This window comes from Specibacter sp. NPDC057265, assembly GCF_042668835.1.
GTDB lineage: Bacteria > Actinomycetota > Actinomycetes > Actinomycetales > Micrococcaceae > Specibacter.
On sequence record NZ_JBHUYE010000001.1, the window covers coordinates 343,423 to 401,093 of the forward strand.

General features: G+C 66.5%; 44 protein-coding genes and 1 tRNA gene (2 of these 45 only partly in view). 8 read left to right on the top strand and 37 right to left on the bottom strand.

Going from position 1 to position 57,671, the window contains the following annotated elements:
- Positions 1 to 423: the start of a LuxR C-terminal-related transcriptional regulator gene (locus ACFUCV_RS01435; protein WP_380811223.1), read on the bottom strand. It extends 2,121 nt beyond the left edge of the window; only the first 423 of its 2,544 coding nucleotides appear in the window; it begins with the start codon at positions 421 to 423; its stop codon lies beyond the left edge, outside the window.
- A 377-nt stretch (positions 424 to 800) separates the two neighbouring features.
- Here ACFUCV_RS01435 and ACFUCV_RS01440 point away from each other — a divergent pair, with 377 nt between their 5' ends.
- Positions 801 to 3,548: a WecB/TagA/CpsF family glycosyltransferase gene (locus ACFUCV_RS01440; RefSeq protein WP_380811225.1), complete on the top strand. Its 2,748-nt coding sequence runs from the start codon at positions 801 to 803 to the stop codon at positions 3,546 to 3,548.
- 110 nt (positions 3,549 to 3,658) lie between these two features.
- Complete coding sequence (locus ACFUCV_RS01445; RefSeq protein ID WP_380811227.1) at positions 3,659 to 5,533, top strand: DUF4082 domain-containing protein; 1,875 nt, start codon at positions 3,659 to 3,661, stop codon at positions 5,531 to 5,533.
- A 6-nt stretch (positions 5,534 to 5,539) separates the two neighbouring features.
- Here the strand turns inward: ACFUCV_RS01445 and ACFUCV_RS01450 are convergent, their stop codons facing one another.
- The 25 genes from ACFUCV_RS01450 to ACFUCV_RS01570 form a co-directional block, all read right to left on the bottom strand.
- A complete protein-coding gene (locus ACFUCV_RS01450; RefSeq protein ID WP_380811229.1) occupies positions 5,540 to 6,358 on the bottom strand; it encodes a chain-length determining protein in 819 nt (272 codons plus the stop codon).
- A 1-nt stretch (position 6,359) separates the two neighbouring features.
- On the bottom strand, positions 6,360 to 7,763 hold the full coding sequence (locus ACFUCV_RS01455) for an O-antigen ligase family protein (RefSeq protein ID WP_380811231.1): 1,404 nt from the start codon (positions 7,761 to 7,763) through the stop codon (positions 6,360 to 6,362).
- Positions 7,764 to 7,796: 33 nt separating this feature from the next.
- Positions 7,797 to 8,690, bottom strand: coding sequence for a DUF6492 family protein (locus ACFUCV_RS01460; RefSeq protein WP_380811233.1), 894 nt, complete (start codon positions 8,688 to 8,690; stop codon positions 7,797 to 7,799).
- Between the two features lie 47 nt (positions 8,691 to 8,737).
- Positions 8,738 to 9,841, bottom strand: a complete 1,104-nt coding sequence (locus ACFUCV_RS01465) for a glycosyltransferase (protein ID WP_380811236.1) — start codon at positions 9,839 to 9,841, stop codon at positions 8,738 to 8,740.
- 1 nt (position 9,842) lies between these two features.
- Positions 9,843 to 11,111, bottom strand: coding sequence for a glycosyltransferase family 4 protein (locus ACFUCV_RS01470; RefSeq protein ID WP_380811239.1), 1,269 nt, complete (start codon positions 11,109 to 11,111; stop codon positions 9,843 to 9,845).
- Entirely contained in the window at positions 11,108 to 12,571 is a 1,464-nt protein-coding gene (locus ACFUCV_RS01475; protein WP_380811242.1) for an oligosaccharide flippase family protein, read from the bottom strand. Before ACFUCV_RS01475 ends, ACFUCV_RS01470 begins: the two co-directional genes overlap by 4 nt.
- A gap of 5 nt (positions 12,572 to 12,576) precedes the next feature.
- Positions 12,577 to 13,689: a DegT/DnrJ/EryC1/StrS family aminotransferase gene (locus ACFUCV_RS01480; RefSeq protein ID WP_380811245.1), complete on the bottom strand. Its 1,113-nt coding sequence runs from the start codon at positions 13,687 to 13,689 to the stop codon at positions 12,577 to 12,579.
- 1 nt (position 13,690) lies between these two features.
- A complete protein-coding gene (locus ACFUCV_RS01485; RefSeq protein WP_380811247.1) occupies positions 13,691 to 14,365 on the bottom strand; it encodes an acetyltransferase in 675 nt (224 codons plus the stop codon).
- 2 nt (positions 14,366 to 14,367) lie between these two features.
- The gene (locus ACFUCV_RS01490) at positions 14,368 to 15,543 is read right to left on the bottom strand and encodes a DegT/DnrJ/EryC1/StrS family aminotransferase (RefSeq protein WP_380811249.1); all 1,176 of its coding nucleotides are present in this window, start codon (positions 15,541 to 15,543) and stop codon (positions 14,368 to 14,370) included.
- Positions 15,540 to 16,574, bottom strand: coding sequence for a dTDP-glucose 4,6-dehydratase (locus ACFUCV_RS01495; protein ID WP_380811251.1), 1,035 nt, complete (start codon positions 16,572 to 16,574; stop codon positions 15,540 to 15,542). The genes ACFUCV_RS01490 and ACFUCV_RS01495 overlap by 4 nt, the downstream gene beginning before the upstream one ends.
- Positions 16,571 to 17,680, bottom strand: coding sequence for a Gfo/Idh/MocA family protein (locus ACFUCV_RS01500; protein WP_380811254.1), 1,110 nt, complete (start codon positions 17,678 to 17,680; stop codon positions 16,571 to 16,573). The genes ACFUCV_RS01495 and ACFUCV_RS01500 overlap by 4 nt, the downstream gene beginning before the upstream one ends.
- Before the next feature lie 60 nt (positions 17,681 to 17,740).
- The gene (locus tag ACFUCV_RS01505; protein WP_380811258.1) at positions 17,741 to 19,309 is read right to left on the bottom strand and encodes a sugar transferase; all 1,569 of its coding nucleotides are present in this window, start codon (positions 19,307 to 19,309) and stop codon (positions 17,741 to 17,743) included.
- Positions 19,310 to 19,740: 431 nt separating this feature from the next.
- The gene (locus tag ACFUCV_RS01510) at positions 19,741 to 22,491 is read right to left on the bottom strand and encodes a LuxR C-terminal-related transcriptional regulator (protein WP_380811260.1); all 2,751 of its coding nucleotides are present in this window, start codon (positions 22,489 to 22,491) and stop codon (positions 19,741 to 19,743) included.
- The gene (locus ACFUCV_RS01515) at positions 22,488 to 25,217 is read right to left on the bottom strand and encodes a LuxR C-terminal-related transcriptional regulator (RefSeq protein WP_380811263.1); all 2,730 of its coding nucleotides are present in this window, start codon (positions 25,215 to 25,217) and stop codon (positions 22,488 to 22,490) included. Before ACFUCV_RS01515 ends, ACFUCV_RS01510 begins: the two co-directional genes overlap by 4 nt.
- A gap of 134 nt (positions 25,218 to 25,351) precedes the next feature.
- Positions 25,352 to 25,927: an aminoacyl-tRNA hydrolase gene (gene pth / locus ACFUCV_RS01520; RefSeq protein WP_380811265.1), complete on the bottom strand. Its 576-nt coding sequence runs from the start codon at positions 25,925 to 25,927 to the stop codon at positions 25,352 to 25,354.
- 12 nt (positions 25,928 to 25,939) lie between these two features.
- On the bottom strand, positions 25,940 to 26,509 hold the full coding sequence (locus tag ACFUCV_RS01525; RefSeq protein ID WP_380811267.1) for a 50S ribosomal protein L25/general stress protein Ctc: 570 nt from the start codon (positions 26,507 to 26,509) through the stop codon (positions 25,940 to 25,942).
- Between the two features lie 365 nt (positions 26,510 to 26,874).
- Entirely contained in the window at positions 26,875 to 27,711 is an 837-nt protein-coding gene (locus ACFUCV_RS01530; RefSeq protein WP_380811269.1) for a type IV toxin-antitoxin system AbiEi family antitoxin domain-containing protein, read from the bottom strand.
- A 388-nt stretch (positions 27,712 to 28,099) separates the two neighbouring features.
- Positions 28,100 to 29,080: a ribose-phosphate diphosphokinase gene (locus ACFUCV_RS01535; protein ID WP_380811271.1), complete on the bottom strand. Its 981-nt coding sequence runs from the start codon at positions 29,078 to 29,080 to the stop codon at positions 28,100 to 28,102.
- 42 nt (positions 29,081 to 29,122) lie between these two features.
- Positions 29,123 to 30,625: a bifunctional UDP-N-acetylglucosamine diphosphorylase/glucosamine-1-phosphate N-acetyltransferase GlmU gene (gene glmU, locus ACFUCV_RS01540; protein WP_380811273.1), complete on the bottom strand. Its 1,503-nt coding sequence runs from the start codon at positions 30,623 to 30,625 to the stop codon at positions 29,123 to 29,125.
- Between the two features lie 151 nt (positions 30,626 to 30,776).
- Positions 30,777 to 30,848 (bottom strand) — tRNA-Gln (locus ACFUCV_RS01545).
- A 150-nt stretch (positions 30,849 to 30,998) separates the two neighbouring features.
- Positions 30,999 to 32,792: an ABC-F family ATP-binding cassette domain-containing protein gene (locus ACFUCV_RS01550; RefSeq protein WP_380811275.1), complete on the bottom strand. Its 1,794-nt coding sequence runs from the start codon at positions 32,790 to 32,792 to the stop codon at positions 30,999 to 31,001.
- A 54-nt stretch (positions 32,793 to 32,846) separates the two neighbouring features.
- The gene (locus ACFUCV_RS01555; RefSeq protein WP_380811277.1) at positions 32,847 to 33,848 is read right to left on the bottom strand and encodes a 4-(cytidine 5'-diphospho)-2-C-methyl-D-erythritol kinase; all 1,002 of its coding nucleotides are present in this window, start codon (positions 33,846 to 33,848) and stop codon (positions 32,847 to 32,849) included.
- Positions 33,849 to 33,858: 10 nt separating this feature from the next.
- Positions 33,859 to 34,737: a 16S rRNA (adenine(1518)-N(6)/adenine(1519)-N(6))-dimethyltransferase RsmA gene (rsmA, locus tag ACFUCV_RS01560; RefSeq protein WP_380811279.1), complete on the bottom strand. Its 879-nt coding sequence runs from the start codon at positions 34,735 to 34,737 to the stop codon at positions 33,859 to 33,861.
- Between the two features lie 16 nt (positions 34,738 to 34,753).
- Positions 34,754 to 35,920 carry a transglycosylase family protein gene (locus ACFUCV_RS01565; protein WP_380811281.1) on the bottom strand — a complete coding sequence of 389 codons (1,167 nt, stop codon included), beginning with the start codon at positions 35,918 to 35,920 and terminating at the stop codon, positions 34,754 to 34,756.
- A gap of 264 nt (positions 35,921 to 36,184) precedes the next feature.
- Entirely contained in the window at positions 36,185 to 37,081 is an 897-nt protein-coding gene (locus tag ACFUCV_RS01570; RefSeq protein WP_380811283.1) for a TatD family hydrolase, read from the bottom strand.
- A 203-nt stretch (positions 37,082 to 37,284) separates the two neighbouring features.
- Here ACFUCV_RS01570 and ACFUCV_RS01575 point away from each other — a divergent pair, with 203 nt between their 5' ends.
- From ACFUCV_RS01575 to ACFUCV_RS01585, 3 genes are read left to right on the top strand one after another with little or no spacing between them, the layout of a single operon-like run.
- Positions 37,285 to 38,376, top strand: a complete 1,092-nt coding sequence (locus ACFUCV_RS01575) for an AAA family ATPase (protein ID WP_380811285.1) — start codon at positions 37,285 to 37,287, stop codon at positions 38,374 to 38,376.
- 11 nt (positions 38,377 to 38,387) lie between these two features.
- Complete coding sequence (locus ACFUCV_RS01580; protein ID WP_380811287.1) at positions 38,388 to 39,719, top strand: DUF58 domain-containing protein; 1,332 nt, start codon at positions 38,388 to 38,390, stop codon at positions 39,717 to 39,719.
- Positions 39,716 to 42,040 carry a transglutaminaseTgpA domain-containing protein gene (locus tag ACFUCV_RS01585; RefSeq protein ID WP_380811289.1) on the top strand — a complete coding sequence of 775 codons (2,325 nt, stop codon included), beginning with the start codon at positions 39,716 to 39,718 and terminating at the stop codon, positions 42,038 to 42,040. The genes ACFUCV_RS01580 and ACFUCV_RS01585 overlap by 4 nt, the downstream gene beginning before the upstream one ends.
- A 27-nt stretch (positions 42,041 to 42,067) precedes the next feature.
- On the opposite strand, the gene ACFUCV_RS01590 is transcribed toward ACFUCV_RS01585, so the two are convergent.
- Both ACFUCV_RS01590 and rsmI read right to left on the bottom strand, forming a co-directional pair.
- On the bottom strand, positions 42,068 to 43,564 hold the full coding sequence (locus ACFUCV_RS01590; protein ID WP_380811291.1) for an NAD-dependent succinate-semialdehyde dehydrogenase: 1,497 nt from the start codon (positions 43,562 to 43,564) through the stop codon (positions 42,068 to 42,070).
- Between the two features lie 282 nt (positions 43,565 to 43,846).
- Positions 43,847 to 44,716, bottom strand: coding sequence for a 16S rRNA (cytidine(1402)-2'-O)-methyltransferase (rsmI, locus tag ACFUCV_RS01595; protein WP_380811466.1), 870 nt, complete (start codon positions 44,714 to 44,716; stop codon positions 43,847 to 43,849).
- Positions 44,717 to 44,846: 130 nt separating this feature from the next.
- Here rsmI and ACFUCV_RS01600 point away from each other — a divergent pair, with 130 nt between their 5' ends.
- A complete protein-coding gene (locus ACFUCV_RS01600) occupies positions 44,847 to 46,580 on the top strand; it encodes a dolichyl-phosphate-mannose--protein mannosyltransferase (protein ID WP_380811293.1) in 1,734 nt (577 codons plus the stop codon).
- A 20-nt stretch (positions 46,581 to 46,600) separates the two neighbouring features.
- Here ACFUCV_RS01600 and ACFUCV_RS01605 read toward each other — a convergent pair whose 3' ends face one another.
- From ACFUCV_RS01605 to ACFUCV_RS01615, 3 genes are all read right to left on the bottom strand, one after another.
- A complete protein-coding gene (locus ACFUCV_RS01605) occupies positions 46,601 to 47,773 on the bottom strand; it encodes a TIGR01906 family membrane protein (RefSeq protein ID WP_380811295.1) in 1,173 nt (390 codons plus the stop codon).
- Positions 47,774 to 47,912: 139 nt separating this feature from the next.
- Positions 47,913 to 49,802 carry a DUF222 domain-containing protein gene (locus tag ACFUCV_RS01610; RefSeq protein ID WP_380811297.1) on the bottom strand — a complete coding sequence of 630 codons (1,890 nt, stop codon included), beginning with the start codon at positions 49,800 to 49,802 and terminating at the stop codon, positions 47,913 to 47,915.
- A 119-nt stretch (positions 49,803 to 49,921) separates the two neighbouring features.
- Complete coding sequence (locus tag ACFUCV_RS01615; protein WP_380811299.1) at positions 49,922 to 50,914, bottom strand: stage II sporulation protein M; 993 nt, start codon at positions 50,912 to 50,914, stop codon at positions 49,922 to 49,924.
- Between the two features lie 50 nt (positions 50,915 to 50,964).
- On the opposite strand from ACFUCV_RS01615, the gene ACFUCV_RS01620 reads away from it, so the two are divergent.
- A complete protein-coding gene (locus ACFUCV_RS01620) occupies positions 50,965 to 51,768 on the top strand; it encodes an RDD family protein (RefSeq protein ID WP_380811301.1) in 804 nt (267 codons plus the stop codon).
- 60 nt (positions 51,769 to 51,828) lie between these two features.
- Here the strand turns inward: ACFUCV_RS01620 and ACFUCV_RS01625 are convergent, their stop codons facing one another.
- From ACFUCV_RS01625 to ACFUCV_RS01640, 4 genes are all read right to left on the bottom strand, one after another.
- Positions 51,829 to 53,070, bottom strand: coding sequence for an Ig-like domain-containing protein (locus ACFUCV_RS01625; protein ID WP_380811303.1), 1,242 nt, complete (start codon positions 53,068 to 53,070; stop codon positions 51,829 to 51,831).
- 120 nt (positions 53,071 to 53,190) lie between these two features.
- Positions 53,191 to 53,985, bottom strand: coding sequence for an MBL fold metallo-hydrolase (locus tag ACFUCV_RS01630; protein WP_380811305.1), 795 nt, complete (start codon positions 53,983 to 53,985; stop codon positions 53,191 to 53,193).
- Between the two features lie 11 nt (positions 53,986 to 53,996).
- Positions 53,997 to 54,176 carry a hypothetical protein gene (locus tag ACFUCV_RS01635; RefSeq protein ID WP_380811307.1) on the bottom strand — a complete coding sequence of 60 codons (180 nt, stop codon included), beginning with the start codon at positions 54,174 to 54,176 and terminating at the stop codon, positions 53,997 to 53,999.
- 57 nt (positions 54,177 to 54,233) lie between these two features.
- Complete coding sequence (locus tag ACFUCV_RS01640; protein ID WP_380811309.1) at positions 54,234 to 54,635, bottom strand: DUF3499 domain-containing protein; 402 nt, start codon at positions 54,633 to 54,635, stop codon at positions 54,234 to 54,236.
- Positions 54,636 to 54,702: 67 nt separating this feature from the next.
- On the opposite strand from ACFUCV_RS01640, the gene ACFUCV_RS01645 reads away from it, so the two are divergent.
- Positions 54,703 to 55,236, top strand: a complete 534-nt coding sequence (locus tag ACFUCV_RS01645; protein ID WP_380811311.1) for a metallopeptidase family protein — start codon at positions 54,703 to 54,705, stop codon at positions 55,234 to 55,236.
- Positions 55,237 to 55,257: 21 nt separating this feature from the next.
- Here the strand turns inward: ACFUCV_RS01645 and ACFUCV_RS01650 are convergent, their stop codons facing one another.
- Positions 55,258 to 56,913 carry a DUF5719 family protein gene (locus tag ACFUCV_RS01650; protein WP_380811313.1) on the bottom strand — a complete coding sequence of 552 codons (1,656 nt, stop codon included), beginning with the start codon at positions 56,911 to 56,913 and terminating at the stop codon, positions 55,258 to 55,260.
- Positions 56,906 to 57,671 carry the end of a glycosyltransferase gene (locus ACFUCV_RS01655; protein ID WP_380811315.1) on the bottom strand. Its footprint extends 2,687 nt past the window's final position, so only the last 766 of its 3,453 coding nucleotides appear in the window; its start codon lies beyond the right edge, outside the window; its stop codon occupies positions 56,906 to 56,908. Before ACFUCV_RS01655 ends, ACFUCV_RS01650 begins: the two co-directional genes overlap by 8 nt.

Genomic DNA, 57,671 nt, shown 5'->3' on the forward strand with positions numbered 1-57,671 from the left:
CAACAGGCCCAGGATCCCGTAGGGGGTGCCCTGCGTCAGCGTGGTGCCGCGCAAATAACGTGTGGGGGTGGCACCAGGCAGTTGGCCCACGACGTCCTGAATAAGCGCCGTCTTGCCAATGCCGCCGGGCCCCACCACCACGGCGCCGCGCCAACGGGGCAGGGTCAGGGCTGCTGACAGGGCGGCAATTTCAGGAGCCCGGCCAATGAAGGCACGCCGCGGCGCCGCTGAACGCCGTGGCTGCGCCTCCGGCGCGCCCTGGGGCAGGCCACGCTGGTCCATGCCGCGAAGCGGTGAATTGTGCAGCCTGGCGGGCATGCGGGAGGCACCTGTGAAGCCCGGGGCTCCACCGGCATCAAGGTGTGATGACCGGACAGGAGCCTTGGCAGCTGTTTTCCCCAGCATGGAGTCAAAGTCGGACATCTTGGAGACCTTCTTACGCGAGACCGTGCAAAACCTCCCTTCATTAGAGCCGTCCGCACCCCCGCGCACACGAGTGGAGATCACTTGATTTTTACGCGCACTGAAATACAAGTACCCGCCACCATACTTGGAGGGCCGCCGCGGCCACCTAGGTAGTCCCTGCCGGGGCGCACCTGGCGTCCGTGGGGCCGGGCCCCTGATTCAGGTACCACGTGCCTGGCTGCCAAGTACGTGGCTCCTGATTCAGGTGGCGGGGCACTCTATCCACACCCTTTCAGCCTGCATAACGTGCACCGTAGAGCCACTGCGCCCGGATGTGGACAGCGCTCAATGCAGGGGCCGGAGCACCGGCTTGAAGAGGAGCCTAAGGGGTAGCAATGTTCGGCATCAACCTTGTCAGAAGTCCCGCCAGCGTCAGTGGCACTGATGTCATGGACCTTGGCCAGGCACTGCCTCCGGCCCAATTTCCCCCCCTGGGGCGTTTCGCTCCGGAGCCCAGCAGCTGGGCCATAGTCGGTGGCACCAGCGTGGATTTGCGCGGCGTTGACGGTGCCGTCGCGGAAATCATTGATGCCGCCGTGCGGCCGCAGCCAAAGCCGCTGGCCGTGGCGTCCGCGAACCTTGACCACGTCTTTCATTTTGGTGCCGGCGGGCGCTGGGAGAACAGCTTGGAAACCGCTGGCTCCGTCAACTGGCTGACCCTGCTGGACGGGGTTCCGCTGCGCAGCACTGCCACCCATATGACCGGCCGCCAGTGGCCCCGCTTGGCCGGCAGCGACTTGATTGTGCCCTTGCTGGACCAAGCCGAGGCGCAGGGCCTCACGGTTGGTTTTCTGGGCGGGAGCCTGCAGACCCAACAGCTTTTGCAGCGCACCTTAAAAGAGGGCAGGCCCCGGTTGCAGGTGGTGGGCTGGTGGGCTCCGGAGCGCGCGGAACTGGCCTCCCCCGCCTTCTCCACCGAGCTGGCCCAGGAAATTGCCCTCAATCCCCCGGACTTGTTGGTGGTGGGTTTGGGCAAGCCGCGTCAGGAATTGTGGATCAACGAGTACGGCGCCCTGACGGGTGCGCCGGTGCTGCTGGCGTTTGGGGCCGTGGTTGACTTCTTGGCCGGGCGCATAAAACGCGCCCCCGAAGCGATGTCCGGCGCCGGACTGGAATGGGCCTGGCGGCTTGCCTTGGAACCCCGCCGCCTGGCCAACCGCTACCTGGTGCAGGGACCGGAGGCTTACTGGCGCATGAAGCGCATCAGCACCCTGGTCGGTTTCAAGGATCCCGCCGGTGGATCCGGGATGCCCGGTTCCAAGTCACCGAAGGAGGTGATGGTTCCGGCGCCCTCCGCCAGCACCGGGCCCGTGGGTGGACGCTTCCTGCCCAGGGAGGCCATGGCCGACGTGACTGTCGTGGTGGTCACCTACAACAGCGCCGCCGACATTGAGCCGCTGCTGGCCTGCCTGCGGACGGAGACCACCGGGCAGAGCCTGAAGGTGGTGGTTGCGGACAATGGATCCACCGACGCGACGGTGGAACTGCTGGCCCGCCATCCCGACGTCGTCCTGGTCCCCGGCGGCGGAAACCGCGGCTATGCCGGCGGCATCAACGCGGCCCTGCGCCATGCCGGTCCGCACTGCGATGTGTTGGTCTTGAATCCGGATCTGCGCATCCTCCCGGGTGCCATTGCCACCCTGCGGGAGCGCATGGCCCGCAGCGGTGCCGGCATTGTGGTCCCGAGGCTGTTGGATGACGACGGCACCATCTACACATCCCTGCGCCGTGAACCCAGCACCCTGCGGGCCATCGGCGACGCCTTCATGGGCAGCAAGGTCTCCGGACGGCCCGAATGGCTTTCCGAGATTGACTACTGCCCGGAAAGCTACGACTACCCCCATGCCATTGAGTGGGCCACCGGCGCTGCGCTGCTGATTTCCGGTGCGGCAGTGGCCCGGGTGGGGGAATGGGACGAACGGTATTTTTTGTATTCCGAGGAAACCGACTACTTCCGCCGGGTCCGGGCCAGTGGACGGAGCATTTGGTTTGAGCCCGCCGCCACCATGGTCCACAGCCGGGGCGGCTCCGGCAGTTCCCCTGAACTGACGGCGCTCATGGCAATCAACCGGGTCCGCTATGCCAGGGCCCACCACTCACGGGTCTACGCCGAAGGCATCAGGGCCGCCGCAACCCTGGGCACCCTGGCCCGCATCTACAAAGAAGGTGAGCGGGAGGCCTGCCGGGCGCTGGTGGGCCTGCGTCCCTGGGATGGGCTGCCACACGCGGTGCCGGCACCGGTGCCCGTCGTGGCACAAGCGCCCTTCCCCGGCGGCGCTGTCATCATTCCCGCCCACAATGAAGCCTCGGTGATTGCCAGGACGCTGCGCCCCTTGGGCGCCCTGGCTGCATCCGGCGCCATTGAAGTGATCGTGGCCTGCAACGGCTGCACCGACGCCACGGCCGTGGTTGCCGCTTCCTTCCCGGGAGTGCAGGTCCTGGAACTGGCACAGGCGTCCAAGACGGCGGCCCTGAACGCCGCCGACGCGGCCTGCAGCCGCTGGCCCCGGCTGTACCTGGACGCTGACATTGAAACCACGGCGGATGCGCTGGCAGCCGTTTTCCAGCACTTGGCGGCCCCCGGCTCGCTCTCGGCCCGGCCGGCGTTTTCCTACGACACCACCGGGTGCAGCCCCCTGGTCAAGGCCTACTACCGTGCACGGGCCCGCATCCCATCCCACCATGAGCACTTGTGGGGGGCCGGCGCGTATGCGGTCAGTGCCGCCGGACACGAAAGGTTCGCAGTGTTTCCCCCGGCCACCGCCGACGACGCCTATGTGGATTCGCTTTTCACTGCCGAAGAAAAAGCCATTCTGGCCACCGCTCCCGTGATTGTCCGCACACCCGCCTCCACCCCTGAACTCCTGCGCACCCTGCGGCGGATCTACCAGGGCAAACATGAACTGCAGTCCGGTCGGCGAGACAGTGCGGGACTGCGCAATCTGCTCCGTTCAGTCAACGGCCTTGTCCCGGCCTTCGACGCCGGCGTCTACGGATCCCTGGCCGTGCTGGGCAAACTCCAAAAACGCAGCTCATTGGCGAGGGCGGGGGGCTGGGACCGGGACGAAAGCCGCCGCGCTTAAGCTGGCCCGGGGGCTTCGGCCCCGAAACGATGTGATGGCTGCATGTTAGAATTTGCTGATGGGGGGCGTCTGCCCGGGTCTCAGCCAACTCTGCTTCAGGACTATCCCACATGAGACATACCCTTGCCCCAGCACGCAGGATTGTGCGCACCGGCAGCAGCTTCCGCGCCGGACACCTGCGCGTCAGCTTCACCGCAGCGGCCGCACTGGCGCTGTTGGTGCCGCTGTTGATGACGGCACCCAACGCCGCCTTCCCGGCCTTGGCGGCATCGATTTCCGTGCTGGAGGACCAGGTTCCCCAGACCCTGATCGACCCGGACACTGCGCAGGTTGAGTTGGGGACCACCTTCTCCAGCAGCGAGGACGGGACGGTCTCGGCTGTCCGCTTCTACAAATCAGTGGACAACCTCGGCCCCCACGTGGTCAAGCTGTGGTCCACCGACGGTCAGGTCCTGGCCACGGCCACCCTGCCGGCCGCTGCGGCTGGCACCGAAGGTTGGCAAAGCGTCGAACTTCCCAAACCGGTGGCCATTGCCAAGGACCAAAGCTACATTGCTTCCTACATTGCCCCGGCAGGCAGGTACTCCTCGGAAAATTATGGCCTGGCCAAAAGCAAAAGCAACGGCCCCCTGACACTGCATGCCGACGGCGGGGTGTACGCCTACGGCGATGGCACGCAAATGCCCAGCTCACGCTACAAGAGCACGAACTATTTTGTGGATGTGTCCTTCACCCCCGCCCCTGCCGAGGATCCCGGCACGCCGGGCCGGCCGGCAGCCGGCGGGCTCCCGGCGGGGGTGTCGGTGCGGGCCGTGGACGGCGGCAGCGACTATTACGCCAAGTTCGCCAACGCGCTGCCCACCACAGCCGACTACTTTCCCGTGGCAGTTTGGTATGAGAGCCTGACCGACGCGAACGACGTCGGACTGGACCAGGCGGTGGGGCTCAACAGCTACCTTGAACTGACCCCCAATTCCAATGCCGCCCTAGCCACCCAGGCCGGCATGCCTGCCATCACCACTTGGGATGCCCCCGGCCGTTCCGGGGCCCTGCTGCCGGACGAGGTGGACATGTGGGCAGGCCCGGGCTCTTCGGCCTGGAGCGGGAAATGGCCCGGGGAAGGTCCCATCTGCGTACCGGAAAATTCCCGCTGCGGTTACACCATCCAGGCCTCGCAGAAGGCTGCCGCAGCACCTGGAAGCATGATTTTCGCAAACTACGGCAAGGGTGTGACTTTTTGGGAAACTGACAGTGAGGCTGCCAGGTTCGTCAATGAGTATCCCAATGTGGTTTCCGCTGACAACTACTGGTTCACCGATCCGAACATCTGCGGTGTCAGCGAGGGCGGCACCCTGGTCTTCCCGCAGCGTGTGCTGTCCCAGGACGAGTGCCGGAAGGCTGCGAACTACGGTTGGACCATTGACCGCGTCCGCTCACTGGTGAGCCCCGCGGCGTCGAAGCCGGTGTGGGCCTTCATCGAGGTGGGCCACCCATTCAGCGAGGACGACGCACCAACCATCACCGCCGCGCAAATCAAGGCCGCCGTGTGGAGCAGCCTGATCCATGGGGCCCGCGGCATCATCTACTTCAACCATAACTTCGGTGGCGGCTGCGTGTCCCAACACGTGCTGCGCGACGCCTGCGGTGCCCAAATTCGTCCCGGGGTGACAGCCCTGAACGCCCAAATCAAGTCCTTGGCGCCGGTGTTGAACGCACCCTTTTTGGACGGGGCAGCCACTTCCGCCGGCGAGGTGGAGCTCAGTGTGCGGGTCCATGAGGGAAGCCTGTACCTTTTCGCAGCCGCCACCGCCAGCGGCAGTCAACGCGTTGACCTTTCCCTTAAGTGCAGCAACGCCACCTCGGCCGCCGTGCTGGGTGAGAACCGTTCGGTTCCCGTGGTGAACGGCGTCATTGCCGACACCTTTGCCGATGGCAACGCGGTTCACCTGTATCAGCTCAACGGCTCCAACAGTTGTGGTCTGTAGCATCAACTAGACCCTGGCTTTGATCCGGGGCCGGCGCCGGCGGAGGTCCTTTTTTCGCTCCCTCCGCAACTGCCGCAGCTTCAAGGGCTCGGACGCGTCGTCGGGCCCGCCTTCCGGACGGTCGCGTTCCGCAAGCTGGGGACCGCCGGAGCCTGCGCCGTTGCCGGTGTTCAAGCTTCCCTCCTCCTCTTCCCGCCGCCGGTCAAGGGCCCGGGCACCCGAGACTGCAGCAAACAAGAGCACCACCCCGCCGGCGCCCACCATGATGACCGAACGCAGCCTGCTGGAAAACTGTTCGACGGCCTGATCCCCGCTGGTGACGGCCAGGGCTGTAAAGAGGTAGCGCTGGTCTGCTCCATTGACCTCCTGCATCGCCTCCAGTTCCTGCACCAGGTACTCCCCCAGCACCTTGACGGTGTCCATGGCCTGTTCGGGGGATGATCCCGTGGCCGTGGTTTGAACCAGCAGGCCCGTGCCAAAGCTGCCGGCCCTTTCCACGGTGTACTCAGTGTTCAGACCCTGCATGAGCAGTGACTTGGCCACCTCCTGCGAGCTGAGCCTGGTGGTCAGCACCTGGGCAATGAGGGTGTTGTCGGACGAGCGCAAATAAGGGTTGTTTGAATTCAAGTCACCCAGGGCCGGATCCTCCAGGATCTCCCGCTCGCTGGGCACCATGGGGTTGACCAGGGCAAAGGTGGCCGTAGCCTGGTAGCTTCTGGGGCCGAAGGCGAAAAGATAGGCCGCCGCCACCACTGTCACCAGCAGCACTGGAATCAGGATGAACTTGTGGCGCCACAGGGTCTTGACAACTGATAAGGGATCCACACTACTCCTTGGTTCCGGTACGGCGACCGGGTGTTGAGGTTGCCGGCGGCAGGGCCACGGCTTGGAATGGTGCGGACTCGTTTTTGACCAACATCCACACCGCGCCGCCCAGGCCCACGATCAATGGATACAGCAGGGAAAACACCGGAAAGGACAGGGAGTCAAAGGTGGCTGATGCCGGTGCTGCCACCAGCGCCGCACCCGCCACCGCCCCGGCAAGGCAACGCAGCGAGGGGTCGCTGGCATGACGGGCCGCCTGCAGCGTTGTCATCCCCGGCAGAATGAAGTAAACAACAACCGCCACCGCGCCGATGAGGCCCATGTCAACCGCCGAATGCAGATACTGGTTGTCCAGCAGCTCCAGGGCATTGGCGGGCATATAGGTTCCCGGTCCGGTTCCTCCCACGGGCCTGGAGAGGAACATGGCCTCCACGCGTGGGTAGTTGTTCAGGCGGGTGGATATGGAAGGGTCGCTGGAACTGACGGTGGCAGCCCCGAACAGTGTGGCTATCAGTCCGGGAACTGCCACGAACAGACCCAGGACGGACACGGGAATGACTATTAAGGCCCATTGCCTGCCAATTTTTGGCAGGAAGGGCACGGAGACCAGCACTGCCACGGCAGCTGAAATCATGCCGGAGCGGGAAATGGTGGCGGCAATGGCAAAGACCAGGGAACCTGTGACCAGCCAGTGCAGCCATTTGCGCCCCACCGGGTCAAACACCGAACGCCACACGGACAGGGGTAGGGCCATGGAGGCCACCACCCCCAGCTCAATGGGCGTGAAGGTTGTTCCGGCGACCCGCATGAGACCGCCGCGCAGCTGAAAGGTGGTGTTTCCGCCATTGTCACTGAAGCCGACCATGAACGTCTGCAGGGTTTCCATGGGATTGGTGCGGGTGATGAACTGAATGGCTGCCAGGGCGCAGCAGAAGAAGGCCCCCCGCACCAGGGCACGCACCAGAACCAGCGCATGGGCGGTGCTCTTGACCGTCTCCGCCGTCACCAGGACCAGTCCCGTTGAGGCTGCCATGAGCAGGACCCAGCGGTCGGCGCTGGCCCGTCCAGCCACCGTGCTGGGTCCACTGAGTCCGGAGTACAGCAACACATAGGTGATGCAGGTGGCCAACAACATCATGGCCAGCGCAATCCGGCCGGGATGCCGGGATGTGGAGGACCCATGCAGCCCCAAAAGCGCCGATGCCCCCCACAGGAAAAACAGCATCAGGGAGAGCAGCATGGCCACGTGGCCGGCCGCCCCCAGCGGGTCCAGCACCATGTTCGCCGGGAAGGCAAAAATGGCCAGGGCCGCACACCGCAGCAGCCACGGCGGCCCGTCCCGGGACGGCGGGGCCTGCGTCGTCGTCAGCTCCCCCGGGCCGGCGCCTGCACCGTGGACCATCATCCCCTGCCTCCCTTCGCGCATTCCCTGATGAAGTCAGTCATTGGCTGCAGCTTCCATTTGGGCCAGGACGTCCCGGCGCACCGACATGGGTGTGTTGGATTTGGCCGATATCATGGCCGCAATCAGCCCCGGATCCATGCCGGCAATGAAGGCGGAGGCTTTGGAACCCACCAGGGGGGTCTCATCGAAGTAGTTGACACACCGCATGTCGGTGCTGAGCGGGACCTGCTCCAGTCCGTGAATCTGCTCGAGGTATACGCCGTAGAGGATCATTTCGGAAAAATGCAACCGCCTGCCAATGGCGGTTTCCCAGGCGCAGGAGTTGCTGGCGGCAACGCGCTCCAGCATGGCGCGCACAATCTCCGGATCCCAGGCGCAGGGCCAACAAATGTAGTCCGGCAGCGGCAGCTCGGTCCGGCGGGGCAAGCCCAGCAATTGTTGGGCCGTCTGCACCCACAGGCGATGCCGCGGCAGGCTTTCGTCAATTCCCTCCGGTCTGCGGAAAAGGCGCACAGCGCCGTCCTGGAGGAAAAGCTCCGCGCCCGTTTCCCGAAGCAGCACCAGATCGGAATCCACACAGAGCACCACCTGGGCGCTGGAACGCCGGCTCGCTTCCAGTTTAATGATCTGTTGGCTGATCCAGCCGCGGACCGGCGGCCAGGGCCGGAGGGCATTGATCCACATGTTGGCGGCCGGAATTTTGACCATCCGGGCCGGCAGGTAGCCGGCGGCGTCGTGAATGACTGTCCGAGGCCCTGCCAGCGGCTTGAACAAATCCACATCACTGCCCGGAACAATGATGGTGTGCTGCACCCCCGCTCCGGTGAATCGTTGAATCGAGGCAGCGAGTTCGGCGCAAAACTCAAAATCCGGCGCATAGCTCGGTGTGATGATCTCCATGGTGGGGCTGGCGGAAGCTGCTGACAAGAGGATTCACTCCAATCGGTGGTGGCTGGGCAGGGGGTGGTTTTTGATCACTGCAGCAACAACTGCTCCACTTGTTCGGCCCGGTGTTCCCAGCTATGGCCCTTGATTTGTTCGGCCTGCCTGGCCCGTTCGGCGTCCGTGGGCCAATCAGCGGCCAGTTCAGTCACGGCCCTGGCGAAGTCATCCGCTTCGCGGGCCAAACGGACCGTGGCAGCACCAAATTGTGCCGGTGGCAGATGGGTGGCCACCACTGCCAGGCCCGCAGCGAGGTATTCCAGTGTTTTCAACGGGAAGCTTGCCCTGTTGAACGGCGTGTCCGCATAGGGGGTCAGACCCACATTGGAGCTGGCCAGCAACTCGTCAACGGCGGCACTGCTCAGGACCCCGTGCCAGTGCACATTGGGTCGGCTCAAAAAGGCGTTCAGGCGCGAGACGGCTCTGGGCGACTTGGCTGTTTTGGGTCCCGCCACCGCCACATGGATGCCCGTGTCAGCGACGGCGTCAAGGACGTCAAAATTCAGCCGCTCATTGAGCTGCCCCACCAGGGCGGCCCGGGCAAAGCCTGGATTGGTGGCGTAGGCACTGCTTTTGAGCCGGCAGCCATTGGGCACCACCGTGACGTCCCGGCCAAGCCTTTCCGTCAAGATCCCGGCCAAGTGTTCGCTCACCGCAGCCACCACGGTGGCCTTGGCGGCATTGATTTTCCGCACCCGCGCAAGGTGCTGTGCGGAAAAGCCCATCAGGGCGGCGCCGGCGTCCCAGTCATCGGTGACGAAGTACAGGCGCGTGCCGCCAACCCCCTGGGGGAACGTCAGGATGGGAGAGGCGCAGATGGTGTCAGGAGCCTGCAGCCGCAGTTTTTTCACTGCAGCCCTGACAGCCTGGTGGTAGCTCACTTCGGTGCACCTGCGCAGCCCGGGCCGGGTCACCCCGGGCGGGCCCACTGTGCGCAGCCGCACGATCCTTTCGCCGACCTGCTCCAGCTGCGGCGCTTGGGTGGATGCAACCCTGGAGCGGAGCACACCCAGCACCGAAACCGGCGGGTCGACCCAAAGCACATGGTTTTCCTGCGCCAAGGCGGTGGCCAGGTTTTTGTCCGTCCCTGCCACGGCATCCCATGAGGTGCCGGCCAGATAAATGATGGTTCCCATTTTAATGCCCTTCCGGTGCAGTGCCCACGGGTGTCCGGGCCAGGACCGCCGTGGAGTTGAAATCGTCAACCGCCGCCCCGCCGGCACGGGCGGCTTTGATTTGCTGCCCCTGGTGCAGCGCAAACTGCCAGGCTGCCACCCCGGCGGCAGCGAGCCGGCGGGCGCCGCCAAGCGGAGGATGATCCTGCAGGCCCTGATAAAAGTCCAGCTGCAGGCGGGCGGCCCGTTCCAAGGAAAACCGTTCCACCACCAAGCGGCGGGAAAAGCGTCCCAGTTCGGTGCGCAGCGGGCCATTGCGCTGCAGCCGGGTGAGGATCCCCTGCAGCCGCTGCACCGCGTCGCCCGGTCCCGGGCCCGAACCGTACCAGCCCTGCCAAAGAAACTGCGGCGCGGCCTCCTCGTCCAGCAGCCCCCAGAATCCGTTTTCCCCCTGCACCACCAAAGGAAGGCCAAAGGCCATGGCGCGCAGGGCGGAGGCGCCCATGCCAATGCTGACATTGGCGCTGGCATAGGCCGGGCGCGGGTCAGAAAGTTCCCCCACCAAAAAGATCCGTGGCACGCCCAGCGCCGCATTGCTGCGCAGGGCGCACGCCGCCACTTCCTCCCGGGCAGGTCCGGTGCCGGCAATGACCAGCTGCACCGCGGCGTCCCGGTTCATGGCTTCGACGGCGGCGATGGCGGACAGGATCCCTTCAAGCTTCATCTCGTGCGCCAGCCGGGACACAATGGAGACGGTGAACATTCCGGGTTCGGCGCCAATGCCCCGCAGGAAGCCTGGCGTGTCCACGGCGGCGCCGGCACTGTTCAGCACAGTGTCCACATGCGGTTCCAACAGACCCACGCGGGTGCGTCCGGTGTCCCGTTCCACTGCGGCGATTTGTCCGGTCCCGACCAGCAGGGGCAGGTGCCGCGGGATGAAGGGAGCCACCGACATGGACATCACGGTGGCCACCGCCGTGGCACGGCTGGAGGCGGCACAGGCCAGTGCCGCCTCCAGTGCCGGCGGCCATTCGTAGGCGTGGACCACGTCCACGCTGCGTTCCCTGATGGTTTTATGCAGCTGCGCCACCACGCCGGGGGTGGGCCTGCGGTGCACGGCCGGGGAGGCGATGAACTCCAGGCCCAGCTCCTGGATCCTGTCCACCAATGGTCCGGGCTGGCCATAAACCAGTACCTCGTGGCCCAGCCCCTGCACCGCGGCGGCGAGCTCAATGGCGTTCAGTTGGCTGCCGCCAATGGCCAGATCGTGCGGATACACCAAAATTTTCATGGGACTTCCTTTGCGTCTCTGCCCCAGTTGCGGATTGCACGGAGATCTTCCCGTTCGCGGAACAGCAGCATGGCCATGACCACCGTGCCCAGCGCGGTGGCCGCCAGCAGTGCCGGGAGCTTGCCGTCAATGCCCTGGGCCAGCAGCCGGCTTCCCACCGCGACCGGCACCACTGCGGCCACCGGCAGCCACACCTTGGCCATAAGGGCTCCGAGGGAAAACCCCCGGTTCAGCAGCATCTTCATATAAATGGGCAGCACCACCACGGCGGCCACCACTACCGGGGCGGCCGCGAGCCCGGCAAGCCCGCCCCAGGCGGCACCCGCCACCAGGGCCGGCACCAGGACCACCAGCCACACAATCTGGACCTTGAGGATGGCCCCCGACATGCCCAGGACCACCAGATAGTCGTAGGCGAGTTCAAACAGGATCCGCAAAGCCGTCAAGGCTGCCAACCAGCTCAAGGCGGCCGCGGCCGGGGCCCAGACGCCACCGTAAACAAGTGTGATCAACGGAACGGCCGCGCCGGCCATGACTGCCACCACCGGCAGGACGGCGGCGGCCACCACTGCCACCAGTGTCAGCATCGCGGCGCGCATGGCCGGTGGGTCATGTTGGAGTTTGGCAAAGACCGCAGGTGCCACCGAACGCAGCGGCTGCGAAAAGATGCTGGCAGGGAAGCTGGATAAATTAAAGGCCAACACGTAGAAACCCAGTGCCAGGGCCCCCAGGAGCTTGCCGGCAATGATCTGGTCCGCGTACCCCACGGCGAAAACCAGGATGCTGGAGCCGGCCAGCGGAAGGCCGAAGAGCAGCAGGGGCTGCACTTTGGCCCTGTTCCAGCCAAAGCGCACGGGCAGCGGCGAATACTTGATGAAGAGGATGGCCGCCACCACGCTCGCCACGACCCGCCCAATGGCCAGGCTCATGGCGCCCAGGCCCAGAAAGACCAGGGCCAGTGACACCCCCGCCCCCAGCCAGACATTCACCTGGTCAATGACCATGCGCCTGCCCTGCAGGAATTCGCGCTGCATCAACGCCGCGGGGGTCGCCACCGCACCGTTGATGACCACGCAGACAGCAATGATCCGAACGACGCCGGTGGCCCCGGGATCGCCCATTGCCGCGGCAAAAGAGGGTGCCACCAGAAAAGCCCCGATGAAAATGACAGTGCTGCTGAGAACTGAGATGGTGGTGACGGTCCCGGCAATCTCCTTTGGGTCTTTGGGCCAGCGGACAATGGCCAGGCTGACCCCCAGTTCGTTGAAGCTCAAAACCGCAATGAGGGCAACGAAGGCGATGGCGTAGGCGCCGAATTCGGCCGGGCCCAGCATCCGGGCCAGGACAATGCCAATGCCAATGGTGCCGAACTTGGAAATGACTGTGTTGAGCAGGCTCAACACCAACGCCCGGGAGGCAGTTGGGGTTGTTGGCGCCGTGGTTCGGGCCGGGATCGCCATGTGGCTCACCGCATGCCCGGGGATGCGGCGAGCGCCAGCACCACCCGTTCCTGCTGCTCCGCGGTGATGTGCGGAAAAATGGGCAGCGAGAGGATCCGCCCTGCGGCGGCCTCCGCCACGGGAAAATCGCCTGCGCCCTTGCCCAGGTAGGCGAAGGCCTTGGTCAGGTGGACCGGTGTGGGGTAGTGGATCCCGGCCCCAATGCCTGCGGCCTGGAGCTGGGCCAGCACCTGGTCGCGGTCTTCAAGCTGCACCACATACAGATGCCACACATCCTCGTTGCCGGGCAGCGAGGTGGGCGCGGCAACGCCTTCCACATCCTGCAGCAGGGCACCATAGCGGGCGGCCGCCGCCCGCCGCAGCCCGTTCCAGCGGTCCAGGCGCTTGAGCTTGGCGCGCAGGATGACCGCCTGCAGGGCGTCCAGGCGGGAGTTCATGCCCACCACCTCGTGGACGTACCTGGTGCTGCTGCCGTGGGCACCGAGCAGGCGGATCTGGGCGGCAATGTCCGGGTCGCTGGTGGTGACGGCCCCGGCGTCGCCGGCCGCGCCCAGGTTCTTGCCGGGGTAGAAACTGGTGGCCGCGGCCAGGCCGAAGGAGCCCGAAACCTTCCCGCCCTGGCGGGCCCCCTGGGATTGGGCGGCGTCTTCAATGACTGCGGCGCCGCACTGGGCGGCAATGGCCAGCACCGCATCCATGGGTGCCAGCTGGCCGAACAAGTGCACGGGCACAATGGCCTGCGTCTTGGCCGTGACGGCCCCGGCAACCTTGGCCGGGTCAAGAAGCAGCTGGTCCGGGTCCACGTCCACCAGCACGGGGACCGCGCCCAGCCGGGCCACCGCCTCGGCGGTGGCCACGAAGGTGTTGGCCGGCAGGATCACTTCCCCGCCGGTGCGGACCCCCGCTGCCCGCAGGGCCAGTTCCAGCGCATCGGTGCCGTTCCCCACCCCAATGCAGTGCGCCGATCCCGTGTAGCGGGCGTAGTCCGCTTCAAAAGCTTCCACGGCCGGACCGCCAATGAAGGCGGCCGTACGCAGGATCTCATCGAGTTCCGGACGGACTTCCTGGGCAATCTCAGCCTGCTGCGCCCGCAGGTCAACCAGTGGAATGTGTTCCATGTCAGTGCTTTCCGTTCCGTGAAGTCTTCTCATGCGGCCTGTCCCCGCCAGGCATCCGGTGGGCCGGGACGCCCACCCAGCATTCGTCGTCGGGCACGTCCTGCAGCACGGCCGAGCCCATGCCCACCGTGGCCCCGGCCCCAATGGCGCACCCTTCCCTGACGCTGGCGTTCATGCCCACGTAGGCGCAGCGGCCAATGCCCACGCCCCCGCCCAGTGAGACCCCCGCGGTCAAGGTGGCGAAGTCGTCCACATGGTTGTCATGGGTGAAGGTGACGTTTGGCATGGCCACCACATGGCTGCCGAGCCGCACGTCCGCTGTGAGCACCACATTGGCCAGCAGGATGCTGCCGGCGCCCACCGTGGAGCCGGCGGAGACGAACGCCGCCAGATCCACCACGGAGGCGTAGCGCACGCTGCCAATGCCCAGCTTGGCCAGCGCCGTGGCAATTTTTTCCCGTGTTTTTCCCTTGCCGGCGCACAGGACAAACATTGCACCGGGGTAGGCTGTGGCATCGCTGATCCGCCCCAGCACCGGAATCCCGTCAAGCTGCCCGCCGGCGAGCGCCGGGTCGTCGTCCAGGTAGCCGGCCACCTCAAAGGTGCCCGAGGCCCGCACCGAGGCGAGGACCTCCCGGGCCAGGCCGCTGGCGGCCACCAGGATCAGTTCCGCCACGGTCACTGCCTTCCCGCGGACAGCACGGCAGCAATGACGCGGTCCTGCCCGCCCGCCGTGAGCTGGTGGAAAACCGGAAGAATCAGCGTGTTTTTGCTCAGCCTCTCCGTCACCGCCAGCTCCGCGTTTCCGGTGTCCCGGCCCGCATAGGCCGGTTCAAGGTGGGAGGCCATGATCCCGCGGCGCGCCGAGATGCCCGCCGCGGCCAGCACCGCCAACACGTCCTCGCGGCTGCGGCCAAACTCCGGAAGCACCTCCAGCCAGAAGGACTGGAAGTTGCTGGTGCCGTAGGCGGGGTCCTGCGGGATGCGGAGCCCGGGCACCTGCGCCAGGGCCTGCGTGTAGCTGGCGGCAATGCTGCGCCGCCGCTGCACCACCTCCGGCAGCCGGCCCAGCTGGACCAGCCCCACGGCGGCCTGCATGTCGGTCATGCGGAAGTTGTAGCCAATTTCCAGGTACTGCTCCTGCGGCGCCAGCAGCGCCGAATGCCTGTCCTTGGCGGAGGCGCTCATGGCATGTTCGCGCAGCCGCGCAGCCCGCAGCGCCCAGTCCTCCCGGGAGGTGGTGAGCATGCCGCCCTCCCCCGTGGTGAGGATCTTGCGCGGATGGAAGGACCATGCGGCCGCCTCGGCGCCGGCACCCACCGGACGCCCCTTGTACATGGAGCCGGCGCCGCAGGCGGCGTCCTCAATGACCACAATGCCCAGCGGATCGCACAGCGCCCGGATGGGATCCAGGTCCACGGGCATGCCGCCCTGGTCCACCACAATGACGGCAGTGGTGCGGCTGGTCAGTGCCTGGGCAATGGTGGCGGCGTTGACGTTGCCGCTGCCGGCGTCGACGTCGGCAAAGACCGGCCTGGCCCCCACATAGCTGGGCGCATTGGCCGTGGCAATGAAGGAGAAGGAGGGGACCACGACGTCGTCGCCGGCCTTTACGCCGGCCACCACCAGGGCCAGGTGCAGCGCGGTGGTGCAGTTGCTGGTGGCCACCGCGCGGCGCGCCTGCTGGACCGTGGCGAAGGCCTCCTCGAACTCGGCCACCCGCGGCCCCTGCGCCACCCAACCGGAGGCAATGACATCAGCCACCGCCTCGGCTTCCTCAATGCCCATCCACGGCCGCATGACGTCAATGCGCTCCACCGCCGGGCTTTGGGCACTGTCCACGGGGGCTGTCATGGCGACACCGCGTCCAGTGCGGAATCCCAATTGGTTTTGGCCACCCGGGCCAGCATGGCCTCACCGTTGGCGGACTTTTCAGTGAACCACTGCACCACCTCGCGGATGCCAGCGTCAAAGGAAACTTCCGGTTGGAATCCGGTCAGCGCGCGGATCAGGGAGCCGTCCACCAGCAGCCGCCCCACATCCCCGGGACGCGCCGGCAGGTGCTCGGGCAGCAGATCGCTGCGTCCCATGGCGTGCGCAATCACCTCACACAGCTTGTTCATGGTGATTTCCGTGCCGGAACCAAAATTGATGCTCTGCCCCACCGCCTCATCACAGCTGGCAAGTTCGGCCAGTCCCCGGGCCGTGTCCGAGACGTGCATGAAGTCCCGGCTCTGCTCCCCGCTGCCAAAAACCACCGGGGCCTGCCCCGCCAGCAGGCGCACAATGGTGCGGGGGATCATTTCCCCGCTGTCCCCCTCATAGTGGCTGCGGGTGCCGTAGGTGTTGAAGGGGCGCACAACCACCGCCGGGAAGCCATGGGTGCGGTGGAAGGCGCGGGCGTAGGCTTCCCCGGCCAATTTGCTGCCACCATAGACCGTCTCGGGCCAGGTGGGGTGCGTTTCGGTCATGGGCACAAATTGGGCGGTGCCAAAGACTTCGCTGGAGCTGACATGGATGAAGCGTCCGATGCCGGCGGTCCGGGACTTCTCCAGCAGCTGCAGGGTCGCGGAGGCGTTCACCTCATGGTTTTCCACCGGGGCGTGGAGGCTGTGCCGCACACCCAGGCAGGCGAGGTGGAAGACCACTGAAACATCTTTGAGCGCGGTCTCCAGCACCGCGTCATCCCTGATGTCGCCCACGGCCATGGTGAACCGTGGCTCATTGAGGCGGTGGGCCAGATTGTCCAGGGAGCCGTTGACCAGATTGTCCACCACGCTGACGTGGCCAACATTTGAGTGATCCAACAAGTGGTCCACCAGATGGCTGCCGATGAACCCCGCCCCTCCCGTGACCAGGACCCTTGCACCCTTCAAACCGCTCATCGTGTTCCTTCCAATTGAATGTCGTAGCCGGCAACAGTGCTTTGTTCCCCACCCAGGGCCAAACTTCTGCTGGCCGCCTCCAGCACCGACAGCACGCGCAGCCCGGCCATTCCGCCGGTGCGGGATTGCCGTCCCTGCTGGATGCTGTCGGCGAATTCCTGCACCATCAGGGCCAATGCCTCCTGCTCCGGCAGCGCCGGCGACCAGGTGTCGCCGAGCCGGTAGGAGACGGCCTGCGCCTTGCGCTGCGCTGCCGACGTTGAGGCCTTTTCAAAATTCACGCCGCGGTCATAGACGCTGATGCGCTGTTGCGGGTTCAGGTCATCCCAGACCAGGGTGCGTTTTGACCCGCCAATGACCATTTGCCGGATTTTGGTGGGGCTGAGCCAGTTCACATTGATGTGGGCCATGGCGTTGTTGGGCAGCGCGAAGGTCAGGTGCCCCACGCAGGCCTTCCCCGTGCCCAGCGGGTCGGCGCCCTGCGCCGCCACCGCCTCCGGGCGCAGGCCACCGGGCAGAATGAAGTCAATGACTGACAGGTCATGGGGGGCAAGGTCCCAAAAGACGTCCACATCCGGCTGGATCAGGCCCAGGTTGATGCGGACGGAGTCAATGAACAGGATCTCACCCAGGGCATCCTCGGCAATGAGTTCCCTGATCTTCAGCGCCGCCGGGGTGTAGCAGTAGGTGTGGTCGGCCATCAACACCACCCCGGACGCCTCGGCGGACTCCAGCATCGCCACGCCCTGTTCCCAGGTGGCCGCCAACGGCTTCTCCACCACCACATGCCTGCCTGCCGCAATGGCGGCCATGGCCACGGCAAAGTGTGTCCTGGCGGGGGTGGCAATGGCCACGGCGTCCACCTCGGTGCCGGCCAGCAGCTCCGCCAAGGTGGCGAACACCGGCACGTCCCCCAGGGGCGTGGCCACCTTCGCGGCCCGTTCCACGTCCATGTCCACAATGGCGCACAGCTCCCACGCCGGGCTGGTCTTGAAGTTGCGGGCCAAATTTGGCCCCCAGTACCCGGCGCCAATGACGGCGACCTTCAGCAGTGGCGGGGTGTGGAGCAGTTTCAGCTGCGCCAACGGATCGGGTATCAAGACCATGACATTCCATTTCTGTTTTTGTTGTGTGCCGGGCGCCGCTGTCCTCCCGGCAGGAGCCCCCTAGTACGCCCCAACGGGCTCGGTCACGGCTTTGAAGGTGCGCCACAGGATGACGAAGTCCCCGGTCAGGGACCAGTTCTCCACGTAATAGAGGTCCAGCCGCACGGCTTCGGCCCATGCCAGGTCGGAACGGCCGTTGATCTGCCACAACCCGGTGATGCCGGGCTTGATGAGCAGCCGCCGGTGGGCGGGGCGTTCGTAGCGGGCCACCTCGGCAGCCAGCGGCGGGCGCGGACCCACCAGGCTCATCTGGCCAATCAAAACGTTCCAAAACTGTGGGAGCTCGTCGATGGAAAACCTGCGCATCCACCGCCCGCTGCGGGTGATCCGGGGATCATGGACCATCTTGAACAGCACCCCGGCGCCTTCATTGTGGTGCTGCAACGCGGCCAGCCTGGCCTCGGCATCCACCACCATGGACCGGAATTTCACCATCTTGAACGGTTGCCCGTTGCGCCCCACCCGTTCCTGCAGAAACAGGGCAGGGCCCTTGCTGTCCAGCTTGACGACGGCGGCTGTCACCAGCAGGACCGGCAGCAGCACCACCAGGGCTGTGAGGGACAGGGCAATGTCCATGGCCCGTTTGAAGACATGCTTGCCGCCGGAGTACTGCGGCAGTTCCACATGCATCAGCGGCAGGCCCTCCATGGGGCGGAAGTGGACGCGGGGACCGGCAACATTGGTCAGGCTGGAGGCCAGCACCAGCTCGGTGGACATGTCCTCCAGGCGCCAGCCAAGTTCCTGAATGGCCTGGGGGCCGCCCGGCAGCGCCCCGGCCACCACCACCGCTTCGGCACCGGTCTTGGCGACGACGTCGGTGATGTCGGCCATGGTGGACAGGACCGGCACCTCGTACCAGGGCTGGCGCAGTTCCATGTCCGGGGCCAGGGTGGTCAAGGCGGCGCCGGCCACCTTGTAGCCGGCCGAGAGGTTGTTGCGCAGATGCCCAATGACGTGTTCCACGTCCGCCGGGGTGCCCAGGACCACCACATTGGACAGGGCGCGGCCGGCGCGGCGCTGGCCGCTGAGCCGGTGGCGCCACGCCCAGCGGCCGCTCAGCAGCAGCAGCACCCCCAGGGGCACGGCCACCGCAAAGAAGCCGCGGGCCACACTGACCTGAAAGATGACCATGACGATCGCTGTCAGCCCAAAGGTGCGCAGCGTGGACTGCACCACCCGCCGGTATTCATTGACGCCTGAACCCAGGACCCGTTTTTCACGGGAGCGGCTGTATTCCAGGTCCACATTCCACAGCAGGACTATGGCGCCGCACACCCACAGGTAGCCGCGTTCGGATGCGGTGCTCGGTTCCAGCAGCGGCCCGGTGCCAAAGCGGCCCAGATAGGCTGCCGCGACCACCACCACTGTGACGAGGGCGTCGGTGAGGCGCAGCCCCTGGGTGAAGGCGGCGGTCCAGGAGGCTTTGGCTTGGATGTGGGTGGAGCGGCTGGGTGAACGGGCGTCCCAGACGCTGTGCTTTGCAGTTGTTCCCTTGCTCTTGTGGGCAAGCTTCCCCCCGCTGCGGACAGTTGCCTTGTCAACGAGGGGGTGGATCTTCAGCTCGGTCATGGGAACGTGACCGGATGTGGGGGAACCGACGGCGGCTGGGGGAAAGCCTTGGTCTCAGAAGGCTTATCCGCCGCCGGTTCCGAATATGGAGTCCGCCCATTGCTGGGGAACTGGTTGTTTGCCCTGCTGTTGTGCCACCATGGTGCTGCACCTGAAGGAGGGCCTTTGCGCTGATGGATGCATTCCTGCTCCGGCTGTGCCACTCCACGTGGGTAAAACATCATGAGACCTTCCGGCTTGAGCTTAAGACCGGCTGAGACCGCCGGAATGCTTCAATTCAAGCTCAGCGAAAGCCTCCCCGCATGAGTGTTTCCTACTCGACTTGTGCCAAATCAAGTACTCGGTTTTCCCTGTGGTACCTGTTCCGGGCCGCAACGGCCCCCCGGGGCACCAGGTAGCGTCCGCACGGGCGGGCGGTTGCCCGCCGCGGGCTACTGCTGCGGGGGCAGTTGGGCCAGTGCCGCCGGCAGCTCGGTGCGGGCGCGGATGCCCAATTTTCCATAGGCCCGGTACAGGTGGCCTTCCACAGTGCGCAGCGAGAGGTTGAGCTTCTCCGCCACTTCGCGGTCCCCCAGCCCCGAGGCCACCAGAACCGTCACCTCCCGCTCGCGCCGGGTCAGCCGCTGCTGCGGGGCCTGGGCCCCCAAATGCCGTGCCGGTGCTTGCATCCCCAGCGTGGGGGCCAGCTGCCGCAACTGCTTGTGCGCGTTGTTCACCGCGGGGGACGCAGCGGCGTTTTGCAGGGCCGTTGCCGCCCAGGCCAGCGCCTGCCGGGCCAGACCCAGCAGGCCGGCGTCGGCCAGCTGCTGGGCCGCACGGGCCAGGACCAGCCCGTCAGCACAGAGCACCGCGGCGGCAAAGTCCTGCACACTGCGCGCCCACGGCCCTTCCACGGCTGCGGCAATTTCCGCCACCCGCGCCGCGACGGAACAATCGCCCAGTTCCAGCACCAGGACCAGGGCATTGAGTTCGAGCATGGTGGAATCCGCCGCGCGGGCCTCATCGGCCTGCGCCAGCAGTTCGGCGAGCGCGCCGGAGCCTGGCCGCAGCAGATGCCTGCAGGCGGACAGGTAGGCACGCCCATGGGCCACCACCACAAACATCCCGCTGTCCGCAACATGGTCCCGGGCCAGCCGCCGGGCCAAATCCATCCGCCCCAGCCGCGCTGCCGCATAGCTGGCCATGGCCGTGCAGCAGCCGAGCAACTGCTGCGGATCACTGGTCTTGAGCGCGTCCATGCCGGCCACCAGTGCATCCAGGGCCTCGGCGGTTTTCCCACAGCGCAACAACATCATCCCGCGCACCACATCCGCGCCCCCGCCAATGGAGTGAAAGAGCAGTTCCGCCTCCACGGAAACCCGCTCCAGCACCGCTGCCACCTCCTGCCACTCCCCGGCGCAGGTGGCCGCCAGCAGGTGCCGGAAGATGATGGACTCGGGCAGCAGAAAAACATCGTCCTCATCGGAACGTTCAATGGCAAGCGCTTCCTTCACACGCAGCAGGCCCTGCAGGGGAAAACCCTGCGCCGTGAGCCGCTCCACATCCATGGTCAGGGCGACGGCCCGGTAGAGCTTGTCATAGGCGGTGGCCAGCACGCTGCTCCTGACCAGCGCCCTGACCTGCGGCCCCATCTGGGCATAGCTGCCTGCCCGGGAATGCACCACCAAGGTCAGCAGCAGGGCATGCTTGCGGCTGTGCTCGGCAATGTAGTGGGCCTGATCCGGCCACTTCAAGGCCAGACGCTCCCCGCCCTCCCTCAGGGCCCGGGCATCATTGGCGATGGCTTGCACAGGCATGCCCAGCGCCGATCGGGTGGCGGCCCGCAGCAGGCTGCCAAAGAGCAGATCCACCAGGTTGCCGGCGTCGTCGGACAAGGATTCCATGGCGGCCAGCGCACCCCGGTAATCCCCCATGTTGTACTTTGCCCGGGCCTTGACCATGCCGGCACGCACACGAAATTCGCTGCCGCGGATGGCCGCCACCAATTGCAGGGCGGTTGCGGACTGAAAGAGTTTGACGGCGAAAATGGCGGCCCGCAGTATTTGTTCCTCGGGGATGTCCGCCCCCACCTCCAAGGCCCACAGGACGCGCCGCAGCAGGGCTTCGCTCCCCAGCTCCTCATGGCCGCCCCGGTGCGTGAGTTGCTCATACAGGCGCCGGCGCTGCCCCAGCGGCACCATCTCGCGGATGACGTCCCCGTAAATGGGACTGGCCAGGGCCAGCAGCGCTGCATCCTGGTGGTGCCGGCGCACCAGGCGCCGCTCCCGCAGCTCCGCCAGCGCGGCACTGCCCCACAGTTCATGCACGGTGGACTCCTCCACGGGTTCGGAAAGGGCCACCAGGTTCAGTGCCGCCCGGCCGGCGTCGGAGAGGTCACGCAACTGGGCGCGGACCACCTCATCCAGGACCCTGCCATGGTTTAAAAGATGGGGCGCGGCCACCCACCAGCCGTTGTGCAGCATGAGCTGGCCATTTTTGACCGCCGCCTCCACCGCTATGCGCAGCAGCAGCGGATTGCCGGCGGCCGCGGAGCAGAACTGCCAGCTGGTGGCCCGCCGCACCTGCCCGCCCAGCATGAGCTCGCAAAAGACGTGCCCCGCCTCCATGGACAGCGGCTTCAAGGTGATGTTCTCCGCCATGCCCGTTGCCCATAATTTTGGCAGTGGCGCCGGCAGGGGGCTCTTGCTGGCATGGGACAGGACCAGGTTCGCGGTTCCGGACATGACCAGTTTGACCAGCACCTCCGCGGTGGGGACATCCAGAAAGTGGGCGTCATCGATGACTATCAGCGCAGGGTAGTTGCCGGCCTGGGCGGCCGCGGGCAGTTCCTTTCTGCGCCGTTCAATTTCCTGCAGGAGGGAGTGCAGCACACTGATGCCAATGTTTAAATGCCCGCCGCCTGCCGGGCGCATAAATGGTGCGAGCACTCCGTAGGGCACCTGGGCCAGCGACAAGGTCCCGTGCACGGCAATGACAGCCAGCCGTGTCTTGACCTCGGAGACCACGCGCCGCAGGAGGGTCGATGCCCCCAGTCCGCTGTCGGCGGTGAGGAACACGGCACGGCACTGTGCACCGCTGATGATCGAAAGGATGTCGCCCAGCTCATCCCCACGGCAGAAAGGCGGTTGCAGGATTTCCGCGGCGTCCGGCCCGATGTCCCCGCCGCCGTCCGGCGGCCTCACGGTTCTACGGCCAGTTTCAATTCATCCCGGGAGGAAACGTCCAGCTTGGCAAACACCTGGTACAAATGACCTTCGACGGTGCGCACGGACACCCCGATCCTTGAAGCAATGGCCCTGTTGCCCAGGCCCTGGGCGGCCAGCCGGGCAATTTGCAGCTCCCGCGCGGTGAGCTTCACGCTGGGCACACTGGGCAGCACGGGAAACACCGGCAGGACACGTTGCAGCCGGTCCAGGCGCGTGCGGGCTTCCCTGGCCGTCTTTGAATCCCCGGCGGCATGCGCCAGGTCCAGGGCGAGCACGGCGCATCTGCATTCCACCTCGTCCAACTCCAAAAGCTGCGCCTGGGCTGCAGCTTCCAGCACCAGGGCGGCATTGCCTGTGCGCTGCGCACGGGCCACCGCCACGTTGATGGAGGCCAGGCCCCCCTGGCGTTTGAGGGAGCTTTCCTCCAGCAGCCGGTAGTGCTCATCCGTGGCTGCCAGCGTGGCCGCGAACAAGCTGATGGAGGCGGTGGTGAAGCGGCCAAATCTGCTGTCATAAATGGCTGAGGACACCAGCTGTTCGGACGCGGCCTTGTCACCCATCCAGCGCCGGGCCATCAACTGGAACAATTCGGCGGTGGAACGGTGCACCCACATGGCACCCGTGCCCGTGCCCTGCGCCATGCGCAGGTACTTCGCCGCGGTGGCGTCATCATGGATCTGGGCGGAAGCCAACGCCAAGGCAGAATAAACCAGTCCCAGACTGTTGCAGCTGTCCCGGACTTCCAGCTGCGCCGCCGCCGTCAACAACAGCTCCCTGGCCTGGGAGCCCCGCCCGGCAAAGGTGTAGGCCATGCCCAGGCCCAACTCCAGGTCGCCACCGCGGTACTGGCTCAGGCGCGAGTACGTTTCAATGTTGCGCTGGAGCATCGTCTCACACGCGCGCCACTGGCCACTCCACATCAGCGCCAAAACCATCCCGTGCTGCCGCCAGGGGGACATGCGCAGCACCAGGTCAAACTTTTCAACTTCCACTTCGATGCTTTTGCCCAGTTCCACCGCTTCGCTTTCACGCCCCGTGGCGGCAAACACCATGATCAGCAGGGATGCGCAATTGAGCCGGTACTCGCGGTCCCGCCCGTCTTTGCTGCCGATCTCGAGGTCCTCACCAAGTTGTTGAAACTCGCCCTTGTGCACCATGTATTCAAAGCGCGCCAAATTCAGCGCCCGCCGGGCGGCAGTGGTGTCCAGGCGGGCCGCCTCCGCCCGCTTCAGGCGCAGCTGCGCCTCGGCCAGCAACTGCGCAATCCGGTAATACCCGCCGGGAACCCACAGCAGCGAGCTGACCGAATCCGCCAGCCAGGAGCCATAGGCAGCGGGGCTGAGCCCATCCAGCACGGTGACGTCAATGACCTCCAACGCCGCAACCGACTTGCTGTGGTTGGCCGTGATGAAATGTGCCCGGCTGCGTTTTTGGGCGGCCTGAACCGCCAGGGGATGACCGGCGGGGATTCGTGCGCAGCATGCCAGCGCCAGCACGGGCTCAAAGAGGTTAATGGCCGCCTGGGCGGCCGCCAAGGCCAGCTCCGGTTCCAAGTCCATCCCGGCGTCAATGACCCAGCCCGCGTACGCCACCCGTTCCTGGGGGTTCATTTTGTTCAAATCAAAGCTCAGGACGGCGGAAATTTCGCGCAGCAGTGCCGCCTTCCGGCTGGCGCCCATCCGTGCCCGCACCATCTCCCCCACGTATGGTTCGGTAAGGGAAACCATCTGCCGGTCACGTGGGGAAATCTGCACCAGACCGCGTTCCTCAAGTTGGGAAAGCGTCTCCGCGCCCAGCCCGGACAGGGCAGCTGACAACGGCACCCGCCTCAGCAGCGACATTTTCTCCACCCCGGTGTTCACCACCGCGTTTTCACGCGCCATTCTGGCCGTGACCAGTTCGGACAGGATGCTGTCGGTGTTGAGCGTGGCAGTGCCGTCAAGAATCCAGATTCCAGCCCGGCTTTTAAGGACATTGCCGCCCAGGTATTCCGTGACCAAGGCATGCAGGACCAAGGGGTTGCCGGAACTGCTGTGGAAAAGGGCAGTCACCACCGATTCCCCGACGGTGCCGCCCAGCGCCTTGGACAACAGGACCCGCACCTCTTCACGGGAAAACGGTTCAATCCGGTTTTCCCGCAGCAGCCGGTCCTTCATCATCCAGGCCAGGTCCTCCGGCAAATCCCCCGGCTGGCGGGCCATGACCATGAGTTTGGCCGTTCCCGTCAGCAACAAATGCATGATGACGCCCATGCTGGAGGTGTCAATGCCGGGCAGCTCATCCAAAACAATGACCACCGGCCGGCCCTTGGCGTCCTGACGGACAAGTTCGCTCAGGCCCTCAATGATGGCGGCCGGTGATTCGCTCTGGCGTGCTGAGAGCCTGGCCATTTGCACTGCCAATGCCCCGTAGGGAACTGCCGGTTCACCCTCGGTGCCATACAGACGCACCACATGGCTCGTGGCAGCGAGCTTGGACTCGATGCAGCGGGCCAGGGAGGTTTTTCCCACTCCGCGCGGGCCAAGGATCGCAGCACCAAGGAAGTTGTTGTCCTGCAGCTGGGCAAGGATGGCATCGACCGAGCTCTGGCGCATCAAGGAGGACCACGTGCGCCTGTCCTGTGCGCCCATGGCACGGCGCAGCAGGGCCTGTCCGGCACCCTGCTCTGCTGCAAGCGCGGGACCGTCCCCCAGACCTATCATTTGAGGACCCCCATCTCAGTGTGAATACGCCGGATACAAAAAATCCGGAATCCTCGCAATCCTGCCGATCATAACAGCGGGAGGGTGTGAGGGGCATCACAAAGACGGGGTATTAAGGAACAATCTTGCCTCAGTTAGGCATTGTATTTTTGCCCGGCGGCGGCGAAACCTTCCGCCACGAGCAGTTCCGCGGCGTCTGCGGCGTTGTCAATGAGGAACGGCAGGGCCTTGTTTTCAACGGTGGAAAAGTCCCGCAGCACGTGGCTGGCCGCGTCGGCCCGTCCAGGGGGCCGGCCCACGCCGGCACGGACACGGTAGTAGTCCCTGGTCCCCAGGGTTTTGGAGATGTCGCGCAGGCCGTTGTGCCCGCCTTCACCACCACCGTGTTTTAACTTGACCGTGTCAAAAGGTATTTCAATCTCGTCATGGACCACCACCACGTGATCCGGGCGGAGGTTGTAGAACTTGGCAAGTGCCGCCGTCGGACCTCCACTGAGGTTCATGAACACGGTGGGCTTGGCCAGGATCAACTTGTGCCCGCCGGCGGCCAGACGGCCGGTGGCCACCAGGGCCTTGGATTTGTGGGTCTTGAAGGTGGCATCCAGGCGGGAGGCCAGTTCCTCAACCACCATAAAGCCAATATTGTGCCGATTGCGGCTGTAGCCGGGCCCGGGGTTCCCGAGCCCGACTACAAGCCAAGTATCACTCATGTGTTGTGCTGATTACTCGGCAGCTGCTTCTTCATCAACGTCAGCCACGGTGGGCTCGGCGAAGTGCACGATCAACAGTTCGCCTTCGTTGATCAGTTCAACGTTGGCCGGCAGGACCAGGTCGCTGGCGTGGATGTGCTGGCCGGCTTCGCGGCCGCTGATGTCCAGTTCAATGTTCACCGGAACGTTGGTGGCGTCGGCGGAAACGCTGACGGAAACTTCTTCCTGGTTCACCACAACGCCGGGAGCGGACTCACCGGTCAGGACGACGGGCACGTCAACGGTGACCTTCTCGCCCTTCTGGACCGTCAGCAGGTCAATGTGCTCAACGATCTGCAGTACGGGATCGCGCTGCACATCCTTGACCAGTGCCAGGTGCTCTTCACCATCGAGGGTGATGGTCAGCAGTGCGTTGGAGCCGCGGATGGCGCGGACCGTCTCGCGCTCGGGCAGAACCAGGTGCAGGGGGGCTGCGCCGTGGCCGTAGATCACGGCAGGGATCTGCTTGGCGCGGCGGATGCGGCGTGCTGCACCCTTGCCGAATTCGCTGCGGGTTTCTGCTGTCAAATTCAAATCAGACATGAAAAAGCTCCTTCATTTGTGGTGGGCGTGGACAAAACAGGTCAACACAATCCATCAGAAAGTCAGGAGCTGTGGGACCCAGTCGATCACGGACGCCCGCTGTAGCAAACGTCCCTCGCCAAGGTTTACTGGACAAGTTTAGCAGAAGGCTAGGGCTTGCCGGTGCTTGTGCGGTGGGGGTGGTGGTGCGGTGGGCGTGCCGTCATGCGCCGAATCCGACCGCATCACGGCGCATAGGGAAAGGCCGCGTTCTCCATGCGCCGGACTGGCTGTGGGTTTGGCGCATGGTGCCGCCATGCGCCAAACCCGTCTTCAATTCATCGCATGCAGTCCCATTCCGGATCCGCCATGCGCTGAACGCCGGGTCAGCTTGGCGCAGGAGCGATCATGGTGAGCGCCTGACGCACCCACTTGACCATGAGTTCCGGGCGATCCAAAACCACCGCGGCCGGGATGCGCAGACACCAGCGGCCCTCCATGACCAACAGGTTGTCCCTCCTCAGGTCCGCCGCCCAGCCCTGCGCCGTGTTGTGGTACTTCTCGCCATCGGTTTCCACACACAGCAAGCCTTCAACGAGCAAGTCAATGTGGCCCACCCCGCGCACATAAAATTGGCCCTGAACATTCAAGCCGGCCTTGCGCAAGTGATATCTGGCCACCGTTTCGGCGATGGACATGGATTGGGGGTCGATCATGTTGATGACGGCCCGGCCCCGCGTATCTTCACGCCGGCTGAACTCCGTGCGAAGCTGGGCAAAGGTGCAATGTTTGAGCACCACGGCGGACTCCAACACCGCCAGCGCGTCCACCTCGGAGCCACAGGCAACACACTGGCGCAAAATATCAAGCAGTGTCTGCGCTCCGCTTACCTTGTGGACCACGCATCCTGGAATCGGACGGCCGTGGGCTGCAGCCACATGCCAGAGCGCTGGCGGCTTGATGACCCACAGTCCCAGTTGCTGGGCTTTGGTGAAGCAGCTGCGCCGTGCCTGGTGCAACGCGAGGCGCACATCCAGTGGATCCGCGTTGGGCAAAGCGTAATAACCCGGGGCAATGCGGCGGATCCGGGCAGCCTTTTCCGCCCGCAGGATGCTCCGGGGCGAACATCCCCGGGCCAGCAGATCCTTGCGCCGGGCAACGTTGCCGTACCACGCCACTTCATCCTCGACGAAGATCTTTTTATGGTCATTTGCGGTGCTCATGGCACCCAGCGTGCCCGTACGGCGGCAACCGTGGCAGCCCGCCGCAGTGGTTGTGGATTCGGCGCCCCACAGCCGGTGCTGTGGGGGAACAGCTGTGGACGCGGCGGAGGGGTGCGTGGCTTTGTGCGCCGGACTCCACCGGCAGTTCAGCGCATGGGCTCCGGCACCGCTTCCGCATGCTCCACACTCATGGTGAATTTGGCGCATGGTGACCCCATGCGCCAAACCGCAGAGGAGTCCGGCGCATGCAGCTACGCAGGGTGCCGAACAGGGCTACGCAGGGGTGCGGAACAGGGCGGAACAGCAGTGCGGCAGCGTGCGGAAGCGTGCGGAAGCGGTGCCTTTAAACGCCAATGGCCGCCGGCGGCGGCCATTGAAACGTCGGGATTTATCCGTTGCCGTCAAAGAGGCTCGTGACGGAGCCGTCCTCGAAGACTTCCTTGATGGCCCGTGCCAGCAGCGGGGCAATGGAGAGCACGGTCAAATTGGCGAAGCGCTTCTCCTCCGGGATGGGCAGGGTGTTGGTGACCACCACTTCACGGGCACCGCAGTTGGCCAGGCGTTCGGCGGCAGGATCGGAGAACACGGCGTGCGTGGCGGCAATGATGACATCCTTCGCGCCGGCGTCCTTGAGCACCCGCACCGCACCGGCAATGGTGCCGCCGGTGTCGATCATGTCGTCAATGAGCACGCAGGTGCGGCCCTGGACCTGGCCCACCACGGTCTTGGACACAGCCTGGTTGGGAACCGTGAGATCGCGCGACTTGTGCACGAACGCCAGCGGCGCGCCGCCCAGACGGTCGGCCCACTGCTCGGCCACGCGCACACGGCCGGTGTCGGGGGAAACCACCGTGACCTCGTCCTCGCCCACAATGGAGCGGATGTGCTCGGCCAGCAGCGGAATGGCGAACAAGTGGTCCACCGGGCCGTCAAAGAAGCCCTGGATCTGGGCGGTGTGCAGGTCAACACTCATGATCCGGTCCGCGCCGGCGGTCTTGTACATGTCCGCAACCAGGCGGGCGGAGATGGGCTCGCGGCCGCGGCCCTTCTTGTCCTGGCGCGAGTACGGGTAGAACGGGGCCACCACCGTGATGCGGCGGGCGGAGGCGCGCTTCATGGAGTCCACCATGATCAGCTGCTCCATGAGCCAGTTGTTCAACGGCGCCGGGTGGGCCTGGATGATGAACACTTCCTTGCCGCGGACGCTTTCGCCGGAGCGGACGTAGATCTCGCCATTGGCGAAGTCGTAGGCGGACATGGGCAGCAGCTCGGTCCCCAAACAACGCGCCACTTCCTCGGCCAGCTCTGGGTGGGCACGGCCGGAAGCCAAGACCAGCTTTTTGTCGACGTTATGGCTTAGTTCACTCATGATTTTCTTTCTCGAAGGTGGTGGGGAACGTGAGAAGTTTTGTCAGTGGGAAGTGGTGGCGGCTGCGGCGGCCTGCGCGGAGACGCTGCCGGGCCGGTTCGCTTCGGTCCAGCCTTCGGCGTTGCGTTGCGGGGCCACCGTCAGGGTCAAGGCCCCGGCCGGGACGTCCTTGCGCACAATGGCGCCGGCTCCGGTGAAGGCGCCGTCGCCCACCGTGACGGGGGCAACAAAGACGGTGTTGGATCCTGTCCGCACGCCCGAACCAATGACCGTCCGGTGCTTGTTCTCGCCGTCGTAGTTGGCAGTGATGTTGCCGCAGCCAATGTTGCTGTCCTCGCCAATCTCGGCGTCCCCGGCGTAGCCCAGGTGGGACAGTTTGGAGCCGCGGCCAATGGTGACGTTTTTGGTTTCATAAAACGCCCCGATCTTGCCGTCCGCGCCCAGCACGGTGCCGGGGCGCAAATAGGTAAAGGGGCCCACCTGGGCGCCCTCGCCAATCACGGCGCCGGATCCGTGGGTGCGCAGCACGTGCGCGCCGGCGCCAATGTGCACATCCGTCAGCGTGGAATCGGGGCCCACGACGGCGTCGGAGGCCACCGTGGTGGTGCCGTGCAGCTGGGTGCCGGGCAGGATGGTGACATCCGGGGCCAGTTCCACGGTGGAGTCGATCCAGGTGGTGGCCGGGTCAATGACGCTCACGCCGGCGCGCATCCAGCCTTCCACCACGCGGCGGTTGTGTTCGGCGCCGAGGGCGGCGAGCTGGACCCTGTCATTGGCGCCCTCCACCTGCCACTGGTCGGTGGTGGTGACGGCGGCGACCCGGCCGCCGTCGTGCCGGGCCAGGGCCAGCACGTCCGTGAGGTACATTTCGCCCTGGTTGTTCTCCGTGGTGACGCTGCGCAGGGCGGTGCGGAGCACTGCGGCGTCGAAGGCGTAGATGCCGGAATTGACTTCACGGATCTGCCGTTCGGCGTCGCTGGCGTCCTTGTGTTCGCGGATGCCCAGCACGGTGTTGTCGGTGGGGTCGCGCAGGATCCGGCCATAGCCGGCGGCGTCCTCGAGCACTGCCGTGAGCACGGTGACGGCGTTGGCGTCGGCAGTGTGCACGGCCACCAGCTCGGCGAGCAGCCCGGTGCTCAGCAGCGGCACATCCCCGTAGGTGACCACCACCGTGCCGGCCAGTTCGCCCTGGGCATCGAGGACTTCCAGGGCCTGCTGCACGGCGCGGCCGGTGCCGGGGATGTCGTCCTGGTCCACCAGCAATGCCTGCGGTTCCAGTTCGGCAATGTGGGCCGCCACCAGATCACGTTCGTGGCGCACCACCACCGCCAGTTTCGCCGGGTTCAGGCCCTTGGCCGCGGCCAGGGCGTGGCCCACCATGGAGATTCCCCCCACGGGGTGCAGGATTTTGGGGGTCCGGGATTTCATCCGGGTGCCCGCTCCTGCGGCCAAAACCATGACTGCTGCGAGGTTGTTGCTGGGGTTGTCTTGGGGGCTCACTAAGTGGCACTCCTGCCCGGACCGCAGTCCGATTTTCTTAGGCATGCAATGGGAATCAGTTCCATGGTACCCGTTCACCGGGGGCTCCCCGTCCTGTCCGGCGCCTTCGGGCGCAGCCGGTGGCGGAACAACAAAAGCCCCCTTCCGCGCAGGAAGGGGGCTTGTGTCAACACAGCTGCCGCACGCGGCACAGACGTTCCGCCCATAGGATTCGAACCTATACTCCACAGCTCCAAAGGCTGGGGTGCTGCCATTACACCAGAGCGGACCGCACACTTTTGATTTACATCAAGCGCACGAGAATATAGTGTGCCACGGCCATGGCCTTTTGCGCGAGTTGGGGCCCGCGCCGGGGCCCGTGGTGGCCCGGCGGCAGGGCGGCGCAGTGGCAAAGCTCACACTGACCGGCGGTGCGGGATTACTCCAGCACCTCCGAGGCCTCAATCCACTCCAGTTCCAGGCCCTCACGCTCCGCAGCCAGCTTGGCCAGTTTCGCGTTGAGCTCCTTCAGGGCGTCGTAGTCCCCCACGGCCTGGGCCATTTGGGCATGGATCTTGGCGTCCGCGGCGGAGTTCTTGGACAGCTGCCGCTCCAGACGGTTCAGCACCTTGCGGGCATCGCGCTTTTGCGCCTCGCTAGGGCCGGTGGCTTCGGATTTGCCGGCGCTGGGGCTCCCCGCGGAGGGGCCCACGCCCGCTGCGGCGCGCAGCTCCAGGTACTGGTCCACGCCTCCGGGCAGGCCGCGCAGCAGCCCGTCCCCCAGCAGCGCCATTTGATGGTCGGTGACGCGTTCAAGCAGGTACCTGTCGTGGGAGACCACCACCAGCGTGCCCGGCCAGCCGTCAAGCACGTCCTCCACCGCGGCCAGGGTGTCGGTGTCCAGGTCGTTGGTGGGCTCATCGAGCATGAGCACGTTCGGCTCGCCCACCAGCAGCCGCAGCAGCTGCAGCCGGCGCCGCTCGCCACCGGAGAGGTCCTTCACCTGCGTCCACTGCTTGTCCTTGGTGAAGCCGAGCTGCTCCACCAGCTGCCCGGCCGTCATGTCCTTGCCGCCGACGTCAAAGGAACGCTTTTCCCGTTCAATGACCTCAATGACGCGCATGTTCAGCACATCGTCGAGTTCCCGCACCTCCTGCGTCAGCACGGCCGTGCGCACGGTGGAGCCGGTTTTGACCTTGCCGGCCGACGGCGGGACCTCCCCGTTGAGCAGGCGCAGCAGTGTGGTCTTGCCGGCACCGTTGACGCCCACCAGTCCCAGCCGCTCCCCCGGCGCCAGGCGCAGGGTGATGTTGTTGAACAGTTCCTTGGCGCCGTCGCCTGCGCCGTAGCTGAGGGAGACGTTTTCCAAATCCAGCACGTCCTTGCCCAGGCGGGCGGTGGCCATTTTGGACAGCGCCACCGTGTCGCGGGGTTCGGGGACGTCGGCAATGAGTTCGTTGGCGGCCTCAATCCGGAACTTGGGTTTGGCCGTGCGGGCGGGCGCGCCGCGGCGCAGCCAGGCCAGCTCCTTCTTCACCAGCTGCACCCGCTTGGACTCAATGACGGAGTTCATCCGGTCCCGTTCGGCGCGGGCCAGCACGTAGGCGGCGTAACCGCCGTCGAACGGGTCAATGACGCCGTCATGGACTTCCCAGGTGCGGGTGCACACCTCGTCCAGGAACCACCTGTCGTGGGTGACCACCACGAAGGCGCCCTCATTGGCGCGCCAGCGTTCCTTCAGGTGCTTGGCCAGCCAGGCCACACCCTCCACATCCAGGTGGTTGGTGGGCTCGTCCAGCATGATCACATCGTCATCGCCAATGAGCAGCTTGGCCAGGGCCACGCGCCGCTTCTGCCCGCCGGAGAGGGAGTGGATGTTCGCGTGCCAGTCCACCTCGCCCACCAGGGCGCCCATGATTTCGCGGATCTTGGGGTTGGACGCCCACTCGTGGTCGGCGGCCTCCCCCACAATGGCAAAGCCGACGGTGTCGTCGCCGTCGAGCACGTCCGACTGGTCCAGGTAGCTCACCTGCACCCCGCCACGGACCGTCACGCGGCCCGAGTCCGGGCTTTGGCGCCCCGCCAGCAGGCGCATCAGCGTGGACTTGCCATCACCGTTGCGCCCCACAATGCCAATCCGGTCGCCCTCTTCGAGCCCCACACTGACGCCGTCGAGCACGGTCCGGGTCGCGAAGGAAATGCTGAGATTTTCCCCGCCCAACAAATGAGCCACGTGGTACCACTTTCCTTAAAGAATCTTGTTGTTTCAGTCAAAATGCAGAAATGTTCAGGCCAGGATGTGCGCCCCGTGCACGGGACCCTCCACCGCCCAGGCGCGGTGGCCGCTGTCCTGCAGTGCGGCCGCCAGCTCCTGCGCATGCCCGGCGTCGGCGGCCAAAAAGGCCAGCGTGGGGCCGGAGCCCGAGACCAGCTGCGCCAGGGAGCCCAGGCGCCGCCCGTCATCCAGCACCGCTGCCAGCCCGGGCGCCAGGTCCAGCGCCGCCGCCTGCAGGTCGTTGTGCAGCCACGGCGCCAGCGCCGCGGCGTCCCCGGTCCGCAGGGCCGCCAGCACCTCCGTTGCCACCTGCTCCGGCTCCGCCACCACGGTTCCGGCGGCTTCGCGGAGCTCATCCAGGCGCTGGTAGACCACCGGGGTGGACAGCCCAAAGTCCGCCGGCACCAGCACCCAGTGCAGCGGCGTGGGGGCCAGCGCCGCGGTGAGCTCGTCCCCCACGCCCAGGCCCACGGCGGCGCCGCCCATCAGCGCAAAGGGCACGTCGGCTCCCAGTTGCGCGCCAAGGCGGGAGAGCTCCTCACGGCTCAGGGCGGTGTTCCACAGCGCATCGCAGGCCACGAGCACGGCCGCGGCGTCGGCGGAGCCCCCGCCCATGCCGCCGGCGATCGGAACGTGCTTGGTGATCTCAAGGTGCACCCCGGTGGCTTCCGGGGCCAGCTGGGCCACCAGCAGCGCCGCCTTGACGGCCAAATTGCTGCCGTCCAGCGGAATGCCGGCCAGCGCCCCGGCCCCAAGGGAGCTGGCCTCGGCCAGGGAGACCGTGATGTCCTGGGCCGCCGTGCCGGGGCGCGCGGTCACCACCACCTCCTCGTAGCGGGACACGGCCAGGTAGCTGCTGGCAACCCGGTGGTAGCCGTCGGCGCGCGGGGGCCCGACTTGGAAGTGGACGTTGATTTTGCCCGGCGCCCGCACCCTTACCTGGCGCCGCGCGTTCCGCGCTGCTGTGTCCGCCGGCACAATGGGTGGTTCGAAGGCGGCGTCAGTGGTCTCCATGGCGTGCCTTTCAGGCGTTGAGGGGGAGCTTGGCTTCGGCAATGCGCGCGTAGGCCAGCACGTCAATGGTCTCCCCCCGGGCGCTGGGATCCACCCCGGCAAGCCGCAGGCACCTTTCGGCCTCTGCGGCGCCACCGGCCCAGCCGGCCAGTGCGGCGCGCAGGGTTTTGCGCCGTTGGGCAAAGGCTGCGTCAATGACCGCGAAGACCTCCGTGCGGGAGGCGCGCGTCACGGGGGGTTCGCGCCGTTCAAAGGCCACCAGGCCGGAGGAGATTTTGGGGGCCGGCCAAAAGACGTTCATGCCTATGACCCCGGCCTTGCGCATCTGGGAATACCAGGCACCCTTGACCGAGGGGACGCCGTAGGTTTTGGAGCCGGGGCCCGCCACCATGCGGTCGGCCACCTCGTCCTGGACCATGACCAGGCCATGGCGCAGGGAGGGAAAATGTTCCAGCAGGTGCAGCACCACGGGCACTGCCACATTGTAGGGCAGATTCGCCACCAGGGCCGTCGGTTCGGCCGGCAGCTCGGTGATCCGCATGGCGTCGCTGAGAATGACCTGCAGCTTCCCGGCCGACTGCGGCCGGAAGGCGGCCACCGTGTCGGGCAGCTTGGCCGCCAGCACGGGGTCAATTTCCACCGCCACGACCTGCCCGGCGGCGTCGAGCAGGCCCAAGGTCAGCGAACCCAGCCCCGGGCCCACCTCCAGCACCGTCTCCCCGGGGTCAAGGCGGGCTGCGGCCACTATCCGCCGGATGGTGTTGCCGTCAATGACAAAGTTCTGCCCCAGTGTTTTAGTGGGGCGGACACCAATTTCTTCCGCAAGCCGGCGGATTTCGGTGGCCCCCAGCAGCGGCTGGGTGGCGGGGGACAATTCGGGGCTGCTCACGCACCAATGGTATCCGCTAGCGCACCATGTGCGCGCAACCCCAGGCGCTGAGGCCGCGCTGGGCGTGGACCCGGTTGGCAATGTCAATTTGCTGGGCTTTGGTGGCCAGGCTGGCATTGGGGGCGTATTCGCCGCCGCCGGCGCCGAGCCAGGTCTGGATGTCGAACTGCAGGCCGCCGTAGTAGCCGTTGCCGTTGTTGATGGACCAGTTGCCGGTGGATTCGCACTGGGCAATGGCATCCCACATGGCCTCGTTGGACATGGCCGGGGCGCTGGCGCCGGTGTTGGCCCCGGTGGCCTTGGCCTCCTTGGCCTCCTTGGCGGCGGGGCGCTCCTTGGCGCCAATGGAGATCTTCGCGCTGACCGGTTCCACCTTCACCGCTGAGCCCGTCTCGGTGCGGCTGACCACGACGCCGTCAATGGCCACCGTGCGGAAGCTCTTCTCGACGCTGCCGGCCACCCCTTCACGGACGGTCTTTTTCTCATCCTTGAACAGCTGCGCATCAACCGACTCCTCGGTTTCAAAGGGCACGGCGACTGTTGTGGTCTCGGTGCCGGCGGTGTTGACGCGGGTGACCTTGATGACCATGTTTTCCACCACGGCCGTGGCCTTCGGCGCCGAGACCAGGTCCGTGGCGGCCAGCTTGATTTCCGCCTCCTCCAGCAGCTTCTCCACGGTGGCGGCGGTGGTGGTGCTGAGGGTCTTTTTGCCGTCCGCCACCACCGTGACCTGCTTGGGGGTGATGATGCTGACATTGTCCGAGGCCGCCAGCAGCTTGTCCGCCGGCACGGAGATTTCAGCATTGGCCCCAATGCCCAATTGGTTCATCAAACCGCTGATCCTGTGGGAGGTGGTCGTGACGGTGCGTTCGGCCCCGTCCAAGCTCACAGTGATGTCCTTGGCGGTGTCCACGGTGATGGTTCCGCCGTCCTGGACGGGGGCGTCAAGGGCCGGGGTGATGTGGTCCGCGGCGGCCACTGCCACGTCCGCGCGCTTGAGCGCGTCGGCAACGGATCCGCCAAAGACCTGCACGGAGCTGGTGCTGCCGTCCACCACCAAGGTGATGCTCTTGTTGCCGGTGGCAAAAGCCAACACTCCCGCTACGAGGGCGAGCAGCAGGGCGCCTTGGCAGGCCAGGGTCAGATAGCTGGGCTTGGCCTTGGTGGGCAGTGGTGAAGACACGGGTTCCCGTAACTGTCGGAGCATCCGGGCACGGGGAGGGGCAGTGGCGGCGCAGGAAAAAAGCCCTGCCGCACGGGCGGGCCGGTTCCTGCAGGTGCTTCTGCAAACGGTTGCGCCCGACGCGACGGCGGGCCGTGGCGCGTGGGCACATAAAATCCGGTGGCCTTCCCCGACCACGGCTAATAGTTTCCCAGCGTAACCTAACCGTGACCTTTTGGACAAGGTTTGGTCACGGTGACGTGAGCGGAACTACACCCCGCGAAACTACCAGGAGCCGTAGACGGCCTGCGTGTTGGCATTGAGCTGCCGGCACATCTGCGCCACTTCACGGCCGGTGGTTTCAGCCATGTGGCGCACCGTGTACGGGAGCATGTAACTGGCGTTGGGGCGGCCCCGGAAGGGGTGCGGGGTCAGGAACGGGGCGTCGGTTTCACACAGCACCAGGGCCGGATCGGCAACGGCCAGCCCCTGCCGCAGATTGTGGGCGTTTTTAAACGTCACGGTGCCGGAAAAGGACATGTACCAGCCATGGTCATTGCAGATCCTGGCCAGTTCCGCATCGCCGGAAAAGCAGTGGAACACCAACCGTTCGGGGGCGCCGGCGTCGGCCAGGATGGCCAGCACGTCTTCCTGGGCGTCGCGGCAGTGGATCTGCAGGGCCAGGCCCAGCTCCTTGGCAATGTCCAGATGCGCCCGGAAGGAGTGGTGCTGCGCGGCCCTGCCCGCCTCCCCGGTGCGGAAGTAATCCAAGCCCGTCTCGCCAATGGCACGCACCCGGGGATGGGCCGCCAATTGCGCAATCTCCGACAGGGCCGCCTCGAGCTCCCCCGCCTGCGCCAGGGACGGGGCGTCGTTGGGGTGCAGGGCCACGGCGCCCAGCAGTCGCGGATCGGCGTCGACCGCGGCCACGGTGAACCGGGAGGAGGGCAGGTCACAGCCCACCTGCACGGCCCCGGCCACGCCCACCGCCGCCGCGGCGTCCAGGGCGGCGCCCAGCGCCACGGGGGAATCGCCAAAGTCAAAATGCGTGTGGTTGTCATACACCGGCACGGGCAAGGGCTCCGGGGCCGCGGCAAAAAGGTTTTTGGCACTGCCCTTGGCGCTCTGGGCAGCGGATCCGGGCGCCGGACGGTACGCAGGGGGAATGCTGTCAATGCACATGCCCTCCACCCTACCCAGTGCCGGGCTCCGACACTTTAAAACGGGTGCTGCGGCAGCGGTTTTTCCCGCCCGCCGGAGCCATTGTTTGCCTCCCGGGTGGGGTCAATTGCAGTGCGGGATAGTAGCGTAGGTCACAGCAGCTGTCAGTGCCTTGTGTCAGCATCATCATGACCGTTGCCGGTCATTGAGCCGAAGGGTGGGGCATGAACCCGCAGGAGACAACATTGCTGGGATCGGGCGCCGCCCCAGGGACCGCAGCGTTTGGCGGCCGGCCACAGGCACCCCCCGCCGGCGGTGCTGCCGCCGTGCCGGCCATGGATCCCACCCGTTTCGGACAACTCAGCGGCCAGATCATGGCTGTGATGAACACCGTCATTGACGGCAAGGAAGCACCGGTGCGAATAGCCTTGACGGTGCTTTTGGCCGGTGGCCACCTTTTGCTGGAGGACGTTCCCGGGGTGGGCAAGACGCTGCTGGCCAAGGCACTGGCAAGGACCGTCGACTGCTCGGTGAACCGGGTCCAGTTCACCCCCGACCTGCTGCCCAGCGACATCACCGGCGTCTCCATTTTCAACCAGTCCGCACGCAGCTTTGAGTTCCGGCCCGGCGCCATTTTTGCCAACATTGTCATCGGGGATGAAATTAACCGCGCCTCGGCGAAAACCCAGTCGGCCCTGTTGGAATCCATGGCCGAACACCAGGTGAGCGTGGACGGCACCACCTATCAGCTCCCCCACCCGTTCATGGTGGTGGCCACGCAGAACCCCATTGAAATGGAAGGCACCTACCCGCTGCCGGAGGCGCAGCGGGACAGGTTCATGGCACGCATTTCCTTGGGCTACCCGGATCCGCGGGCCGAAGAGGCCATGCTGGAGAGCCACCAGTGGACCAACCCGCTGGACAGCGTGCAGCCGGTGGTCTCCACCGGGGAACTGGCCGCCATGGTCGCGGCGGTGGCGGCTGTCCACGTGGCCCCGGCCGTGCGCGCCTACACGGTGGCCCTGGGCCAGGCCAGCCGCAGCAGCCCGCAGCTGCGCCTGGGCGCCAGCCCGCGTGCGCTGCTGCAGCTGGTGCGTGCGGCCAAGGCCGCGGCGGCCTTGGCCGGACGCACTTTTGTGCTGCCCGACGATGTCCGCCAGTTGGCCGTGCCGGTGCTGGCACACCGGATTTTGGTGGAGCGCGCAGCTGCCAGCGCAGGGCTGACGCCGGCGTCGGTGCTGACCGAACTGTTGACCATGGTGCCCGTGCCGGGCGCGCCCCAGGGGCGTGCCGGGCGCGGTGCCCGGAAGTATTAGGGACCCCGGGGATGCGCACCGTGCCGCCCCTGCGTCCGCGCGGCTGGCTGCTGCTGGCAGTGGCCGTGCTGGCGCTGGTGGCGGCCTGGGTGCTGGGACGGCGCGATTTGTTGTGGCTGGCGGTTTTTTGCCTCGCCCTGCCGGCGGTTGCCTATGCCGGCCTCCATGGCTTCAAGACCGGTTTCACCGTCCGCCGCCAGCTGGTCCCGCGCCTGGCCCGGGTGGGTGGTGCTGTGCAGTTCACCCTGGAGGTGCGCGGCCGGAGTCCGGCCGGCACGCACCTGCAGCTGACCGAACAGCTCCCGCCAAGCTTCCATGAAAACCCCCGCTTCAGCTACCCGAGTCCGGTGGTGCCGCACGGCCTGCTCAGCCGCTACCAGTACCGTGCCGTGCCCTCCCAGCGCGGGGTCTTCACCGTCGGTCCCCTGCAGGGGCTCTTCAGCGACCCCTTTGATGTGGCACTGCTGCACCGGGAGCTCGACGGCGGCGAGCAGCTCACGGTGGCTCCGGCCGCCCTGGAACTTGCCCCCCTGGCGCTTTCCCACGGGCGCGGCCAGGATGGCAGCCACAGCAGCGCGGAGCTGGCCCATGCCAGCGCCGACGATGCCATGACCCGCCACTACCGCCCCGGGGACCCTCTGCGCCGGGTGCACTGGGCAGTGACGGCGCGCCAGGGCAGGCTCATGGTCCGGGCCGAGGAGTCGGTCACCGCCCCGGAGGCCGCCCTGATCCTTGACCAGCGCCAGCTGGCCTTTGGCGGCAGCGCCCGCTTTGCCTTTCATGTGGCCGCGCAGGCGCCGGGGCGCACCGCGCAGCCGCTGCGGACCACTGCCGCCTTTGAAAAGGCCGTGGGCGCCGCCGTCTCCATTGCCACCCATCTTTTGGACCGGGGCTACACGGTGCGGGTGCTGGACCATCAGGGCGGGCCCGGGTTTGCCTCCTCACCGTCGGCCCTGCAGCCACTGATGGAGGACTTCAGCGGGCCCCAGGGCGTGGTTGATGTGGCAGTGGCGCTGGCGGCCCTGGAACTTGCCGCCGCCGGCGGCCCCGCAGCCTTTGGCGGGGACCTGGGCCACAAACTGCACCGGGGCCGGCGCCGCGGACCGCTGGTGGCGGTGGTGGGAAGCCTCAGCGACGCCGAGGCCCGGCTGCTGGCCGGCATGGGCGAATCCACCCAGTGGGCCGCGGCGCTGCTGCTGTGCTACGACCCCGCCGAGGCCGCCGCGGCGTTGGAGATCCTGCGCGCGGCCGGCTGGCAGGCGGCGGCCCTGAGTCCCAAATCCTCCCTGGCCGCCGTGTGGGAATCCCTGGGCCAGAATCACCTTTCAGGGCTGCGGCCATGAGCGCCGCCACCGAACAACGCCGGCACGCGCCACCGGCCACGCCGCCGGCACGGCTGGGGGAAAGCAGCACCGGGCCCGCACGCTGGGTGCTGGCCGCGGCGGTGTGGGCCGCCGTCATGGGCGCCTCGCTGGGGCTGGCAGGCGTGCTGGAGAATTTCAGCTGGTTCCCCCGGGCAGGCGTGGTGGTGGCGCTGACGCTGCTGCCGCCGGCGCTGTTGCGCAGCCGCGGCGCCCTGGCCCCCTTCGCGCCCCTGGGCGCTGTGGCCGGATGGCTCACAGGGCTGACACTGATGTTTTTCCCCGGCACTGCGCTGCTGGGTTTTTTGCCCACGTCAAGGACCGTGCAGGCGGCACTGGAACTCGGCGGCGAAGCCTCGGCCGTGATCATGGGCACCGTGGCGCCCGCCCCGGCCGTGCCGTCCATGGCCTTTGCCCTGGCGGCGGGCCTGGGCTTCGCCGCCGTGCTCATTGACACCATTGCCATCACCCTTGCCGTGCCTGCGGCGGGATCGCTGGGGATCATTTTGATCCTGCTCCCGGCGGCACTGATGACCAAGTCCGGCGTGGGCACCCTGGGCTTCATGGCCGCCGCCACGGGGTTCCTGGTGCTGTTGGGATGTTGCAGCTGGTACGCCCCGGGGGGAAAGCTGCGCCCCGGCGCCACCACCGCCCCCAGCGGGGCCCTGGTGCGCGGGGCAGCGCTGGGCGGCGCCGTGGTGCTGCTCATGGCGCTGCTGCCGGCAGCCATTCCCGGATTCACCCAGGGCAGCTTCCCCCAGGGCGCCCGGCTGGGCGGCGACGGCGGCCCCACCCGGCTTGATCCCATGATTGCCCTGGGCTCAAATCTGCGCGAACAGTCCAGCAGGATCAACCTCAGCTACCTCTCCAACACCAACACCGCGCAGTATCTGCGGCTGAGCACGCTGGAGGACTTCACCGGCCAGTCCTGGGCGCCGTCGCCGCTGCCGGTCCAGCTCAGTTCGGAGCTGTCGGATCTGGCGCCGGCGCCGGCACCAAATCCGGTGGTGCCGCGCCAGGAAATCATTACTGAAGTCACCTCCAGGGGCCTGGACAGCGAGTGGCTGCCGGCACCGCAGTACCCCGTGGAAGTGACGGATTTGGACGGGCGCTGGCTGTGGAACCCGGCCACGGCCACGCTTGCGGGCCAGGACGCCTCCACGCGGGAGCAGTCCTACACGGTGCGCAGTGAAATGCCCCGGCTGAGCCCGCAGCTGCTGGACGCCGCGAGGCTGCCGCCGCGCAGGGAGCTGGACCCCATTTTCACCACGCTGCCCAATGATGTGCCGGAACTGCTGGGCGCCACCGCGCAAGAACTCGGCGGCACCCTGCCCACCCCGTACGCCAAGGCCATGGCGCTGCAGGACTACCTGCGCTCGGATCAATTCAGCTACAGCCTGGACACCCCGGCGCAGGAGGGCTACGACGGTTCCGGCATGGGTGTGCTCAATGACTTCCTGGAGCGCAAAAGCGGCTACTGCGTGCACTTTTCCGCCGCCATGGCAGTCATGGCGCGCGAGCTGGGCATCCCCTCCCGGATAGCCGTGGGGTACGCCCCGGGGGCCGCAAACCTGGAGGTGGCAGAACGCGGCGGCGTCACCTTGTTTGGTTACCAGGCGTCCGGGCGGGATGCCCATGCCTGGCCCGAGCTGTACTTTGAGTCCCTGGGCTGGGTGCCCTTCGAGCCCACCCCCTCCCGCGGTGCGGTGCCAGATTACGCGCAGGCCGAAAGCGCCCCCGCCGCGGACCCGCAAAACGTGCCGCTGCCGGAACAAAGCACCCCGGCACCCACCACGGCCGCGGCCACGCCCACGGCCACCACGGCGGGGGCCAGCCCGGCCCCCGGCACCGGCAGTTCGCCGTGGCCCGGGCGCCTGGCGCTGGGGCTGCCGGCGTTGGCGGTGCTGGCCGTCCCGGCGCTGGTGCGCACCGGGTCACGGCGGCGGACCCTGGCCCGAATCCGCCGCGGCGGTGCAGCGGGGACCGGTGATGCCGCCGCCATGCTGGCCTGGCGGGAGCTGATGGCCACGGCCGCCGATTACGGCCATGCCGGCGACCCTGCCCGCACCCCCGCCCTGGAGGCGGCAGCCTTGGCCCGGCGCTTTGGCCCGGCGGCGCCCGGCGGGCTCACCCAGCTGCAGCACGCCTACGAGGAGGCGGTGTTCGGCGGCGCCGCCTCCGTCCAAGGCCGGGAGGATCTGGCCGCCGCCGTGGAATCCCTCACGGCGCGGCTGCGTTCCCGGGCCACGCTCTGGCAGCGGCTCCGGGCAGCCGTTGCTCCGGCGTCGTTGTTCAGGCGCTGAAGCCCCGGCCGCCCGGAGGCGGGCGGTTTAGCCGTTGTCCGGCAGGGGGCTGCCAATGTACTGGGTGTACTGGTACTCGGCAATACCCTCCAGGCTGCCTTCGCGGCCCAGCCCGGACTGCTTGACGCCGCCAAACGGTGCGGCGGCATTGGAGATGACGCCCACGTTCAGGCCCAGCATCCCGGTTTCAATTCGGTTGGCCATGCGCATGCCGCGGTTGTGGCTGCCGGTGAAGACGTACGCCACCAGGCCGTATTCGGTGGCATTGGCCAGGGCCACGGCCTCGTCCTCGTCCTTGAAGGTCACAATGGGGGCCACGGGCCCAAAGATCTCCTCGCTGAGGATCCGTGCCCCGGGGGCCACATCCACCAGCACCGTGGGCTGGTAGAAATAGCCGTCCCCTTCGGCCGGGGCACCGCCGGTGAGCACGCGGGCGCCGTCGGCAATGGCGTCGCTGACCAGGGCATGGACCTTGCCGCGGCTCTTGGCATCAATGAGCGGCCCCACCTTGCTGCCGTCTTCGGTGCCGCGGCCCAGCGTGAGCGCGGACATTTTGGCGGCGAACTTTTCGGCAAATTCCCCGGCCACCGATTCATGCACCAGGAAGCGGTTGGCTGCCGTGCAGGCCTCACCCATATTGCGCAGTTTCGCGGCCATGGCCCCTTCCACGGCGGCATCCACATCGGCGTCCCCAAACACCAGGAAGGGGGCGTTTCCGCCCAGTTCCATGGAGGTGCGCAGCACGTTGTGGGCGGCATTGGCCAGCAGGCTGCGGCCCACGGGGGTGGAACCGGTGAAGGAGAGCTTGCGCAGGCGGGGGTCGGCAATGAGCGGCCCGGTGACGCCGCCGGCGTCGGTGGTGGCCACCACGTTCAACACCCCTGCCGGCAGGCCGGCATCCATGAGGACCTGGGCAAAGAGCTGGCTGGTCAGCGGGGTCAGGTTGGCGGGCTTGAGGACCATGGTGCAGCCGGCGGCAATGGCCGGGGCGATTTTGCGCGTGGCCATGGCCAGCGGGAAGTTCCAGGGCGTGATGAGCAGGCACGGGCCCACGGGCTTCTTTTGCACCATGATCTGCCCGGTGCCTTCGGGGTTGGTGGAGTAGCGGCCAAAGGAGCGGGAGGCCTCCTCGGAGAACCAGCGCAGGAACTCGGCGCCATATTTGACCTCACCCATGGCCTCGGCCAGCGGCTTGCCCATTTCCAGGGTCATCAGCAGCGCAAAGTCGTCGGCCCGTTCCATGACCATGTCAAAGGCGCGGCGCAGAATTTCGGCGCGGAAACGGGGGGCGGTGGCGGCCCACTCATCCTGCGCGGCCACGGCGGCGTCGAGGGCGTCGGCACCGTCCTGGGCCCCGGCGTCGGAAACCTCCAACAAAACCTTGCCGGTGGCCGGGTCCTCCACAGCAAAGGTCCTGCCGCCGGCGGCGGCCCGCCACTGCCCGCCAATGAGCACTCCGGTGGGAATGCTGGCCAGCAGGGTGCTTTCCCGTTCGCTGAGTTCGGCGCTGGTGCTCACTGTCATATCGACTCCTTTGGCTGATGCCGCAGCGGTGCACGGCGACAAGTTTTACTTTAAGCTCACGCTAGTTCCAGCATTTGTGGCTGTCCAGACTCCGCCGCACTACCTGAAGGCAGCGGGCTGTGCAGCTGCACAATGGCCGCCGCGCCCGGGACGTTGGGGGCCCGGGACGCTGGGGGCCGCTGGGGGGCCGCGAACCACCAGCCCCCTGACGGCCGGCACGGCCCCAGGATGGCCTGCGGAATGTGCCCGGATCCGCCGCGGATGCTGCCAGCTGGTGCGCCCTTACGCCCGCGCGGCCAGCACCGCGCTGTACAGTTCCCGTTTGCTGACGTGGACGTCGTGGGCAATGACTGCCACGGCCTCCTTCATGCGCATGCCCTGGGCCATGAGCTCATTGACGGCCTGGACGTGGTCGGCAGGGGTGCCGGGATCGGCGTCGGGGGCGCCGCCAACCACCACGGCGATTTCACCGCGGATCTGCGCCGCCTCCGCCCACTCCAGCAGGCCCGAGAGGGGTTTGCGGATGACCTCCTCATACGTTTTGGTCAGCTCCCGGCACACCGCTGCCGGGCGGGAGGGACCAAAGGCGGCATGCAGCGCACGGAGCATGGCCTCAAGGCGGTGCGGGGCCTCAAAAAACACCATGGTGCGCTTTTCCAGGGCCAATTCGTGCAGACGCGCCGAACGCTCCCCCGATTTGCGCGGCAGAAAACCTTCAAAACAAAACCTGTCCGTGGGCAGCCCGGACAGTGCCAAGGCCGTCAACACGGCCGAGGGGCCAGGCGCGGCAGTGACGCGGACCCCCGCGGCCACGGCGCCCTCCACCAGCCGGAAGCCCGGATCCGACACTGACGGCATCCCGGCGTCGGTCACCATGACCAGGGTCTTGCCGGCCTGCACCTGGGCCAGCAGCTCCCCCGTTTTCACTGCCTCATTGTGTTCGTGGTAGCTCACAATCTGCCCGCCCACCTTGATGCCCAGGCCCGTCACCAGGCGGTGCAGGCGGCGGGTGTCCTCGGCAGCGACAATGTCGGCGGTTTCCAGCCAGGTGATCAGGCGTGCAGTGGCATCCCCCCGGTTGCCGATGGGGGTGGCCGCCAGGACAATGCAGCCCTGGCCCGGGTTGCCGGCCGGGGCCAGCGAGCTGTCCATGGGCGCCTCGGCCGGGTCCGGCGCCCCGGGCAGTTCACGTGCTTGCGGTGGTGCCGGTGCGTCCTGGCCAAAGTCATCATCCATCCCCTTAGCGTAGTGTGCCGCGGCAGGCGGCACCCACTTCGGTAGCATGGACTGCGTGCAACCCCACGCTACGGACACCGCCTTGGCGGCCCCGGACAACGTCCCACCCGCCGAAGCTGCAGCCCCAGCGACGGGCGGCCCAGCGCCGTCGCCCCGGTTTCCCGCAGGGCCGCGCTGGGTCTGTGATCCTGCCGCGGCCTTTACCCGGGCGGCGCTGACCGCCCGGCTCCTGGGCACGCGATTTTCGTGGCGGACCACCCCGGTCGGGCTGCGTCTGTGGTTTTGGCTGGGACCGGCCCTTGCCGCCGTCCTTGCGGGGGTGCTGCGTTTTGTCCGCCTGGGCCAGCCGACATCGCTGGTCTTCGACGAAACCTACTACGTCAAGGACGCCTACAGCTACCTGCAAAGCGGCTATGAACGCAATTGGGCCGAGAAGGCCAACGAGCTCTTTAACCAGGGCATCTTCACGGGTCTGGAAGGCACTGCCGAATATGTGGTGCATCCGCCTGTGGGGAAATGGATGATTGCTTTTGGCATGTGGCTTTTTGGTGCCGATTCCACCTTCGGCTGGCGCTTCACCGCCGCCCTGGTGGGCACCTTGTCAGTGTTCATCCTGGCCCTGATTGCCCAGAAAATGTTCCGCTCCACCACCTTGGGCGTGCTGGCAGGCCTGCTCTATGCAGTGGACGGCCATGCCATTGTCCAGTCCCGCACCTCGCTGCTGGACATTTTTGTGATGTTCTTTGCCCTCCTGGGCTTCGGCGCGGTGCTGATGGACCGCGATGACGGGCGGCGGCGGTTGGCGGCCCGGCTTTCCGCCCTCGCCGGGGCCGACGGCCGGGTTCCGGGCAGGGATCTGCTCTATGGGCCCTGGTTGGGGATCCGCTGGTGGCGGCTGGCGGCCGGGATCGCCCTGGGCCTGTGCATAGGCACCAAATGGTCAGGGCTGTTCTTCCTCGCGGCTTTTGGCCTGATGAGCGTGCTGTGGGACATGAGCGCCCGCCGCATTGCCGGCATCAGGCACTGGGTGGTGGCAGCAGTGTGGAAGGACGGCCTCCTTGCTTTTGTGAGCATGGTCCCCGTTGCTGCCGCCACTTACCTTGCCAGCTGGAGCGGATGGTTTTTGTCCAAGGACGCCTACGACAGGAACTGGGCGGCGGAGAATCCCGCGGGCGCGTGGGGTTGGGTTCCGGATTCCCTGCGCTCGCTGTGGCATTACCACTCCACGGCCCTGAACTTTCATACCGGCCTGTCCTCCGACCACCCCTACAAGGCCAATGCCTGGTCATGGCTGGTGATGGGGCGCCCCACCTCCTACTACGTGGAAAACTATGAAAACGGCGACGGCGGCTGCGGAGTGGACAAGTGCACGGCAGCCATCACCAGCTTGGGCAACCCGCTCATTTGGTGGGCCGGTACGCTGGCATTGTTGTTCCTGGTGGGTGTCTGGATCACCCAACGCGACTGGCGCGCCGGGGCCATCCTGTGCGGCTTCGCAGCCGGCTTTGTGCCCTGGCTGTTCTACCCCGAACGCACCATCTTCTTCTTCTACGCCATTGCCTACGAGCCCTTCATGATCCTTGCCGTGGTGCTGGTGCTGGGCATGGTGCTGGGCAGGCCCGGCGATCCACCCTGGCGCAAGCAGCAGGGCGCGCTCTTCGCCGGCCTCTTCGTGGTCCTGGCTGTGGCCCTGAGCGCCTATTTCTACCCGCTCTGGTCAGCGGAAATCATCACCCAGGACTACTGGCGTCAGCACATGTGGCTGCCCAGTTGGATCTAGCCTGCTTCAGCCGGTCCGCTTCAGCCGGCGCGGCGACCGGTGCCGGGCGTTGCTGTTCCCTGGCGCCTGTCCTTGGTGGGCCAGGTGAATGCCATGGTCAGGGAAGCAACGATCAGCACAAAGGCCCCGATGAAGATGCCTGCGTCCGTCCAGAACTGGCCCGGGAACAGCCTGATCAAGGTGTCATCGGTGTAAAAAGTCCAGGTGCCGTCAGCGAAGAACACCTTGTGGAACTCGGTGAAGAACCTTTCCCAACCGGTGAGGGCCAGCACTCCCAGGGCAACTATGAGCGCCAAGGTGGCAATGGACCCCGCAAACAGGGCGCGTCGAATCCCGCCAACACTGCGACGGCGCAGGTACACCATGCCAATCACCATCACGGCAGCCAGCACCAGTCCGGTCAAAAAGGCCAGGGCAATGACGGATTTCACGTCAGCCATATGCTGCACTTCACTGGCGAGAAACAGCGGATCCCCCGAACCATCCACGAGCTCACCCAGGTATCGCGGCGAGGCGAAGTTAAGCAGGTAGTCGATCGTGTAGGAACCGTAGGTGATGCGGTCATCGGTGCTGAATCCAAACGAGTCCGCCGGGAACCCTGGACGGTGGTACTCAAGCCACAAATACACCGAGCTGGTCACCAGGCGAATGGCAAGGACCAGTAGAACCACAGGATAAAAAATGGCCAGCAACACTTGAATAACCCGGGTCAGGACGGGCTTGGTGCCCGCGGCCTTCTCCATGGCGGCCTTGCGTCGGGCCAGGTCCTCGGCCGGGGGGCGCATGGTGATCTCACCCGTGGGGGTGGGCTCGAGAATAACCTCATCCTCGTCCTGCGCCGTCCTGGCCAGGGCGGCGGCAATTTCCTCATCTGTGGGCAGCTTGGGCAACCGCGAGGCGGGGCGCATGGGGTCCGCCACTGAATCAAACCCCGGATCCAGCTTGACCTTGCTGGCCTGACCGGCCAGCGTTGGCGCGGCAGCACGGCGGGCGTTGGCACGGGCGGCCAAACTTGCCTTGGTGCCGGGAACCGCACTGTTCCCTGCTGTAGTGACTGCATCCATTCTGCTGGTCGTCTCAGCCTTTTCAGGCACGGGTCCTGACGGCTGGGGTCCCGGCTGCGCTGCCGGCTCCTGCAAAGGGGACTGATCGGAGGTGCGCTCTGGATCCTGGGTTTTTGAATTCTCGCTCACAGAAGCAAACGATACCGGCCCCCTCCCCCAGCTGTGCGGTGCCACCCCGGGCTGATGCCAAACTGTCACCAGATGAAGAACCTTAGTCATGGGGAGTGTGGATCCCGGAAGGGGATTTCAACCTTGGCTCAGGTTTTCCTTATAGCGGCCGTGGGCGGCTTTGCCGCTGGCCCGTTGTGAGGCGTTGTTGGATGTGGTTTTTGAGCCATTCGGGGTAGGACGGGGCGCTGGTGTCATCCGGTGCGGGCGGGTACCAGTGTCCGGTGGGGGACGTCCACCCCACACGACCTTCCTCGGTCATGGTCGGGGTCCAGCCGCGCAAACGGGTGTTTTGACGTTCGGCGCTTTGGTCCGTGCGGTTCCAGCCGTGGCGGGTTTTGTCGTCCTTAAAGTGTTTGAGGAGGTGGTGGCGTTTGCACAGGGTTTGCAGGTTGTTGTAGACGCTGCGGCCCCCGGTTTCAAAGCGTTTGACGTGGTCGACCTCGCAGTTCACTGCCACGGTGGTGCAGCCCGGGAAGAGGCAGTATTCATCCCGGATGGTCAACATTGTTTTCATGGCCTTGGAAATCCGGTACGACTCGGGTGCGTAATCGAGGGGTTTGTTCGTGATCGGGTCCACCAACACCCGGTACAACGACGGTGCGCCCGCGGTGAGGCGCCGTGCGAGCTCCACACTGATCGGCCCGACACCTTCCATCCACGCCGGTTCGTCCGTGAAGCCCAGCAATGACAGGGCCGGCACCACCAGCACCGGGGTCACCCTGGGCAGCGGCGGCCACACCCCACCGCCGGACCCGGCATTCGCGGCTGGGAGGTGGGGATTGTTGCCCGGTGCCGGTGGTGCGGGTGTGAGATCCGGTGGCTTGGACCCGTCAAACCCGTTCCAGAACTCCCTGTCCCACGGATCGGGTGCGGGATCAACAAAGCCGGGATCCGTGTAGTCCGGATCCTCAAACACCGGCACCCCACCACCAAAACCGGCGCCCAAGTCTGTGTCTGTGTCCGTGTCTGTGCCTGTGTCTGTGGCAGTCTCCGCCGATTCCGCCGGCGCTCCCGGACCCGCTTCCGCCGGCGCTGGCGTGGGTTCCGCCGGTTCTGGCACTGGTGTTGGTGGGGTGTGGATGTGGTTTTCGTCCATGGTCTGGCCCAACAGCAGGGCCGCGGCAACATCGGCGCGCAACTGGGCCAGGGTCCGTGATTCGTGGGGACCCTGCGCGGCCTGGGCGGTGGTGGTGCATTGGGAGAAGATCGCAGCGACCGTCGGGGACGGCCCAAAGAGGGTCAGCCAGGACATCCCGTCCTGACCCCGACCCACCCGCAGGGACCGGTCCTTGAACGCCCGCCGCGTCTTGGCTGCGATGGAGTCCGGGTAGGTGCGTTCCCTTGCACGGCGGGCCTTGTCCCTGAAACTGGGCCCCGCGCACCCTTCGGCCTTTCCCAACAACACCTGTTCGAAAGCGTCAATGACGGACTGTGGGTGCCCGGTGTCCCGCAACACGGTCGTCTCCTCGGCAATCACGACCGCCTGCTCCCACCCCAACCCACCCTCACTAAAAATCTTCATCGTCGCCGGGAGGTGATGGACCAGGGTCCCGGCATGATCCATCAGCTTTCCCGCGACCGCTTCGGTAATGGTCAGCAACCCGGCCACCTCGGCCCGGATGCCCATCATCTGCGTCTGGCGCTGCCAGGCATCCAGCCCCAACACCGCACCCTCCACCCGGGCCGCGGCCTGCAAACGCTCCACCAACACCACCAACAACGCCGCACACCGGTTCCGATGCACACCCAAAGCAGCAAGGGCCTCGGCACAGTCATCCAACAAGCCCCGCACCCCACCCAACCGCGAGGAACCACGATCCTCGGTGGAGGCACTGGGAACAGGGAAATCAGGCAACCCCGCCAACCCCGCCACATCCACAGCAAGGGAGGAAAGAACGGGAAGGGTAAGGGCAGTGATGCGGTCCGCCACAGAAACTGTGGTGGATGAATCCTCCGGACCTGCCGGGAAATTCACTGAACTACCCATACCCCTATAGTAGACCCCACCAACGAGTAGAACAAGAGAAACGAGAAGCTATTCGAAACTATTTTCGCATTCCGTCCCAAAGCGGAAGAAGCATAAGAGCTGCGGCATGGGCCTTTGACTCAGACAGACTTGACGGTGGCTCCGGCGTCGTCAGCGGACAGGTCCCCACTCTCCCCGGCCCGCACGGCGCGGCCACCCAACACCAGGGTGTAGGCCCAATAGCCGCCCAGAACCAGGGCTCCAATGGTGATTTTCGCCCAGACCGGCAGCGGGCTGGGAGTGACAAAAGCCTCCACGAGGCCGGAGATGAACAGGACCAGAACAAGCCCGGCGGCCACGGTGATCAAGGAGCGCCCTTCCTGGGCCAAGGCTTCCAGGCGGCTGCGCGGGCCGGGACTCACCCAGGCCCAAAAGATGTGCAGGCCTGCCGCTCCGGCAACGAAAATGGAGGTCAATTCCATGAGCCCGTGCGGGAGGATATAGCTGAAGAAGACGTCGCCGGAGTCGTAGGCGAACATCACTCCGGCCGTCATGCCTATGCCCTGGGCATTGGAGAACATGGCGTAGGGAACGAACACGCCGGTAATGCCGAAGGCCACGCACTGCGCCGCGATCCACGCATTGTTGGTCCAGACGGCTCCGGCAAACGAGGCGGCAGGGTTCTCGGAGTAGTAGTTGACAAAGTCATCGTCCACCAGCTGCTGCAATTGCGCGTCACTGCCCATGGCGGCCATGACCGCCGGATTGCCGGCCGTCCACACGGCAAACAAGGTGCTGACGAGAATGAAGGCCCCACCTATGACAATGGTCAGCCAGCGGATGCGGTAGAACGCCGCGGGCAGGGAAATGGCGAAGAAGCGTGCAACATCAACAAAAATGTTCGACCGTGCCCCCGTGAAACGGGTGCGCGCCGTGGCGAGTATGGCCGACAGTGATGCCGACAATGCGCTCTCACCCGCCACCGAACGGATCAAGGACAGCTGTGCGGAGACCGCCTGGTAGAGCTCCAGCAGCTCGTCCGCTTCCTCGCCGCTGAGACGCCGTTTTCGGCCCAACACCTTCAGCCGTTCCCAGGCCGGGCCGTGCACACTTGTAAACGCATCCATGTCCATTGCTTCCAGCCTAGCGCCAGCGCATGCGCACGCGTGGATAGACTGAAAACATGTCCACAATCATCACCGGTGAAGCCGTCGTTTTGGAACTGCGCCCCGCCTCCTTTGCCGCCCGTTCATTGGCGACGGCGATCGATGTGGCCCTGACGCTGTTGCTGGGCCTTTCGCTGGTGCTGCTGCTGGGGGCCTTGCCGTTTGCCCTGGACGAATCCGCCGTGCGCGCCATAGTGATAGCTGCCTTGGTGGGCCTGCTGGTGGTGGCACCCGTGGCCGTGGAGACGCTGAGCCGCGGGAAATCGCTGGGAAAATGGGCCATGGGACTGCGGATAGTGCGCGACGACGGCGGTTCCATCCGTTTTCGGCACGCCCTGATCAGGGCCCTGCTGGCAGTGCTGGAAATTTACATGACTTTAGGTTCCGTGGCCTGCCTGGTCTCCCTGTTCAACGACAAGTCCAAGCGGCTCGGTGACATGCTGGCCGGCAGCTATGCCATCCGGGACCGGGCCCCGAAAATCCTGCCGCTGCAAATTTCCGTGGCACCCTCGCTTGCTTCCTGGGCCGCCCTGGCTGACATTGGCCGGCTGCCGGATCCCCTGGCCCGCCGCATTTCCATGTTCCTGCGCCAGGGCGCCACCATGGCCCCTGCCTCCCGACAGCGGCTCGGGGTGGAACTCGCCACCGAGGCCAGCGCCCATGTGGCCCCGCTGCCGGAGCCCGGCACCGACCCCATGGTTTTTTTGGCCTCGCTCATGGCCGAACGCCGGGAGCGGGAACTGCAGCGCATGAATGCTGCAGCCCTCCAGGCCACGCGCATCAAGTCCCAGCTGCGGCGCCACGGCGTCGGCCCGCAATAGCGCCGCCGCGCAACAACACCGCCGCGCCATGACACCGCCGCGCCACAACACCCGCGCGGGTCAGCGCGAGGCGTATACCTCGAAGGGAATGTTCCAGTCCCCGAAGCCGTCGGTGGCTGCAATGGTTTCATTGGGGGTGCCCACGGTGTGGACCAGGTCGCCGGCGCGCATGTTCTCAAACACCCAGCCGGCACCCTCGGGGGACAGTCCTATGCAGCCGTGCGAAAGATTGGCGACCCCCAGGTACGGCATGGCCGAAGGTGTGGCCTGGTGGATGAAAATGCCGCTGTTGGAGAGCCTGCTGGCAAACTCCACATCCACGGAGCCGTAATCCCCCGGATCGCCGGGTTTGAGTCCAATGCTCGCGGCCTTGAAGGTGGCGTAGCGCTGCTTGTCCCCGGTGATCACCATGTACCCGGAAGCGGAGGGGAAGTCGGCGTCACCCAGGGTGGCCGGGAAGGTCCGGGCCACCACGTCATTGACGAAAACGCTCACGCTGTGCGTGGCGGCATTGGCTTCCATGACCACTTTATTGCCAATTTGAATGTTGTAGTTTTTGTTGAAGTTGGCAATCATGCCGTTGCCCAGATCCATGCCCAGCAGTTTCATGTCCACGTTGATGCTGGAGTTCGCTGCCCAAAAGTCGGCGGCGCGGTAACGCACCAAAGTGTCGGAGTACCAGCGGAACGCGCCCGCCTGCCCGGCGCTGCTGGTGATCTTAATGGCCTTCTCCACGGCTTCCTTGTTGACCACGGGCTCGCTGAAGACAAATTGCAGCGGCTGCGCCACACCCACCGTGGAATCGGCCGCCGGGTAGAGGACGGCGTCGGCCTCATGGCTGGCCGGCACGGTGGTGAAGGTGCTGACCTTGGTGGTCTTGTTCCCGTCGGCGTCAACGGCGGTGACATTGAAGGTGTAGCCGGTGTTGAACTTCAACGGCCCCTTGTTCACCCAGCTGCGGCCATCGGCTCCGGCCGTGCCCTCGGTGACGGCGCCGGTGGCTGTTTCCTTCAACACCACATGGGACACCTTGCCGTGGGTCACCTCGGCGGAGATGGGCGTCACCGGGTTGACGAACGTGGCACCGTCCTTCATGTTCAGGGCAATGACTGCCGGGTTCGCCGGCGGCGCGCTGGGGGTGGGGGTGGTGGTCCTGCCGGCGGAGCTCGACGCCGTGGCTCCCGGTCTGGAGGTTCCGTCAATGGCGCTGCAGCCCGTCAGGGTCAAACCCAGCGCCAACAAAGAGACCACCATCATCCGTAGGCCCCTGCGGGATTTTTTGGTCTCTTCCAACTCAGCCATGCAAACTCCCCAGTGGGTGGATTCAGCGGTGGCGCCCGATGCACCAGGAATCAATTTTACGCCACCTGCGGACAAACTCCGTCCCGCCGCCTGGCCCGGCCCAGGGAAGTTACGGGGTTGTTACAGTACCCGCAGGTACTGTAATTGCGCCTGGACTGACAGCAGGGCCGCCGCCTGCAGCTGCGGTGGCAGCTGCCCGTACACGGCCTGCACCAGCTGCTCCGCCGTGGCCTCCCCTGCGGTGCCCACACGTTCGACGGCGGCACGCAGCTGCGCGATCCGCTCGCCCCGGTGCTCCTGGTACGCCATCGCGGCCTGGTCCAGGTCAGGCAGCACCGGACCGTGTCCGGGCAGCACCGGCACCGGCGCCGCCTGCGCCGCGGCCCAGGCACGCAGGCGGGCCAATGAGTCCAGGTAGTCCTTCAGCGTGCCGTCGGGATGATCCAGCACCGTGCTGCCGGTGCCCAAGATGGTGTCCCCCGTCAGCATCAGCTTCGGGGACGCACCGGCGGGCTCCACGGCAAAGCAGAGGGAATCGCTGGTGTGTCCCGGGGTGGCAAGGACCTGGATGGCCAGACCGGCAGCATGGATCACTTCGCCGTCGGCCAGGGCGCCGGCGCCGTAGCAGAACGCGGGCAGCGCAGCCCGGACGGGCGCCCCGGTGAGTTCATGCAGGCGTGCGCCGGCGGCCGTGTGGTCGCCGTGGCGGTGGGTGATGAGAACCAGTTCCACGGAACCGGACGCCGCCAGTTCGCCCACGTGCTCGGCCAGCAACGGACCCGGGTCAACGATGACCACACTGCCTGCGGCCGGCTCGCCCAGCACATAGGAGTTCGTGCCGTCCAAGGTCATCGGGCCGGGATTCTCCGCACGGCGGCGCCTGGCAAAGCCGGTGACACTTTCCCAGGCAGGCACGGCAGGCGGCCCTAAGCCGTGATTTGGCCGGGCCGCAGCAGCAGGGCAATGCCCTCGTCAATGCCGTAGTGCAGCGGCACGCCGTCGGGGCCGTTGGCGGTGCTGAGCAGTTCTTCGCCTTCCTGGTGCAGCGGCGATCCTGTCACGGGGCACCGCAGCACCAGCATGAGGCTTTCACTGAGCTTGGCCATGATTTTTCCATTTCGTTTGGCTGCCGGCGTGTGCGGCAGGGTTGGTGCGGGCGTGCCCTAGTCCCGCAGGATGCGCAGGTGCCCGCGGCGTGCACCCTGCTGCTCCTGCACGGGTGGTTCCAGGGAGCCGCGGAATTCCCGCCGCGGGGCACTTTCCCCGCCGGGGCCGGCGGCATCCTCCGGGGACTGGTTGGCCGCCTCGCGCACGGCGTCGGCCAAAGCCAGCAGATCATCGGGCCCGGGCACTGGCGGCTTGTTCTCCCTGGCCAAATTAATGACCTCCCAGCCCCGGGGCGCGGTGAGGCGTTCGGAGTGCTTGGCGCACAGGTCGTAGCAGTGCGGTTCGGCAAAGGTGGCCAGGGGCCCCAAAACGGCGGTTGAATCGGCATAGACATACGTCAAAGTAGCCACGGCCGCTTCACGGCAGGCTGAACGGGTGCATTGACGAAGGGTTCCCACGGTTCCCAAGACTACCCCCACCGCGGCAATATTTCCCCAAAAGCATTCCCGCGCCTACAGTGAACTGATGGAGTTCAAGGCCGGAGCCGGCGAACAGGCACTAAGCATCTCTTTGGACCCCGCGGCCGACGGAACCGACGGCGGCACGGGCTCCGCGGCGGTGCCCGCAAAGCCCTTTGACAGGCGGCGCCGGGACCGGCACGGCCGCGGCCTGCGCGGGCCCCTGATCCCTTCCCCCCTGCCCGGCCACCGGACGCGGGGGCAGATCTTCGATGAGCTGGTGGTGGAATCGGCTGACCGGCTGCGCACCCTGTGGCCCGGGACCCTGGATCTGGTGGTGTACCTGGTGGAGGAGGTCCCCGGCGAACTGGAGGCCCTCATTGCCGCCGGCACCCCGGCACCGCTGGGCAAATTTGTCCCCGCCACCGGTGGCGACGCCGCCCAAATCACCATTTACCGCCACCCCGTCGAGGCGCTGTGCGACACCCCCGGGCAGCTGCGCGAACTGGTCCATGAGGTGCTGGTGGAGCAGGTGGCGGGGTTTTTGGACATGGATCCCGACGCCGTGGACCCCTCCTTCCGCCGCTACCGCGGGCACTAGCTAAGCCGCCGCGGGCGCGCGCTAGAAGCCGGTGGTGATGTTCAGCGCCGGCGCGCCGGCGCCGGCACCCGTGACGGGCAGCACCGCCAAGTCGGCGGCATTAGCCCGCGTCAGCACCTGGGCGCCGTAGGCGGCTGAGCCGGAGGCCGACACCAGCACCGCCGCGGTGTCCTTGCCCAGGGTTGCCGGGTCAACGGTGGTGGCCAGGGACTTCTTCAGTTCCACATCTTGTGCCTGGCCCAGCACGCCGCTGCCGGAAATGGACACCAGCTGCACCGTGGCCGCGCCCTCGGGGGCTGTGAAGACCAGTTGCGCCTCCACGTCCTGCGGCACCGTGAGCAGGTGGCCGCTGCCGAGCCTTTCCGCGGCGGGCATCCAGGCCAGGTCCACGGCCTTGCCGGTTCCGGTGGAATTGACTGACCGGGCGGCAGCCACCACGGGATTGTCGGAGTTCAACGTCAGGGTGTAGCTTCCCGCCGGCAGCCCGGCCAGGGGGAACAGGCTCACCGCTGCACCCTTGGCCGTGAAAACGCCGCCATTGGGCAGCACCGCCTGGCCGTCGGGACCAAAGGCCCGCACCTCCACCACGGCATCGCGCACGCCCGGAACCGAGATTGCCAGGGCCGTGGCCGCGTCACCGTAACCGGACTGGCCGGAAATTTTGCCGGCCACGTCCTGGCTTTGCACGCGCACGCCCGGGATCACCGGCGTCGAAGAGGGCATTTGGGTGGGCGCCAGGTAATCCACCCCGCCGGGGGTCAGCCCGCGCAGCACGGATTGCTGGATGACGGCGCTGACGGCGCCACCGGTGCTTTTCAAGTGCACGCTCAGCACCTCCTGCCCCGGCGCCAGTCCTGCCAGCACCACTGAGCGGACGGTCCCGCTGGGCACCACCAGGCCCTTGCTGCCGGCGGCCTGCACCTGCCCGTCCTTGCTGAAGAGCTCCAGCGACACGGTGGCGGGGCTGGCCGAGGAATTGGACACCATCAGCACGGCCGTGCGGCCCACGGTGGTGCTGGCGCCGGCAAACCAGAGCTCATTGGCAGGGAGCTGGCAGGCCGCGGCCGCCATGCCCTGCAGATCGCCGTCGTCGGCGGAGACCACCACCGAGCCGGAACCCTGCGATGCCTGCTGGTTCAACGGCTGCACACGCACCACCGACGGCGCCGCCGCGGCACTGCCGCGGACCACTGCCGCCCGCACCTTGGGCTTGCCCGTCAGCTCCGTCGGCGCGGCCTCGGCCTGCTCCACCGGCGCTTTGGCCACCGTCAGCAGGGAGGTGAAGCTGCCGTCGAGGGATTCGACGGTGGCGCCGGGCACGGTGCCGGCGGCATTGCTGAGCACCACTGCATTGAGCTGGCTCTTCGTGGCCGAGGAGTTCGCGGAGAACTGCGGATCCGTCCCATTGGCGGATCCTGCCAGCAACTGCGTGGGGCCCTGGCAATTGGCCATGGTCTCCCCCACCGGCACCGGGTGCGGCACCGGCGGCACCACTTCGGTGGCGTTGGTGCCGGGAAAAATCGACCCCGCGCCCACCAGGGCCGCCGCCACCAAAAGCGTCCCGGCACCGCTGACCACGGCCGGCCAGCGCCTGGATTTGCTTCGCCGTGCGGCCGGGGAGCGGCGCGTGCCGGACTGCTTGCTTGCGGCCACGTTGTCATCCTCGATTTCAGGCACCTCTACCAACCTTTTGCAGTGAAGCTTCATCTCTGTAGGCGCCGGTGCGTCCCCGGCGGGCGCGCACCGGCAGCGCCAGCAGCACCGTCAAGCCAAACAGGACCAGCTGCAGCACGCCCGTGGCCAGGGCCGCGGGGTGGACATAGCGGATTTCCAGTTCCCCGGCGCCGGCGGGCAGCTCAAAGGCCTGGGCCCAGCCGGCGTCGGCGGCCTCCAGCCTTTCACCGTTGAGCCACCCCTGCCAATGGGAATCGGCGCGTTCGGCCAGGACAACCCTGCGGCCGGCGGCACCGGCGGCAATGTCCGTTTTGACGCTTTGGCCCTGTGAAGGCACGGGAGCCAGCGAGGCGCCGTCGGCGTCGACCAGGCGCACCCGGTTGACCACATCGCTCAGACCCGCGGTGGCGTAGCTGGGCTGCACCCGCCACAACCAACCGGATTCCGTGGGCCCCACGGTGTCCAGTCCCGGAACCGCCTCCAGCTCGCTGGCCAGCAGCTCCGCAGCCGTGTCGCCCGGGCGCAGCACCACAAAGCCCACACCCAGGTCCACGAGTCCGGCCCGCGGATCAATGCCGGCCTTGGAAAGCATCGCTGCCACGCTGTCCTGCAGCGCCGCCGTGGCCTCATCGGGCGCCAGCACCGCCTCATCCCCGGGTGCGCCGGTGACCCGCGCCGCGGCGGCAATGGTGCTGGTGGCGTCCAAGGTGGTGCCGTCGCCCTGCATCAACGTGGCCTGCATGCCGCCGTCGGGCTGGACG

Coding starts and splice junctions, on each gene's coding strand:
- ACFUCV_RS01440 (WP_380811225.1), top strand. CDS start 801: ATGTTCGGCATCAACCTTGTCAGAAGTCCCGCCAGCGTCAGTGGCACT.
- ACFUCV_RS01445 (WP_380811227.1), top strand. CDS start 3,659: ATGAGACATACCCTTGCCCCAGCACGCAGGATTGTGCGCACCGGCAGC.
- ACFUCV_RS01455 (WP_380811231.1), bottom strand. CDS start 7,763: ATGATGGTCCACGGTGCAGGCGCCGGCCCGGGGGAGCTGACGACGACG.
- ACFUCV_RS01465 (WP_380811236.1), bottom strand. CDS start 9,841: ATGGGAACCATCATTTATCTGGCCGGCACCTCATGGGATGCCGTGGCA.
- ACFUCV_RS01470 (WP_380811239.1), bottom strand. CDS start 11,111: ATGAAAATTTTGGTGTATCCGCACGATCTGGCCATTGGCGGCAGCCAA.
- ACFUCV_RS01475 (WP_380811242.1), bottom strand. CDS start 12,571: ATGGCGATCCCGGCCCGAACCACGGCGCCAACAACCCCAACTGCCTCC.
- ACFUCV_RS01480 (WP_380811245.1), bottom strand. CDS start 13,689: ATGGAACACATTCCACTGGTTGACCTGCGGGCGCAGCAGGCTGAGATT.
- ACFUCV_RS01490 (WP_380811249.1), bottom strand. CDS start 15,543: ATGACAGCCCCCGTGGACAGTGCCCAAAGCCCGGCGGTGGAGCGCATT.
- ACFUCV_RS01495 (WP_380811251.1), bottom strand. CDS start 16,574: ATGAGCGGTTTGAAGGGTGCAAGGGTCCTGGTCACGGGAGGGGCGGGG.
- ACFUCV_RS01500 (WP_380811254.1), bottom strand. CDS start 17,680: ATGGTCTTGATACCCGATCCGTTGGCGCAGCTGAAACTGCTCCACACC.
- ACFUCV_RS01505 (WP_380811258.1), bottom strand. CDS start 19,309: ATGACCGAGCTGAAGATCCACCCCCTCGTTGACAAGGCAACTGTCCGC.
- ACFUCV_RS01515 (WP_380811263.1), bottom strand. CDS start 25,217: ATGATAGGTCTGGGGGACGGTCCCGCGCTTGCAGCAGAGCAGGGTGCC.
- pth (WP_380811265.1), bottom strand. CDS start 25,927: ATGAGTGATACTTGGCTTGTAGTCGGGCTCGGGAACCCCGGGCCCGGC.
- ACFUCV_RS01525 (WP_380811267.1), bottom strand. CDS start 26,509: ATGTCTGATTTGAATTTGACAGCAGAAACCCGCAGCGAATTCGGCAAG.
- ACFUCV_RS01530 (WP_380811269.1), bottom strand. CDS start 27,711: ATGAGCACCGCAAATGACCATAAAAAGATCTTCGTCGAGGATGAAGTG.
- ACFUCV_RS01535 (WP_380811271.1), bottom strand. CDS start 29,080: ATGAGTGAACTAAGCCATAACGTCGACAAAAAGCTGGTCTTGGCTTCC.
- glmU (WP_380811273.1), bottom strand. CDS start 30,625: ATGCCTAAGAAAATCGGACTGCGGTCCGGGCAGGAGTGCCACTTAGTG.
- ACFUCV_RS01555 (WP_380811277.1), bottom strand. CDS start 33,848: ATGGAGACCACTGACGCCGCCTTCGAACCACCCATTGTGCCGGCGGAC.
- ACFUCV_RS01570 (WP_380811283.1), bottom strand. CDS start 37,081: ATGTGCATTGACAGCATTCCCCCTGCGTACCGTCCGGCGCCCGGATCC.
- ACFUCV_RS01575 (WP_380811285.1), top strand. CDS start 37,285: ATGAACCCGCAGGAGACAACATTGCTGGGATCGGGCGCCGCCCCAGGG.
- ACFUCV_RS01580 (WP_380811287.1), top strand. CDS start 38,388: ATGCGCACCGTGCCGCCCCTGCGTCCGCGCGGCTGGCTGCTGCTGGCA.
- ACFUCV_RS01585 (WP_380811289.1), top strand. CDS start 39,716: ATGAGCGCCGCCACCGAACAACGCCGGCACGCGCCACCGGCCACGCCG.
- ACFUCV_RS01590 (WP_380811291.1), bottom strand. CDS start 43,564: ATGACAGTGAGCACCAGCGCCGAACTCAGCGAACGGGAAAGCACCCTG.
- rsmI (WP_380811466.1), bottom strand. CDS start 44,716: ATGGACAGCTCGCTGGCCCCGGCCGGCAACCCGGGCCAGGGCTGCATT.
- ACFUCV_RS01600 (WP_380811293.1), top strand. CDS start 44,847: ATGGACTGCGTGCAACCCCACGCTACGGACACCGCCTTGGCGGCCCCG.
- ACFUCV_RS01610 (WP_380811297.1), bottom strand. CDS start 49,802: ATGGGTAGTTCAGTGAATTTCCCGGCAGGTCCGGAGGATTCATCCACC.
- ACFUCV_RS01615 (WP_380811299.1), bottom strand. CDS start 50,914: ATGGACATGGATGCGTTTACAAGTGTGCACGGCCCGGCCTGGGAACGG.
- ACFUCV_RS01620 (WP_380811301.1), top strand. CDS start 50,965: ATGTCCACAATCATCACCGGTGAAGCCGTCGTTTTGGAACTGCGCCCC.
- ACFUCV_RS01625 (WP_380811303.1), bottom strand. CDS start 53,070: ATGGCTGAGTTGGAAGAGACCAAAAAATCCCGCAGGGGCCTACGGATG.
- ACFUCV_RS01635 (WP_380811307.1), bottom strand. CDS start 54,176: ATGGCCAAGCTCAGTGAAAGCCTCATGCTGGTGCTGCGGTGCCCCGTG.
- ACFUCV_RS01645 (WP_380811311.1), top strand. CDS start 54,703: ATGGAGTTCAAGGCCGGAGCCGGCGAACAGGCACTAAGCATCTCTTTG.